A 57,671-nucleotide genomic window follows, 5' to 3' on the forward strand; every position below is an offset into this window, starting at 1 on the left:
AGAAGGTTTTTCATATGTAAAACGACAGCATGAAATATATGGTTTAATGAAAATTGCAGTAGGGGTAAACTTTTTTGCGAGTGCACTTTTCGTTTCACTTCCGTATATTATTGTTCAAAATTTGCATTTATCCTCGAAGCAACTCGGTGTTGTAGAGGGAATGTTAGCAGTCGGGATGCTAATTGGTGCAATTGTTTTATCAGTACGTAAAGAAGTGAATAACCCGTTTCGCTCTGTTTATATTGGGCTGTTTTTATTTGCGGGCTTGAGTTTATTTACAGTCTTTCCATTGTTAGTTACCATTCCGAAAGTAGTAAGTTTTATTTACTATATCGCTTTTATGATTTTAACTGGTATATCAATGATGGTTGTAAATATACCGATGCAAGTACATATGCAAAAGACGACAGATCCAAACTATTTAGGACGTGTATTCGGTTTACTTGAAACAATTTCTACCGCAATCGCACCGCTCGGTATGATTGTATATGGATTATTATTAGATATGTTGCCGACTAGCATTGTTATGATGACATTAGGCGGAGGATTATTGTTAGTTGTATTAGTGGGAGTAAGAAAGCATGTGGCAAACAAGCAAGTGGATGTGTCGGCCTGAAAAATAAGAAAGTAATAAAAAATTGACTGGAAACAATAAAAATGACCATATTAGTATTTTAGTTTTTGAAACTCTTTTTCATGTATGTTACAGTAAAGTGAGCAGGCAAAGAAAAGGAGAAAACATCATGAAAAAATTAAGTTTTGTAATGCTTTTTCTGTTAGTCGTAATGACTGGATGTAGTAATTATGACACGTATATTGAAACAGGTATGCAATCATTGAAAAATGAAAAATATAGTGATGCGATTATGTGGTTTGAAAAAGCGGAAAAAGAAAAATCAGGAAATGAAGCGAAGGCATATAAAGAAGTCGCTCAGTTACTAGATCACGGTGCGACAGCATTAAAAGACGGTAAGTATTCAGAAACGAAAGATATTGCAAATGAAGTATTACAAAAGAAAAAAGATGATGCACTTGAAAAAGCTGTAACATCAAATGCAGAGAATATGCTTCAAAAAGCAAAAGATGTGGAAGAGAAAGTAAATGAAAGGGTGGCAAAGCGGAGAAAGATAGAAGAAGAGGGAATCGATAAATTAATTAAAGCTGTCGATAGTATAGACGATGTAAAAGAAAAAGAGAAGAAAGTCTCAGAAACATTAGATAAGGCCGAAGAGGCGCAAGCAAAAATTGAGGAAAAGAAAAATAAATAGAGATATAGTTTAAAAGGCTGTCGTTATAAACGACAGCCTTTTAAACTATATCTGCTGATACGAACATATCATTATTTTGAAGGTTTTTAGAGCGTAAACTATAAGCAACTACCTTCTTTTTATGTTGTTTGATAACATCAACATGCTCTTCATGACTATAAATATAAAATGTAAAATCCTTTTTACCACGTTTTGCATTGATAATTAAAGGAGTTCCCTCATTTTGTGGTGGTGCATAATAACGATCTAAAAATAAACCTTCATTAAAATCAGTAATAATTTGAGATTTCTTATCGCCTTCTAAGCTATTTCCATTGATCGTTACAGTAACATTCTCTTCATCAAGTTGCGGATGTGTTTCATATCGGCTAATAATTGATTCAATAACGGAGTTTGGAAGACTAGAAACGATAATTTTAAATGCCCCAAATACAACTAACAGTACAATAAACCAAGTCGTCATATTGTATCATCCCCTTTACACTATTAAATAATATAACCCATATGGTAATAGTACATATGGTGAAGTTTTGTATATTTTGTGAAAAATTTTCCTTTTTCGAACGTTTTTTAACAAATGGAGATGTTTAAAGAATATAAGGTGATATTTGGTAGGATAAAAATATAAAGTTTTTTTATTTATTTGTTAGAAAAATCAATTTTGTTACAAAAAGTTGAAATCGAAGTATTTTAAAAGAAAAAGGTTTATAATAAAAACATAACTAATTACAAGGAAGTGTAACTATGAGTACTGTAGCTATCGTGTATGGTATTATTCTTTCCACAATTATTATTTTATTTTTCGTTGGGGTTTCACGTTATATTCATAAATGGAAAGAAGGCGTTGCGAAATTAAATCACATTGAAGAAGAACTCAGTGATTTAATGTTACATCATGGTAAGTAAAAAGTTTATTTTTTAACTAAACAATGTGAAGAATATCACAAAACATGCTCTCTTTATGAAAGCATGTTTTTTTATTATGTGCTGAATAGGCACATATCATCTATTTTTCCCATACGATACATTGTTAAGTACAGAATGTTAGGAGCGGGAAAGAGGGATAAAATGAGTAATTCAGGTTATGTTACAGATAATAAAAATTTAAAGAAAAGCTCAGGAACTCCAAATCTTTTCTTTGATTCAAGAAAAAATGTCTTTTTTAAAAGAGACGAGAAAAATGTTGCGTATGAAGTAACATCAACACAGTTACCGGCGATGATTGGGGGAGCATTTGTTGATTTGTTTATGACGAAGGGGCATATGCGAGAACCACATTGGCATCCAAATGCTTGGGAATTAGATGTTGTTGTCTCAGGGGAAGCCGTTACTTCTATATTAAATCCTGAAACGAATCAATTGCAAAATTATCATTTAAAAGCGGGGCAAACTGTCTTTATTCCAATGGGATGGTGGCATTGGATCACAGCCATAACAGAAGAAGTACAATTACATTTATTCTTCAATAACGATCAGTTTGAAACAGCCGAAGGATCGGATATATTAAGGTTGACGCCGCCAGAAGTATTTCAAGCTGCTTACGGTGTAAGTGCAGAGAAATTAGCGAAAGACCTTTCGCCAATTAAAGAGTCGGTTGTAATTGGACCGCCCACAGTAACCCGCTCTAAAGGCGATATACAGGCTGACGATTCAAATATAGTAGTTACGTTAAATGGACAAATAACTTCATGTGAAATAGAATAACTCTTTCTATTATTAGGAAGAGTTATTCTATTTTGTATAAAATTGTAATTTAGTTCGGTATAATTAATATATAGTAGGCAATTTGTTAGAGGAGGCACATTGTGAATATATTAAAGATGATAGGGATAATTGTGGGAGTTATTATAGTAGTTGTTATAGCTTTCTTTGCAGTTATGAAATATTATTTGTCAAAAGAAGATCCTGATTACGTATTAAACTACATAAAAGAACATAAAGGTGATGAAACATGTTCATTACTTATTAGAAAAAACGGTGAAGTAGTAACATCTGTAAATGAAAATAAAAAATTACCATTAGCGAGTATGGCTAAAATCGTAATAGCAGTTGAATTTGCTAAACAAGTGTCAGAAGGAAAAATCCGCCGCGATGAACAAATTTCATTGAAAGAACTAGAAAAATACTACGTTAAAGATACTGATGGTGGAGCGCATCCTGCATGGTTAGAAGATGCCAAAGCTAGAGAGTTAGTGAAAAATGAACAAATCACTTTAGAAGGAGTTGCCAAAGGGATGATTCATTATAGTTCTAATGCAAATACAACATATTTATTAGAGAAACTTGGGATAGATAGAGTAAATGAAAGTATAAAAGAATTAGAGCTTACTAGTCATGATAAGTTCTCTTCTTATACTGCTTCACTATATATGAGAGGATATGTAGAAAAAGAGCTTCATGTACAAGAGGATCAATCGTTAGAAATGATACGTAACATGTCTAATGATGAGTATAATAAACATGTGTTACAAATACATGAATGGATGAAAGATGAAAGCGAATGGAAGAAACGTGATATACCATTAAAAGTAGATATGGAATTCCAGCGTATTTGGTCAGATCGATTAGTGAGTGCAAATGCTAAAGATTATATGAGTTTAATGGAGAAGATAAATAGTAGGGAATATTCCCCAAAGTCAATGCAAGATGAAATTGATAATGTTTTTAAAGGAACAGTTGAAAATAATAAGTTGGAATATGCTGGGCAAAAAGGTGGTTCTACCGCATTCGTATTGACAAAAAGTTTGTATACTACAGATAAAAAGGGAAATAAGGTTGAGGTTGTAATAATGTTTAATGATATAGATAATCAAATTACGCACCAAAAGCTTAGAAATAATATAGATTACTTCATTCGAGATGTTATAACAGATGAAGAATTCATAATAAAATTATAATGAAATAATTTTATTATGTAAACAAAGGGCGCTTATTAGAAAGCGTCCTTTTCTTTTCATGATACAGGATTTCCTATTTACTCCATTGAATATAGATTGAAACTAAGAAAGGAAGAGGAACAAATGACTACAATATATTTCGTTCGCCACGCTCACTCTACATATACAAAGGAAGAAAGGGAACGTTCCTTATCTGAGAAGGGTTGGTTAGATGCACAAAACATAACAAGCTTGTTAAAAGATGAGAAGATTGATGTTGTTATTTCTAGTCCATACGAAAGAGCGATTCAGACCGTTGAAGGAATTGCGAATGCAAATAAACTATCAATACAATTGGAAGAAGATTTACGGGAAAGGTTATTAAGTAAAGAACCAGTACAGGATTTTAATGATGCTATTCAGAAGGTGTGGGAAGACTGGACTTTTGCATACGAAGGCGGGGAATCAAATGATGTAGCGCAAAGGCGTGCTGTATTATGTATGCAAAATATATTGGGAAAATATAAAGGGAAGAATATTGTAATAGGCACTCATGGGAATATTATGGTTTTACTTATGAATTATTTTGATTCGAAATATGATTTTCAGTTTTGGAAAACACTTCACATGCCCGATGTGTACAAATTAACTTTTAATAGTAATCGTTTCATTTCTGCTGAGAGAATAGGTCATCGGATAAACATTTTGTAAAAGTTTATCAAAAAAAGAGGAAAGAGAGAAGGTATTGTAGAAGTATGACTTTGTAACATAAAAAATATTTGTTAAAGGAGGCTGTTTACATGTTTGAGAAAGAGAAAGAAGGGCTTATTGAAGTTCACAACGTATATGAAATCGCACCAGCAGATGGAGCAATTATAGGTATGGCAACGGAAGAAGAAATGGAGATTGCTGCTGAACTAGAGTTACAGTACTATGCCCATTCTCGTTTATTAGAAGCAAATATTCAGTTAGACGGTTCCTCCTATAAAGAGTTACTTCAGGAGTTCCAGGAGTACGAAAGAAAATCAATGAATTTTTGGAGAACAATACATAAACGTTTAGCTGTGCCATGGGCATGGGTACTACGTATTGATGTTGCGAATGGTCCTATATATGTAAGCAATGGGAGTTCGTATTATGAAGAAGTTGATGATGACGAAGAAGACTATGAATAGATAAGTAAGGAAGCAGCTTTAGTTGCTTCCTTTTTTTGTGTGTAAAGATTGAATGACTTGAATGATAATATCTGGTCGATCATTTTCTATTCCGTGATCAGCATGTTCGGCAAGAATATATTTGCTGTTTATTGAGAGGTGTAATTGTTCACGAATAAGTTCTTGCCACATATCTTCAAGTTGTGTAGCTTCTTCTTTTGGCATACCGCCCTCAATCAATTGAGCAATAGAATATTGAGGATCTCTACCGATAACGATTAATGGTATTTCTAATGTTTTATGTTGTTTTTTTATTGAGCGAGCGCAATATTTCCACTCGGACAGTTCAGAAGCTGTCGCTTTATATAATGAAGGAGATGTAGAGAATTTGATATGCTGTTTTGTTGTATTGACGAGCATAGGTTTCAGTTCAGTATAAAGCGCGTCTGCATCCATGTTGGAGTAATTATGATATTTTTGTAGCCAAATATCGTCAGAATCAGTTTGATCAGAAACCGGTAAATGAAGCTCATCTAATCGGTGTAAGTTCATGGAAGTAGAATCAACTAAAATAAGTGCTTTAATTTGGTCCTCATGTAATATCGCAAAATGTTGTGCGCATAAACCTCCATAGGAATGACCGATTAAAATGATTGGCTCGTAAATATCTAGTTCATGTAGTAACACATGTAGTTCTTTTACAACTTGCATTGTTGTACGTGGATTAGTTCCTAGCTCACTTTCTCCGTAACCTGGGCGATGATATGAAATGACTGTAAAGTTTTGTGAAAGCTTTTCTATAATAGGAAGCCAATCATAAAATGAGCATCCCATTCCTGTTTGAATCACTACAGTTTGTTTACTGCTACCTCTCATATATACTTCTACATTTTGTTCAAATATCTCTACTGATCTATTAATAGTAATTCCCCCTAAGCTTGAAATACTTTTTGGCAAGTAAAGACGATACACCAGGCACATATGCCAAAGAGTATAGATGTACTAAGTGAAAAGGAGTTCTTTAAACCGATATAAACAATAAATAATAGTAGTGCAGATGCAGGAAATCCATATAATACGCCTAAAGCGAATTGACTTAACTCTTGTTTACTCCCACCTTCGAAAGAAATCCAAAATAAACTAAGTAAACTAATAAGAGGAAGAGCTGCGATAAAGCCACCAAGTGTACTATAGTATTTAGCAAATTCGGTTACAGCCCCAATAATGAGGGCGGAGACGATGACCTTAACGAGGAAATGCATATTTTGCCTCCTTAGCTAATAACGAAAAGGCTTTTTCTATTAGTTGTTGCTCTTCTTTTGATAACTGTGATTCTAATATTTGTATCTTTTCTTTATCTAGCAAAGTATGCTTTTCTAATGCTTCAATTCCTTCTGCCGTTAATGTAAGGTTCACAACTCTTTCATCTTGTTTATTTCTTTCTTTCATGATAAATCCTTTTTGAATAAGGCGTTTCACGTGTTCAGACGCTGTGTTATGAGATAAACCGAGTTCAGAAGCAACTTTTCCAATTGTTATGTCATTCTCACGAGAAATGATTTGTAAAATGCGAATTGCTTGATGAGAAAGATTGTCTTCATACTCATATCGTAAGTGGTAGTAAATTGTCTCCCAATGTGGATTAATATCTTTCATATTATAAATCCCCCTAACTTTTATATCGTATTATAAGATATATTCGCTTGGTAAGAATTAAAATCCTGTTATTTTCATAATAAATGTTGAAAAAGTTTATTTTTATTGAAATATAAGGTAATCTATGTGTAAAGGTATACATTTAGCAAGAGAGAGGATGATAGCTGTGAATACATTTAAATGGATTAGTCATGAAAAGATGTATGTAGATCAAATACATGTTGAAAAATGTGGTCCTCTTTCAGTCGGCGTATATGGAGGAAATCAAGAGAGTGATGCATATGAAAGAGGAGATGCAGTGCTAGCTTGGTGGGATCCGAAATTAGAATTTGAATTTGTTATGATTTTTGATACACATCATAAAACAAAAAATATACATTATATAATAGAAGCGATTTCAGAAAGAGAAGAACAACTAAAAGAATTATTTTCATATCCAATCCATTTAGCTTTTCATCATACCCATATGTATTTATTAGCGTTATTTACAGATGAGCTATTTATCGAGAAATGTGACCAAGATGATGAGGAACTTGCATGTTTAATTTGTTTACGAAAAGGCGAGTTCTTATATTGGCTATCAGTTGGTGATTGCTTCGCGTATTTATTCCATTCAGAGCAAACGGAAAATGGAAAAGGTAGGCTAAATAAGCGTAAGAACTATGAATATATAGGAAGAAAAAATGTTTTTGCAGCGAATACCCCTTGTTTTACATCAGGGATAAGGGGATTAGAAAAAGGTCAGAATCACATTGTAATGGCAACAGATGGTATTTTAGAATGTGATAAACGAAAGTTTGATGATGATCAATCTTTAGTAGAAATATTACACGACGGAACTTGTTTACAGATTGAGCCTGTATTAACAAATGTACTTCAGTGGAAAGGTAGAGATTGTGCCACTATTATTGGATGGTCCATCGATACTGAAGATAGACAATGTGCCAATTAATAAATGAAAGGGAGTTCAAGGGTTTTTGTCCTTGAACTCTTTTTTGTTAAGCGATATGAATATGATACGTTTTTAACCATTCATTTACTTGTAGCATATACTCCATAGCACTTCTTGCTTCAAAATTGTTAACCACTTTATTACTTTGATCAGCAATTGCAAGTAATATGGAATGGTTAATAAGTGAGAAAACAGGATTGTTTTTATTGCTGCACATATCAAGTGTTAAATTACGGATTGTTTGTAAATAATGTGGATCTTGTGAAGTAGGATAAGCGCTTTTTCTTCTATTTCGCACATCATCAGGTAAAGCAGGTTTCAGTGCTCTACGTAAAATACCTTTTTCAATATTATCAATACTTTTTATGTTGAAAGGAACGTTCCATAAATATTCAACTAATCTAAAATCGCAAAATGGTACACGAACTTCAAACCCTACAGCCATACTCATACGGTCTTTACGGTCAAGTAAGAACGGGAGAAATCTCGTTAAAAATAAATAAAACATTTGGCGTTGTTTCGCTTCTTTTTTACTTTCTCCTTCAAGAGTAGGTACTTCAAGAACAGCTTCATGGAATCGTTTATTAATATAATGCTCAGGATTACATTGAGTTGTTACGCCGCTTAATAATAGAGAAGATGTGTTTTTCCAGTTTGTTAACCACGGAAACTTATCTACATATAATAGTTCTTCTTGATGAAACCAAGGATATCCCCCGAATACTTCATCAGCAGATTCTCCAGATAAAGCTACGGTTGCATCTTTTTTCATTTCGCAAAATAGTAAATATAGTGAAGTTTCCATTTCGCCAGCACTTGGTAAATCTTTTGCACGGAGGGGAACGAATAAGTGATTTGCTAATTCTTCAGCATTCACAATAATATCATGATGCGATGTCCCTACATGTTCAGAAACACGTTTTACCCAAGGAGCGTCTAAACCAGTGCGAGCAAATGTCAGCTCGAAATCTTTTGCGCTATTTACAAAGTCAACGGAATACGTATGAAGTGTTTTATTTTCCGCTGCAAATTCTTTCCCCGCTAGTGCAGTAATACCGCTAGAATCTAATCCGCCTGATAACATACAAACAAGAGGAACATCGGCAATTAATTGTCTTTTTACTGTATCTTGTAAGATAGATAAAATATGTGAAGATGTATCTTCGATAGATTCTTTATGGACCTTACTTTCTAAATTCCAATACTTCTTAACTACCTTTTTATCACGTGTAAAAGATATAAAATGTCCAGCACGTACTTCTTGAATATGTTTAAAGACGCCACATCCTGGAGTTCGAAATAATCCTAATCCAAATATTTCATTTATGCCATCCGCATCAATTTCAGCAGGAACAGATGGGTGAGCTAATAATGCTTTTATTTCAGAGCCGAAAATAATACTGTCATTTCTTTCTGTATAAAAAAGTGGTTTTACCCCTAAATGATCTCGTGCTAAAAACAATTGTTGCTTCTGATCATCCCATATTGCGAAAGCGAAAATTCCATTTAAACGTTGCACGCAGTCTTCTTTCCATTCTAAATAAGCGTGTAGTAACACTTCTGTATCCGAGTGAGTTTCAAAGGCATGCCCACATTTTTGAAGTTGTTCTCTCAGTTCACGAAAATTATAAATTTCTCCATTATAAGTAAGAGCATACGTGTAATCTCCGGCACGAAATGTTTTTGGCTGCGTTCCGCCTTCTGGGTCAATAACAATTAAACGTCGGTGTGCAAAGGCCGCACGAGGAGAAAACCAAAATCCTTCAGCATCAGGACCACGATGCTGAATACTATTTGCCATCTTTTCTAAAATAACATGTTGATTTGAAAGATCCTTCTTCCAATCTATCCAGCCTGTAATTCCACACATACAAATCTCATCTCCTAATTTTAAATAGTAGATTAACGAAATAAAATGTACACCAAGTTAAAGAATGGCTATGTAAATAGTGTACTACGTTAATTAAATTGTAGACTTGAGAAAATTTTCTTCAAATTCAAAGTTATATGAGACAATAGGTAAGGAAAAGTATTCCATTACATACAAAAAATAATAAAAAAGATGAGAGAAAACTTTTTTCTGGACGTTATATAGAGTGTAAAAGCTTTTACAAAAAAATAAGGGGAATCGCTACATGAAATCTAATGAGAAAAATTTTATAAAAAGATTACAGCGACAAAAAGAAGATGCGCTAGAATTTGTTGTCGATACATACTTACCACTCATAAAGGGGATTACGCATAAAGTTCTTCTTCCAGTTCAAAATGATGGACTCATAGAGGAATGTGTAAATGATATATTTCTTTCCATTTGGAATAACGCAAATAAGTTTCATGGAGAGCCGAGTGATTTTAAAAAATGGATTGCAGCGATTGCAAAGTTTAAAGCAATTGATTATTACCGGAAAGCAACTAAAAAAGTAGAAATCATTTCAGATGAGTTTCATATAAGTACGGAAAAATCGGCAGAAGACGAATTAATCGTTATGGAAGATAGGGAAGAATTATTGAAGCTTATTAATCAATTAGAACCGTTAGATCAAAAAGTGTTCATTATGAAATATCTACTCGGTATGAAGACAGAAGAAATAGGTGACAAGTTAGGACTAACTCGAGCGGCGATAGATAATCGTGTGTATCGCGGGAAAAAGAAGCTACAACAAAATGCTACGAATATTAGTTTTGGAGGTAGTGTAATATGAAAGATATTTATGAACTATTAAATGATATTGATATAGATGAAAAAGAACTTGAGGAAATTGAGGCTTCTGAAATTGAAAAAGAAAAAGTGAAGCGTAATTTAAAACAATCTATACGTACGAAGAAAAAGGTGAAAACTTGGAAAAAAGGTGTCGCTGCTGCATCTATTTTAGTAGGATTATCAGTTGCAACGCTTGGTATCGGATTTCCTACATACGCTGGAGGATTGCCAATAGTAGGAGATATATTCCGATTTTTAGATAATGGTAGAACAGGGCTATATGAAAATTATAAAGAGTTTTCGACTGAGTTAAATATGACGAGGGAAAGTAATGGGGTTAAGGTCACAATTAATGATGCTGTTTTTGACGGCAGAACTGTAGCGATAACGTATTCTATTGAAAGTGATAAAGATTTAGGAGAGAACCCGAGCATATTTGGTTTCCCACAGGTGGAAGGCTCTAATGGTTCGGGAGGAAGTTCTAAAATTACGAAAGTAGAGGATAAAAAATATGTAGGTATGACTACAGCAAGTGATCACGGTAGTAAAAGAATGGACGTTGCAAATGTTAGATGGAATATGGAAGCAATTGATATGCACGAGGAAAAAAAATCAATAAAAGGGAATTGGAATTTCGCGCTTTCTTTAAATGCAATGGATAGTAAAGAAATGAAGATTCAAGGAAGTTCTGAAAAAGAAGGCATAAAAGTAAATATAGACAAAATGGAAGTAACCCCTATGTCATTTATCATTTTTTACAATCAAGAAGAATCTAAGACATTAAGAAGTATATGGGATAGTGCAGATGTTGAATTAGAAATAAAAGATGATTTAGGAAATCGATACGTAGGTGAAGGTAATGGTGGAACAAGTACAGTAGCAGAGCCACATAAAAGTAGTTGGAGTACTACGTTCCAAAAACTGAACGAAAATGCAACGAAACTCATTATTACACCTCATGTGAACTTGCGAGTTCATACACCTGAAAATCATGGTGGAGTAGAGTTTGTTGATGGGAAAGAGAAGAAAATTGAAGTGCCGAAAAAAGAGGCGAAAAAGAAAGATATTGTGTTAGATGATATTGTGATTGATTTAAAGAAATAACAAAGAGAGACTGCCTGAAATGAATACATAGGCAGTCTCTTTTTTGTTAAGAATTAGTAACGAGTAACGCATGAGGATGCTGAGTTTTATATTCCTCTTTCCATGGAATGTTTAATTGTTCCCAAGTTTCTCCGCTGTTAACGGATTGAAACAAGCCATTATTATTTAAAGTGTAAAATGTATGCGGTTCTGCTGGGTTTGTAGCAAACATTGAAATGACTGTACCGATTGCAGAAGTTAGTCCTTGCTGTACTTGCTCGAAAGGAGTATCTTTCGTTTTTCGATAAATATAAGATTCATAAGGAATACGGTGATGAGCGAGATCAGCACTCGGTGCGGCAGAAACGAGAATTGTATTACAATCAGCTGGATCGATAGCCATGCTGTATAAATAATGATGTTCAAGTCCTTCACTACATGAAATCCAGCTATTTCCACTGTTATAACTTTCAAGATAGGCACGATCAGGTCCGCCCATAAACCCATCACCACATGATGCATAAAGGCGATTTGGGGCTTCAGGGTGCATGAGTAATTGATGAGCATCGATAGGGGCACCGAATTTTTTATCAATCCATGTATGCCCTTTATCGTTACTTTGAATAACAGCACCAGCTTCGATTGAAACGTGGATTGTATTTGGATTGTTTGGATCAATTGTAATCCAGCGTACGTGATGGGTAAAAGGTCTAGGCGGGAAAGCCCACGTATAAGAAGATAATAATGATTTCATATTTTTAAGTTCAGTCCACGTTACACCGCCATTTTCTGAACGAAATAAAGCACTAGGTTCTGTACCTACATAAACGACTCCATATCTGTTAACTTGTTCATTAGGGCTTATCGTAATGGAAGTGATTGAAGAATGTAAAATACCGTCTTCTTTCGGAAAGTCAAAGTAACGATAAGAATCTCCAATTGGTCTCCATGAATCCCCACCATCATCGCTTAACCATAGACCTCGTCCAAATGTTCCACAATATACACGATTCTTTTGAAATGGATCAACTGCAATACAAGTAGGCTGCATATTTTGTAAGTGGTAAGTCGTTTCGTAGTTACCATCTTGTTCTTTTATTACAACAAGTTCACGCTCCATACAGAGAAATAAACGTTTCATTTAAGTAACCTCCTTAAAAATTCTTTCATTAGTAAACAATATGAAAATAAAAAAGAAGTAGTCTTGTTTTTATTTGAGAAAAAGGACTTGTTTGAAAAGTAGCGAAGTGTGTATACAGAAGGAATCGGGATAAAGTGAAACTTTAATCAGTGGGGGTTTTGTTCATCCCCACTGATTATTAGCCTTCACCAATCGGACGTTAATGCGGGATAAAGGGAGTGAGTTTGTTTCATACTAACATACAGATATTGCACTTAAAGGAGTATTAGTATGGGACATTCACATGATCACGGTCATTCCAAAAATAAAAAGGCGTTACTAATTGCCTTTCTACTAACGACAAGTTTTATGATTGCTGAAGTTATTGGTGGGTTTGTAACGAATAGTTTAGCACTATTATCTGACGCGGGGCATATGTTAAGTGATGCAGTATCTCTCGCTTTAAGCTTACTTGCCTTCAAGCTTGGAGAGAAAACGGCAACGGCTGCAAAAACATACGGGTATAAGCGTGTCGAAATGTTAGCGGCATTATGTAACGGTGTCGTTCTTATTGTCATTTCAGTATATATTTTTATTGAAGCAATTCGTCGTTTTAAAGAACCGGTGGAGATTGCTAGTAATGGGATGCTCATTATTGCTGTACTTGGTTTGCTTATTAATATTTTATCAGCTTGGATATTAATGAGAGGCGGAGATGTGAAAGGGAATTTGAATTTAAGGAGTGCTTTCTTACACGTACTAGGCGATTTATTAGGTTCAGTCGGAGCAATTATTGCTGCGTTACTTATTAAATTTTTTGATTGGAATGCCGCAGATGCGGTTGCTAGTATTCTTGTGTCTATTTTAGTCATTATAAGTGGATGGCGTGTAACACGTGATACAGTTCATATATTAATGGAAGGCGCACCACAGCACATAGATGCTGAAGAGGTGAAAAATACATTATTAAATATTACTATTGTAAAAGAAGTTCATGATTTACATATATGGTCCGTAACATCAGATTTTCAAGTACTAACTTGCCATCTTATTATTAAAGGTAATGAAACGCAAAGTGTATTGAAAGAAGCAACGGATGTATTAAAGGAAAAATTTCATGTAGAACATGTCACCATTCAAGTAGAAATTGAGGGTGAATTTAACCATAATGAGACAACTTGCAAAGTATGAAAGAAAAAGGGTATGAAAAAGTGTCATAACATTTTTCGCGTGGCATACATATATATAATGTGGCCACAAATACTTTGTAAGGTAAATATTTCATAAGATTACTTTACTTATTAAGAATCATCTTTTATAATCAAAAGTGGTAATTGATAAAGATTATCATTTTCAATGATCGTAGAAAGGAGTTTTTTAAAAGATGAGTAGTCAACTCCGTTTTGCTGTTGAAAATCGTAAGAGGCATTTAATTGATGAGTTAATTGGAGCAGGTGTGTTTAAGATTCGCGAACGACAATTATACGAGCTGTCTTTAGAGGAATTGGAAAAAGAGTACGAGCATATTGAAGAATTTGCAGACATTCAGGCATAGCCATATAGAGTAGTAAAGAAAGAGCATGTTACATAAAAGTGTAACATGCTCTTTTTTGATTATGGAAAAATATTGTAGATCGGTTGGTGTTAAAATGCTAGCAAGATTTTTGATTTGATTTTTTTCAGCTGCAGGTAATGCCGCAATCCATCCACCAGCCCCTTGTATTGTAATAAATGATGTGTGTTCTTTTGGGTAAGGGGAAATATAGTAGTACATATGAACTGAGAACAGCAGTGGAAATCTTTGTTGTGGCAAATATTAAAAAAGTTATTATTAGATAGTTTTTTCGAAAGAAATAAAAATACAACATTTTTTATATTTTTCATTGCGAAAAGCGCAATCTACTTTTACAATAGAAAGGGTTGTGAATATATTATACTGAAAAAATAAATCGAAATAATATGAAAATTTTGTTTTGTCTTCGCTAATTGTATACTACATACACGTAAGACGACATACATCATGTTATCGACTTGTAAGGAGAGAAAAAAATGAAAAGTGTAAGATTACCCTCGATGCTAGAAATCATCATTCTTTTATTCCTATTTCTTGCTGTCGTCTTTTCCTTCCAAACGATTTTTGATCTCCCAATTCAATTAGCGCTATTTATTTCATGGTTTTTAGTTATTGCGCTTGGATTAAGGTTAGGATTTCGTTATCAAGAATTGCAAGATGCAATTACGAAAGGGATTTCTAATGGATTAGAAGCAATTCTTATTTTAGTTGCAGTTGGAGCTTTAATTGGAACATGGATTGCTGGTGGGGTTGTACCTACATTAATTTATTATGGATTAGAATTCATTCACCCTAGCATATTCTTATTGGCAACTTTAATTATTTGTTCAATAACTTCTATCGCGACAGGAACATCATGGGGAACAGTTGGAACAGCTGGTATTGCTATGATGGCGATTGGGGAAGGGCTTGGATTACCACTTCCGCTTGTTGCAGGTGCAGTTCTTTCAGGAGCGTATTTTGGAGACAAATTATCACCACTTTCTGATAGCACAGTTCTTGCAGCTTCTATGGCAAAAGTAGATGTTATTGCTCACGTTCGAGCTATGCTCGTATTAGACGTTCCAGCTTTTATTATTACCAGCATTATGTTTACTGTTGCTGGATGGATGTATGGCGGGGATAATGTAGATTTAAATAGAGTAGAGTTTTTAAAAGAAGCTTTATTAAAGCAATTTGATATTAAAATATGGATGCTTGTTCCGGCTGTAATCGTTATTGTGCTATTGGCGCTGAAGAAACCTTCTATGCCAACAATTGCTATGGGAGCTTTAATTGGTGCAATTTGGGCAACTCTTTTCCAAGGGATGCACTTTGGAGAGGCAATTGGAACAGCATATAACGGATTCTCAATTCAATCTGGTGTCGAGTTTGTCGATAAGTTATTAAACCGTGGTGGAATTAACGGTATGCTTAGTTCAGTAGCCGTTATTATTTTCGGCTTAGGTTTTGGTGGACTACTTGAAAAGCTAGGCGTTTTAAAAGTAATCGTATCAAAATTTGAGAAGAAATTAAATTCTGCAGGTAATGTAACATTGTCTACATTAATCGTGGCATTCTTAGCTAATATATTTGGTTGTGCGATGTATGTATCACTTATTTTAACACCGAAAATTATGGAAGATAGCTATGATAAATTAAAAATAGACCGCCGTGTATTAGCGCGTAACTCAGAAGTAGGTGGAACGTTAACTTCTGGTATGGTTCCGTGGTCGGATAATGGTATTTTTATGGCTGGTATTTTAGGTGTAGCAACATTCTCATACGTTCCGTTTATGTGGTTAAGCTTCGTTTCATTAATTTTGGCAGTTATTTACGGATATACAGGAAAATTCATTTGGTATGTAGATGACGCTGAAAAAGGAAAACAAGCATCATAAAAAAATACCTTCTGCGGTGGCAGAAGGTATTTTTTTTATACATACGAGTGAGAATTCTTATCATTTGAATGAAAGTCTGTTAAAATGAGAAATGTAGGTATTTTATTTTCAAGGGGATGAAAAAATGGAGTACAGAATTGAAAGAGATACATTAGGAGAAATGAAAGTTCCAGCTGATAAATTATGGGCAGCACAAACACAGCGTAGTAAGGAAAATTTTCCGATTGGAACAGAGCATATGCCGCTTGAAATTGTAAAAGCATTTGCGATTTTAAAGAAGAGTGCAGCGATTAGCAATCAAAAATTAGGGAAGTTATCAGAAGAAAAAGCACAAGCAATTGCGGAAGCTGCTGATGAAGTTATCGCAGAAAAATGGAATGAACATTTTCCACTTGTCGTATGGCAAACAGGTAGTGGTACACAATCGAATATGAATGTAAATGAAGTAATTGCAAACCGCGGTAATCAAATTTTGAAAGAAAAGGGATCTGACGTACATATTCATCCGAATGATGACGTGAACATGTCTCAAAGTTCAAATGATACGTTCCCAACGGCACTTCATGTAGCGTGTGTAATTGCGGTAGAAAATCATGTATTACCAGCTATTACGAAATTAAAAGAAACATTAGCAGAAAAAGTAACTGCATTTGAACATATTATTAAAATCGGTCGTACGCATTTACAAGATGCAACACCGTTAACGTTAGGACAAGAAATTAGCGGATGGCACCGTATGCTTGAAAAAACAGAGCGTATGATTGCAGATAGCAATACATATATGAAAGAATTAGCAATTGGTGGTACTGCGGTTGGAACTGGAATTAATGCGCACCCTAAATTTGGTGAGATGGTAGCAGAAGAAATTAGTCTGTTTACAGGTAAACAATTTGTTTCTGCACCAAATAAATTCCATGCGTTAACGAGCCATGATGAAGTTGTATTTGCACACGGAGCATTAAAAGCATTAGCTGCTGATTTAATGAAGATTGCTAACGATGTGCGTTGGCTTGCAAGTGGTCCGCGTAGTGGTCTTGGGGAAATTATTATTCCTGCAAATGAACCAGGAAGCTCTATTATGCCAGGTAAAGTAAATCCAACGCAAAGCGAAGCGCTAACAATGGTTGTAGCACAAGTTATGGGAAATGACACAACAATCGGATTTGCTGCGAGCCAAGGTAATTTTGAGCTAAACGTATTCAAACCAGTTATCGCTTACAACTTCCTGCAATCTGCTCACTTATTAGCTGATGCAACCGTTTCATTTAATGATAAATGTGCAGTTGGTATTGAAGCAGATGAAGAAGTAATTAATGAAAATGTAAATCGTTCATTAATGCTTGTAACCGCACTAAACCCACATATCGGGTATGAAAATGCCGCGAAAATTGCAAAGTATGCCCATAAAGATGGATTAACTTTAAAAGAAGCAGCACTGCAATCGGGATTACTAACAGAAGAGCAATTTGATGAGATTGTAGATCCGAAAAAAATGATCGCTCCGAAAGAATAATAGAAGAGGCCAAGGTTCTTAGTTTAGAATCTTGGCTTTTTTATCGCATATTAATTTTTAATTCCTTGTGGAAAAGTAAATACGCATAAAGGGTCATATTTTTTACTAATTTTTCTTAATTTGTTCGCGTGTGTTCCGTAATAAGCGTTCATATAATCTTTCAAATCGCTGTATGGGAAATTGACGAATGAGCCTTCTGTTATGGATTCTATATAGTCAAATCGTTTTTCTAACCATTGGGAGTTATCCTTTTTAAAGATTGGATCTTCCCATATAGATTGAATGCCGATAATATAATGTGCATCACGGTAATAAAAAGCGGTCGCATCTTTATCTACATCCTGAACTTTTCCTCCAAGTGGATAGAGGCTTAAAGCTGCAAAAATACTGCCGGAAGCTCTATCTTCAATAAGACTAATAATTTTTTCGACTTCTTCCTCGTTATATTGTTTATGAACGAATCGACCTGTAGATTTAAATTGTTCATACGGTGGATATGAAGATTGTACAATGTCCATTGCTTCAGGAAAACTGATATATTGTAAATTCACCTTCACCCCGTTTATATTGACTAAATCTTGTAAAATGAATGCTGCATCTTCAGGGGTACCATAATATAAACCTCGTCCATATATTGCAAGTCCTTCCGCAGCAGAGTTGTATATGCTCGCACCAATTGTCATTTTACTATTTAAATTTACTAGCCAGCTTTGCCATGTGTGAAGAAATTCCTTTTGGATGTCTACTGAAGCGTTAGGCCAATATAGTTCAACGAAAGTAACTTTATCAACTATTGGAGGGAGCTTAAAAGTTAACGAAACAACGATGCCAAAATTTCCGCCACCTGCCCCGCGACAAGCCCAAAATAAGTCTTTGTGGTAAGTTTCATTAGCTGTAATTACTTTACCTTTATAGTCGATTAATTCTAACTCTATTAAATTGTCACAACCAAGGCCGAAATACCTACTAGAATAGCCCCAACCTCCGCCTAAAGTGTATCCACTTACTCCAACAGTTGGACAAGTTCCGCCTGGAAATGGATAACCTTTTGAAGAGATAAAGTCATAGATTTGTTTATTTTGAACACCACCTTGAATGACTAATGTATTTTTATGTTCATTAAGCTGCATACAGTTCATTTTACTTATATCAATTACGAGGACGTTGTTTCCGGCAGAATATCCTTCATAATGGTGTCCACCAGAACGAATGCGAATAGAAATTTCATTTTTTCTCGCCCAAATAATCGCATTACTAACATCCCATTTCGTAAAACAATAAATGATAGCTAAAGGAAACTTTTGAATAGCTCGATTCCATTCTTGTCTAGCTTCTTCATACTCACAATCATATCTTGTAATAATTTCACCTGTTAATCCTTCATAACTTAACTCATACATAATAAGCACCTTTCATTCATTTTGTGTAGAAGTTTACTTTTTTAGAAATAGTGTATGTTCGTATCGTTTGTTTGTGATGGAGGGGTAGTATCTTTATGTAATAAAAAATAGACTAACTATTGGGTAGTTAGCCTGAGGGGAGAATAAATATGTAAACGGCGGTTTTGCTTGGGGAGGATATTCAATTCTTATATAGTTATCCTAATAGCATAGAACTGTCTCAAACAAAACTATTCATTTGAGGTGCTATTGATTATTTTCACATTTGGCCAGTTTTCTTTTAAGAGTGAAATGAATTTCTCCTCTTCTTGTGGTACGAAAGGTGTTACTGAGTCGAATAAATTATAATGAATTTCTATTTGCTGTCTTGTCCAATTTTCTGAACGAAGCTTTTTACCAGAGTATTTAATGTGGCGTATATCTTCAAATGGAATTTCAGTACGGAGTATGAAACCATGTTTAACAACAAGGGCAGATTCCGTTATTTTGTAATGAGAAAAATAGAAAGAAGAGAGATTCACGATATTTAAGAGCATCATGAGAGTGAAAAAAATAGAATTATCATTTTGAAAGAATAGGGAAATGAAAAAAACAACTAAAAACAATGAGATTAAAATGATATGAAATGGATTTTTTTTCGCTTTAAATTTCAAGTGAGTCACCTCGGTATACCAGTTATTAAAATAATTAAATCACAATATTGTAATGAAACGTAAAAATATGCAACATTACATATTTTTACGTTTCATTATTCGTGTAAACTTTTTTTGATGGGGTAAATTTAAATGAAGTTTTACAAAAGTGGAGTTGCATAAAATGATTTGCAGAAAAAGCATTAAAGTAATAGTCATAATTTGTTGTATGATGATGATTAGTGGTTGTTCAAATAGATTCGTTGAGGATGGAAATCGAAAACATGTATTTGTACAAGCAAGTAAAGTTTTAGTAGAGGTTGTTTATAAAATATATAAAAGGTAAAAGGTGTTTCCATATACGGAAACACCTTTTTGGTAGTTAAAATTGAATGCTGGAAGGGCCTTGAATAGTAGTCATGTTTTGTTTCACATCCCATAATAATTAGTTTGTTAAAATACATTCGTTTTTCGGTGTGATAAGTCCTATTTATCATAGTTAGATAAACATTTTTATAAAAGTTTGTAAAATAGGTAAACGAAACATTGAAACGTTTACTTTTTATATGTTAAGATGATGAAGTGATAATAAACGTTATTGTAATTTGTTTGTTTTTAAATAAACATTTTGAAGGAGTGTTTAGTATGAGTGATATATCAGAGAAGTTTTGGGATGCGTCGGTAGAGGAATTGAAGAAAGGGTATGTATTTGACGAGGTAGCAGAGGAGTATATTTGTTTAGCTTGTGGAGAAACGTTTATTAAAGGGGTTATTTATCAAGAAAATCAAGTTTTGTATGAAGCAGAGAAGTTTGTACAGTTGCATATTCAAAATGAGCATACGTCTATGTTTGAATATTTATTAAATCTTGATAAGAAGTTTACAGGTTTAACTGATTTGCAAAAGAAAATGGTTCAGTTTTTCCATATGGGACTTAACGATAAAGAGATTGTAAAAGAAATGGACGGCGGGAGCACGTCGACGATTCGCAATCATCGATTTACATTGCGAGAGAAAATGAAGCAAGCGAAAGTATTTTTAGCGTTAATGGAATTGTCAGAAGAAAAATCAAAAGTTCAAACTAAATTTGTACCGATTCATAGAACAGCTACGATGGTGGATGATCGATACAATATTACAGAGGAAGAAAATGCTGAAGTTTTAACAACGCATTTTACAGAAGGTTTGGATGGACCGCTTTCTAAATTTCCGAAAAAGCAAAAGCGTAAATTAATTATATTACGTCATTTAGTGAAGAAATTCGATAGTAATAAAAAGTATACTGAAAAAGAAGTAAATACAGTTTTAGAAAATATATATCCGGATTTTGTCACTTTGAGAAGATATTTAATCGAATATGGTTTTTTAGATAGAACAGCTGATGGAAGCCAATATTGGGTGAAGTTATAAGAATGAAGAGAAGAAAATGAATAGATGCACATAATAAAAATAACTATACAAAGAGATAGAGGATTACAGATACGAAAAATATGTTAAAGTTCTATGATGAATTTGAAAATAGTGAGTGGAAGAAGCATTTACTTTAACGAGCAAACAGTATAGAAATGGTTGGCACAATTACCACTATTTGAGCACGGATTTTAAATAAAAGGAGAAATGAAATTTGAAACCACCTACAGATAACAATAAAGAAGGTGTAGAGTCACAGAAGTCAGAAACGGAACATAAGCCGATATGGAAATCGATGTCCATGTTTTTAGTACCGTTACTTTTAAGTAATGTATTACAGTCAGTTGGACAGTTATTTGGAATGGTAGTAGTAGGAAGATGGCTTGGCGTAAATGATCTGGCAGCTATATCGGCATTCTTCCCGTTATTTTTCCTGCTCGTTTCATTTGTAATTGGAATTGGTTCTGGTAGTTCAATTTTAATTGGTCAGGCATTTGGTGCTAAAAATGAAGAGCGCTTAAAAGCTATCGTTGGTACGACGCTTACGTTTACTTTTATTATCGGAGTCGTGTTGGCGATAATAGGTAGTATTTTTGCGATGGATATTATGCGCCTTATGGGAACACCAGAAAATATTATTGAAATAAGTGTGCATTACGCAAGAATTTTATTTATATCTATGCCAGTATTATTTTTATATTTTGCATACACAACATTTATGAGAGGTACAGGAGATTCTAAAACGCCATTTTACTTTTTAATCGTTAGTACAGCGCTAAATATGATCTTATTACCAATTCTTATTTTTGGCTGGTTAGGAGCTCCGAAATTAGATGTTTACGGAGCAGCCTATGCTTCAGTTATATCTACAGTTATTACGTTTATTGTCATGCTATTGTATTTAAAGAAGAAAAATCATCCACTGCAATTAGACGCTACAGTAAGAAAATATCTTCGTATGGACTGGGAGTTATTAAAGTTATTATTACGACTTGGTATTCCAGCGAGTATTAATATGATATTAGTTTCATTATCAGAAATTGCGGTAATCGCATTTGTGAATCGCTATGGATCAGATGCAACAGCGGCGTATGGTGTTGTGAACCAAGTTGCAAGTTATGTACAAATGCCAGCAGTTAGCCTCGGCATTACCGTATCAATTTTTGCAGCGCAATCAATTGGTGCAAACCAATTTGATCGATTACAGAAAGTTGTTAAGGCCGGAATTATCATGAATTATATCATTGGTGGTGTATTAATATCGCTTATTTACTTATTCTCAAGAGATATTTTAGCACTATTTTTGACAAGTCAAACTACAATTGAAATTGCTCATAGCTTAGTTATGATTACTTTATGGAGTTACTTAATTTTCGGTCATGCACAAATTATTAGTGCGACAATGCGAGCAAGTGGTACAGTACTTTGGCCAACTGTGATTGGTGTTGTATCAATCTGGCTTGTTGAAGTACCTGTAGCGTATTATCTTTCTTATCATACGAGCCTTGGTATAGAAGGAATATGGGTTGGGTATCCAGCGGCATTCATCGTCAGCTTAATATTACAGTATGCATATTATAAGCTTTCATGGCAGAAGAAACGAATTACAAGATTAGTGAGTTAAAAGATAAAAATGTCCCTAAGCCTATATACTTAGGGACATTTTTTGTTAATGAATGCTTATAAATAACTTTTTAAAGTTATGTCAAAATGTTGTCTAATGAGTTTTCCATTATCCATATAAAACTCCCAAGCTGTATCTGGCTCACCGATAATTTCAAATGAACCTTCTGTAATATATAAAGCGCAATTATCTTCTAATGCAATGCCTTCTATATTACCTTGGTGAGTTTGTAAAAACGTATGGAAGGCATTCATTCTATTTAATTGATTGTAATGGGGGCAAAATCTTTTATTAACAATACTCCAGCCACTACTTTCTATATAACCGGAACCTTCATAATCTGAACGAATGCTAGATGTGAACCAGCACATCGCACCGGTACTATATCCTGCAATAAGTGTTCCGCGTTTTAAAGCAAATAGTAACTTTTCATCTAGTTTATGTTCTTTCCATTGTTCAAGCATATGAACGTAATTCCCACCGCCAAGATAAATTAAATCGGCAGAATGAATCATCTCATCTATTTCATATTTAGTAGGTGTTTCGGTTATAAAGCGTAAAATTTGAACCTCACAATGTAATCGCTTTTCAAACGTTTCTAAAAATAACTTTATATATCCTTCATCATCACGACTAGCTGTTGGAATGAATAATACTTTTGGGTATTGTTTATTTGTTAATTCTATAAGTCGTTCATTAATATGCAAGTGATTTGGATCTTGTAAATCACCGCCACCAATGACAGCTAATTTCATAGTAAAGCACCACCTAATAATATTTGTTATGTAAAAATTCGATAGCGGGGAGTTACATTCCTTCTGTGATTTAATGAATAAGGGTAAATAAAGTGAACAATATATTGAAATAGCATAAGGAGTCGATGGCTGTGGATAGAAAGGAATTAGAAGCAGTTTATCCCGCTATTTGCGGGCAGTAAGACTCCTGCCTCAAAATTCGGCTGGAGCAAAGCAGTTAGGTGGAAGCCCTGCTGCCCGTAAACGCCCGATTGGTGTGGGCTAATAATCAGTGGGGGATGAACAAAACCCCCACTGATTAAAGTTTCACTTTATTGATATATAATACTGGATAATATTGTTTCAAAGTATGGAAACAATATGTTTAAATGAATATAACGACGTACTAATTAATATTGAAAGAGTGTTTATATTTAAAAAGTACGGGGAATACCAGAGGTTTTACAAAAGTGGTTTTTACTTTTTATAGGAAATTACTTCATAATATGGTAAAATTATATTAATATATTTATTAGCGTAGAATGAAAAGAGGGAGCGTGAAAGAGTGGATTTTCGATTTGAGTTTGCAGCGAAGATGAAAGAATATTTAGATGATGAAAAAGATGAAAAAATAATCAAAGATGGACACAGAGATATAATTTTTAAATATTTATATCCGTTAGAGAGTGAAATTGGCATTTTTAAAAATCCTAACTTTACTTTTTTTGCATCAGGAAGACGTTCACATATAGTATTAGAAAATATTGAATTTAAAACAGAAGTAAACGTAGAAAGTAATATAATTGAAATTACAAAAATAGTGGATAATGTGGTAATTCCATTAGATACTATCGTAGCAAAAGATCGGGAATTATTTGCACTCGGGCGTAATGAGAAATTTAGTGCGCAAATATTAGAATATTATCTCTATGATACATTTGGAGAGAAGTTAGGCTTACAATGAATTGAACGCGGTACAGATAACTAATTAGTGGAGATTAGGATCCATTTAAGTATCAGTTAATATCATTTATGTTTGACCTTCTATATATTTTATACTACAATCTGTAGTGTGAAAGGGGCCATACGATGTTTACTCAAAACTACAAGTTAAATGAGCAAGGGTTAAATCACTTTTTCGGACCGCTTGAAGCAAAAATAATGGAAATTGTTTGGGCTACTGAGGGTATTACCATTAAAGATGTGCAACAGAAATTAAGTGAAGAATCCCCGGTGAATTTTAATACTGTAATGACAGTTATGAACAGATTAGTAGAGAAAGCACATTTAGAAAAGCATATCGTGAAAAGAAGTGGTATGTATCGTGCTACACAAACGAAAGAAGCATTTTTATCTAATCAAACGAAGAAAATGACACAGGAATTAATGGGTGAATTTGGAGATCTTGTTGTGAACCATATGATAGATGAGTTAGAACAAGCTGATCCATCTTTAATAAAAAAATTAGAAGAGAAATTAAGTCAGCTAAAAAAAGAGGACAGATAAAATGAAGTGGCAAATGCGTAAAATCGTTTTGTTAGCAGTGACTATTAGTGTTCTTTTTTTTAGTATGTTAGTATACTACGTCACATACCCATTTCTTTTTCAAAATAAAGCATTTTTTCTTTCCCAATTTTGTTTATTTGAATTGCAACAACATATGAGAGAACTGTCAACACTCCGCATTATGATAGCCGGATTACTGTTATTTACTGTAATCATTATAAGTAAAAGAATTTGGAAGCAGTTTTTTTATAGTAAAAAATTGAAAAGAAATCTCGTGTCTATTACTAGAAAAGGAAAGCAAGTGTACGTATTATCAACGTTACAGATTACGGCATTTACAATTGGATTATTTCGACCGAAAATTGTCATTTCAGAAGGAATGTTTCAGGCGTTTTCAGAGGAAGAAATTGATGCGATTGTATTACATGAGGAATATCATCAAAAAAATCGAGATCCATTAAAGTTATTTTTCTTTACATTGTTAGCTGAAGGAATGATGTATATTCCTATATTAAAAGGAATGCTGCAGCGTTATCAAGTGTATCAGGAGCTATCAGCTGATAAATATGCGATGCAAAAAATGAAATCTTCATTTGAGCTAGGTAGTGCATTATTAAAGTTAATTAAAATAAAGACGATGGAAAATCAATGTATTACAGCTTCGTTTGCGAAAACTGCAATTAATTTAAGGATTGAGCAAGTGTTGAATGAGAAAGTTGTTAAGCTGAATATACCATTACATACGAATTCAGTATATGTAACGTTAGGGCTATTTTGTATGTCGATTATACTTATTGTTGGAGAGTGCATATAGCCTCTTTTTTTTTAATAGTTAACACTACGATTTGTAGTGTTTTTAGGAGGAATAAAATGAATGCGGCGGATTTAACAATTTGGCTAGTAGTAGGGGCGGGGATACTTTCTTTTATATCACCATGTTCTTTACCGCTATATCCATCTTATTTATCATATATTACAGGCGTTTCTATTCAAGATTTAAAAGAAAATCGTGGAATTATGCAAAAGTCAGCGATTATACATACAGTATTTTTTATGATCGGTTTCTCGGTTATTTTTTATGCGTTAGGTTTATCAGTAAGCTGGATTGGGATCACTTTTTCATCTAATCAAAGGCTAATTCAGCAAATTGGTGGGATATTTATTATTTTGATGGGGCTATTTATGACTGGAGTGATTCAGCCTAAGTGGCTTATGGCAGAGAAAAAAGTACAATATAGAAGTAAATCGACAGGATATATTCGCTCAGTTTTGGTCGGCATGACATATGCAGCAGGATGGACACCGTGTGTTGGACCGATATTTTCTGCAGTGCTTATGCTCGGTGCGACCAATCCTGAAAGTGCGCTTCTGTATATTACAGCGTACACCCTTGGATTTGCAGTTCCGTTTTTCGTGATGGCATTTTTTATTGGAAAGGTAAAATGGATTGTTACATATGCCAATGTCATGATGAAAATTGGCGGTGGAATGATGATACTAACAGGGGTTTTATTATATACAAATCAAATGACGAAAATTACAGCATTCTTTATTCGTATATTTGGTGGATTTACAGGATTTTAGAAATGAGGAGGAAGAAAAGTGAAGAAACTAATTGCTATTATACTGGCCGGGGCACTAATTTGGGCAGGGGTTAATTTTTATAATACAAAGAAAGAAGAAAAAGAAAGAAAAGCGAAACAAGCGGAGTTACAAGAAAAAGAAGTATTGCCACAAGTGGGATTTAAAGCACCAAACATAACATTAAAAGGATTGGACGGGAAGCTGTATTCGTTAAATGATGCAAAGGGAAAACCATATGTTATTAATTTTTGGGCATCGTGGTGTGGCCCATGTGAAATGGAGGCTCCTGACTTAGTTCGTTTGTATGATAAGTATAAAAAGGATGTTGAAATCTTTGCGGTAAATGCAACAATCGGGGATCCAGTACAAGAAGCGAGCGCATTCGCAGATCGCCACGGATTTAAATTTCCAGTTCTATTAGATATGGACGGAGTAGCTGGATTAGATTATAAAGTATTCTCTTTACCAACGACATTTTTTGTTAATAAAGATGGAATTATTGTAGATCAGGCACGAGGTGTATTACCTCCAGATCAATTAGAAGAGAAGTTTAAGAAAATAATTGAGAATTAAGAGGGGATTTCATAGTGATGGAGTGGATGGTGAGGTTACAACCCGTTTCTCTTATAATAGGAAGTCTATTTGGATTTACTCTGATGAAACTAAGGATGAAAAAGCAAAATATTCAATATGAAAAAATGATGGATGCAGTAACGAATGGTCTTCTCATCATTGTATTAGTATGGAAATTCGCACCGGCAATTTTAAATCCAGTATGGGCCATTGGGGCGCCGGTGCAAGCATTATTAGCTGTAGGAAGTATTCAACATATTATAGTAGGTTTTATTATGGCTAGTATATACATTGTTTGGAAAAGTAAAAAAGAGCAATTTTCTCTTCGAATTTTACTTGATACATTGCCCTTTGGATTGTGTGTGAGTATTATCTTTTATTTTCTATTCCATCAAGAAGTAGGTATACAAACGACACTCCCATGGGGGATGAAAATATATGAATCAAAATTTTTGTATCATCCTATTTTCATGTATGAGATTATACTCGCACTCGGTATAATTGGCTCGTTATGGATTAAAAATGAAAGAGTAGGGAATGGAAAGAATATAAGCTTTTTTCTCATTTGCGAGGGAATTGCTCATATCATTATTTCGCTTATTAGTGAACAAAATTCAGTTCTATTTGGTCTTTCAATACAGCAAATACTCAGTTTTTTTGTTATTAGTTTAGGGATTTTGTTAGTACCAAAAAAATAAAAATAACCATGTACGGAGAGCATCCATGCATGGTTATTTTTTTATCATCACATGAATTAAAAAATTGGCGGAGTAACAGAGAATAAAACAATCGCATTTTTATCGAATTGATTTACCCATTTATGTTTTAAATAAGCTGGTATTTTTACGCTATCACCAGTTTCTAATGTGTATTCTTCTTCATTTAAGTGCAATGTGATTTTCCCGTCTAATACAAATGCTAATTCTTCTCCTTTATGTTCTAGAACATTTTCTGATGAAGCAGTATTCGGTGGGATAGTCATAATTGCTGTTGCTAAATTTCCTGTGAAATCAGGTGATAACAATTCATATGATAAATTATCGATAATCATTTTTTTTCTTTTATTAGAACGTACGATTAAATCGTCTGTATTAGTTTCTTCAAGTAAAAAACTAAATGTTGGAACATCAAGAGCTTTTGCGAGTACCTTTAATGTTTGAATGGAAGGGTTAGCAGAACCATGTTCAATTTGACTAAGCATTGATGGTGTGATTTCGGCCATCTTTGCTAGTTCTTTACTAGTTAATCCTTTTTCTTTTCTTTGTTTTTCAATTTTTTTACCGATATCTATATTTTCCATAATAAATGCTCCTTAATAATTATTAAATTATATTTAAGTAAATTAAATTAAAATTAACTGAAACTGAATTTTATGTTAAACTATATTAAAATTAATTATAATTTATTATATGGCTAGCTACAAGAATATGAGGAGGAAGAGAAATGAAGGGGATAGAGGCATTAAAAGAGCGATACCCACTATTAAACAACCTTATTGCAACGGAAGAAGTATTTTGGATGAATCCGAATACAGAAAAGTATGAAACGGCAATAAAAGGTTCGCCGCTTAATGAAGAAAATGTAAAAGATGCGGAAGAGAGATTAAAGCGCTTCGCACCATATATTGCGAAAGTTTTTCCTGAAACGAAAGAAACGAGCGGAATTATAGAATCTCCTTTAGTAAAAATACCTTCTATGAAACAATCTTTAGAGAAAAATTACGAGCAACCTATATGGGGAGAATTATTATTAAAGTGTGATAGTCATCTTCCGATATCAGGATCAATAAAGGCAAGAGGCGGAATATACGAAGTGTTGAAACATGCAGAGCAATTAGCATGGCAGCATGGAATGTTAACAGAGAAAGATGATTATTCAATTTTAGATAGTGATAGATTTAGAGGTTTTTTCGCGAAGTATTCAATTGCAGTAGGTTCGACAGGAAACTTAGGACTGAGCATTGGGATTATGAGTGCAAAACTAGGATTTAATGTAACTGTTCATATGTCAGCAGATGCGAAACAATGGAAAAAAGATTTATTAAGAAGTAAAGGTGTAAATGTTATTGAATATGAAGCGGATTATAGTAAAGCAGTAGAAGAAGGAAGACTGCAAGCAGATGCAGATCCTAGCTGCTATTTTGTTGATGATGAAAACTCACATGATTTATTTTTAGGATACGCAGTAGCAGCGTCGCGTTTACAAAAACAATTAGAAGAGTTAGAGATTGCAGTAGATGAAGAACACCCTTTATTCGTTTATCTTCCGTGCGGAGTCGGTGGTGGGCCTGGCGGAGTAGCATTCGGCTTAAAGTTATTGTATAAAGACAATGTGCATTGTTTCTTTGCTGAGCCTACGAACTCTCCGTGTATGCTACTCGGCTTAATGACTGGACTTCATGATAAAATTGCCGTTCAAGATATCGGGATTGATAATGTAACAGATGCGGATGGACTTGCGGTAGGAAGACCCTCTGGATTTGTCGGTAAAACGATGGAACCATTTTTGAGTGGAAATTACACAGTAAGTGATGAAGAGTTATATAGATTATTAAAAGAACTGGCTGATACTGAAAATGTTTATTTAGAGCCTTCTGCGTTAGCAGGTATGATAGGGCCATTGAATGTATGTAAAGCTGAAAATGAGTATTTACAAAAATATAGGTTAACAGAAAAGGTGAAGAATGGTACTCATATTGTGTGGGGAACTGGCGGTAGTATGGTTCCAGAAGACGTGATGAGTGGTTATTATAAAAAAGGTTCGGAATTAACGAAAGCAGAGTAAGGAAGAATGAGGCGATTTAAAGCCTCATTTTTTCATGTACATAAAAATCTTTGTTATTTTCACATTAGTTCTTTATAGTATAGTTATAAAGGATTATTCATATCGATTAAATATAATAAAAAAGCGTTATTTTACATAATAAGAGGATGTGTGTATACGATGTCATTACAGACAAAATATATAGCGGGTATTTCGCTTGGGGTTATGGGCGTAGGTTTTGCGGCTTCGATCCCTTTTCAAGGAACGGTAGCTGGGGAGATTATTCAAGGGGGATTTGAAGCGGGGTTAGTTGGTGGACTTGCGGATTGGTTTGCGGTTACAGCTTTATTCCGTCATCCGTTGGGAATCCCAATTCCGCATACAGCATTATTACCTAAAAATCGTAAGCGGGTAACAAAGGGGCTCGTTTCTACGTTAGAAAATGAATGGCTGACGAAAGAAAGTATTACAAGTAAAGTAAAAGAAATGCAGCTAGCACAAATGGTACTGGAAATTGCTGAGAAAGAGTTACAGTCTGACGCTGTGAAAAAAGGAATTGTAACAATTGCTGAGAAAGCGATTCTTCAAATAGATACGGAAAAATTAGCAGTTATTATTGAAAAAGAATTAAAAACGTATTTGCATACAATTAACACAAGCAACATATTACAAGTTCTCGTGGATCAATTAGTTGTGCAAGAATATGATGAAAAAACACTTGATTACATATTAGTAAAAGTGAAAGATTGGACAGCTCAAGATGAAGCACGTTATCAGCTAGGAAGCTTAGGTATGAAGGCGATGGAAAACATAAAAGTAGATGGATTTTTACAGTTTACTTTGAAATCATTTATGAATATTGTAGATGAAGATAAAATTGGAGGCATTTTGCAAAAGTTTATTATTAGCAATATTAACAGCTTGCAAGATGCTGATAATAGCACAAGACAACTTATATTAGCGAAGATTCGTCAAGAAATTATAAATGTAAAAGAAAATGAATCTTTATTACAGGAATTAGAGAATTGGAAAGAAAAATGGATTACCAATTGGGATGCTACTGACAAAATAAAAGAGATGCTTGAGCAAGTACAACAAAGGGCAGTTACCTTTGTGAAGAATGAAGAATTTGCCGATAAATATGTTGTTCCATTCTTACAAACACAAATGAATAAAATAAAAGAAGATGAACTGACTGTTCAAAAAATAGAAGATTGGTTACAAAAACAAGTTGTTACTATTGTTGAAAAAAATCATTCGAAAATTGGAAAGCTTGTGCAAGAAAACCTTGATAAGTTAGATGATAAAACATTAATCGAAATGATTGAAAATAATGTCGGGAAAGATTTGCAGTGGATTCGTGTGAACGGGGCTGTTTGTGGCTTTATGATTGGATTAGTTTTAGAAGGAATAAAAGCGATTATATGAGAGAAACCTTCCACAATTGTGGAAGGTTTCTTATTTTTCGATAATACTCATATTTATATTATAAGCTTTCTCGATATTTAATTTGTACGTCCCATTTCCTGTTTTTATCGAGTTTTTATACCAATGTTCTTGCGCATTTAATTCTGGATTTTCTTCTGAAGAATTATTTTCTTTTTTCGTTAAATCTTCTACTTGTTCCCAAGGTGTGTTTCCGTGAGTTTCTTTTTTGTTTGTTATGGCGATTAAAGATACATCACTTTCTTTTGCTAAATGAACAGATACATTTGAACTTTCTTGTACAAACCAATTATTTTGTAATTGACCTGGATAAAGTGATAGTTCGTTATTTGAAGCACGAATTTCTACATTTTTATTTTGCGGAAGAACGAGCGTTGGTTTCACCTGTGGTGCTGAGTTAAATAACGTATGCTGAACCGGTAATGATTTTAAAGTTATATACATCGTTTCTCCAGCTGTTTGAACTGAAAGGAAATCCTCTCGTTTTAAATTGAGTTTTTCATTTGCTTTCGTCGTCATTTCATATGTTCCAAGAAGGTGAATTTGATTTGTATTATTTCCCTCTATTGTTAGAGGGTGATGCCCCGCATCCACTACGATTTTTTTGATAGATTCAGGTATATCAAGTTGTCCGTCTGGAATATTACTCGTTTGCCTAGTTGTATTAATAGAATGACGAACTTCGTCTAGTAATCCAGTAGATAATAAACAGTAAAAAGCAATTCCAACGCTTCCTAAAACTCCGATAAAGAAAATACTAAAAATATCATATTTAATAAATGATTGTTCCTTCTTAGAAAATAGAAGGTATAGTAAAATTTCAGCGCCAAGTATAATAAGTAAAACAGGCCACCATGCTGTTAATGTATCCAATACTTGAGTGCCTTTAATGACTGAAAATAGTAAGAAACAACCTAATGTAATAATGGAAAGCCCCATTGAGAATGTTCCAACGCGCCATGTTCTCATTCGTTTGTACCACCTTTGTTTTCTTTATTTCCAAGTAACAATTTAAAGCCGCCACCAATTAAAAGGAGAGCAACGATAGATGTTTGGAAATAGTGATAATATAGTTCGCTAAGATGAATATTAAATATAGTTACAAAATAATCATTCAAAATAGGAAGGACTGTTTGATCTAATAAATAATAACCACCTAATGCAATTAATCCGATACCGATCCATCTTTGATGATTTATAAAATAGTCGATGATAGGTTCGTCATGAACTCGTTCTTTTCCGTATTTTGCTGTTTGCTGTAATGTGTCAAAAAAGCTATAAAACCAAATGATTGGTACTAAAAATAAAAACGCAGAAAGTCTTAATAAATCAAGTAAATAAATAGATAGTAAAAAGGCTGCCATAAGCTGAAGGCCACGGCGTTGTAAGCCTAAATACATATGTCCTGCTCCAGGAAACATCGCTAAAATAGAAGCGAATGTTTTACTTTTCTTTCCTTGTTCACGGTGCTCTTCAAATTCTTCAAAAATAGTACGATCAACTAATTGCTCGCCGCGTTCTTTTTTCTGTAGTTGTTGAACAACGTCGAAGAAGTTATAAATCCATAAAACAGGTAGTATAACGAGAAAGATAAGAAAACTTCCTTGAGATGTTAAGAGTGCAACGAATATAATCATGCTTCCTATCCCTGTACAAGCTACTAAAAATGTAAGGCCTCGCTGCATAAGTCCTAATTGGAAATGTCCAAGTCCAGGAATGATGGATAAGAGAATGATATAAAATCGTTCGCTATCTTTAGAGGACTCTGTAAATTGTCCGGCTGCTTGTTTTTTCGATTGATTTATAATAGTGAAAATTAAATCAATTAAGTTGATTACCCATAACATTGCTAGTAAAAATAAAGAAAGAAAAGCAATATCGCGCGCTCCTAATGCTATTGTACAAAATGCTGCAAAGATAAATAGAAATAAAGATCCACCGCTATATAAAATAAACCGTCCGAATCTCTTTAAATATAAATGTCCAAGCCCAGGAATTAGCCCTAATACAAGTGCTAAAAAGGGATTTTTATTCATGCTTTAAACCTCCGTCCTTTTTTGATGTGTGCACTGTTTTGTTTACAAGTTGTTGTGAGATAGAAGTCTCATTGTGTTTCGACGATTTTTCGAAATTTGATGTCGCTGTGAAAATATAATGGAATAAACCACTTACCATAAAAATGATTGTAGCCGCAGTCGCAATTATGTAATGAATGATCGTACGCTTTAGCTGGTTTGATTTCATATTTTCATTAAGCTGTAACGTTTCAAAATTAATTTGCGCCATAACTTCGTTTGTAAATGAATCATCATTTATCATTGGAAGGTTTTCGTTTTGTTCGTCAATACTTTCCATATAAAGTGCTAAACAATGATCACATTCATAAAGATGTTCTTCCATAGATTCACGTTCATTGTTTGATATAATGTCTAATGTATAATTGCACCAATCTTCTTTTGAGTAATGCATCATAAAAACTCTTCCTCCTTCCAATGTTTTTTGATCCACTTTCTTGCCCGATACAGCTTCATTTCGACTGTTTTCACTTCAATGTTTTCCTGTAAAGCAATTTCTTGATAGCTTTTTTCTTCTAAGTAATGTGCGAGAACGACGTCACGGTAATTTTCGGGTAGTTCTCTTAGCTTTTGAGCAATGAGTAATTTTTGCTCTTTCGTCAATAATAAAGCCTCAATATTATGAGAGGATTTTATATTTTCTTCAGTTTCTTTACATAAGGAGAGTTCTTCGTTTTCTCTAGCTTTTTTCCTCTTATAATCAATAGCGTGATTGGTAGCAATACGTGCCATCCACGTTTTTAATCCGCGAAATTGATAATTAGGGAGAGAGGTGTGAATTTTTACGAATACTTCTTGTGTAACATCTTTAGCATCTTCTTCATGTCTTAAAATAGAAAATATAACTTGGAAAATATAATGACGATACGTTTGTACAAGGATGCGAAAAGCATGCTCACTTCCTTGCTGTGCCTTTTCAATTAATTGTTTTTCCTCAATCGCTTTCTCCCTCCTTTTTGACGCATTCTATTATATAGACGTAAGAAACGATAAGTCACCCTACACATGTTATAAAAAAAGAATAATATATTTTTTGTTAAGGGGCTATATGAAAAAGGTGTGAAAAAATGGTAAAGAGAAGTATATAATGAGCAAGAAGGAAATGTTACACAGAGAAAGGATGTGAATGTTAGTAGGGGAAGGGCCATACTAACAAACATGAAAATTAAAATATTAATAGCCGATGATAATTCTTTTATTAGAGAAGGCATGAAAATCATTTTAAATACATACGAAGAGTTCGAAGTGTTAGATACTGTAAATGATGGAAAAGAGGCTGTAGCGTATTGTAAAAAGCATGAAGTTGATATTGCCCTTTTAGATGTTCGTATGCCAAACATGAACGGGGTAGAGGCGACGAAGTTAATTTGTGAAGAGACAAAAACGAAGCCTCTCATTTTAACGACATTTGATGATGATGAATATATTTTGGACGCAGTAAAAAACGGAGCGAAAGGTTATTTATTAAAAAATAATGATCCGGAGCGTATTCGTGATGCAATAAAAGGCGTATATAACGGCCAAACTGTCATGCAAGATGTAGTGCTTGATAAAATTAAGTCTAATTTAATGGAAAGTAAAGAGGAAGAATCTAAAATTGATAAGAGTCTTTTTACAGAAAGAGAGCTTAGTATTATCGCACTAATTGCGAAAGGGTTCTCAAATAAAGAAATTTCGAAGCAACTTTTCATATCTGAAGGAACGATAGCAAATTATATTACATCAGTTTTAGGGAAAACTGGACTAGAACATCGCACGCAAATTGCGATTTATTACTTAACAGGGAAAGTAGATTAATGTTATGGAATTTTGGTTAACTGTAAGTAAATTAATTGTATTTATATATATTGTGTTTAGTTACATTCACTCAAATGTTGCAAACTTACCATGGTTTATATTTACGCTACTTATATATCTTTCTGTAAACGTAATGATCTCTATATTAAAAAACGATACGTATAAAAGGGTTTTAATTTGCGTGTCAATTGGTGTAGTAATTTTATTTACATGGAAGGTGCATCCATTTTTTATTTTGTTTTTACCTTTGAACTTATACGAAATTACATCAAATTATATAGAGAGGAAATGGCAGCTCTTTTTCATTATGATGCTTCCTATTACTTTTACAAATGAAAGTATTCAAATGACATATGGATTAATTGTTGCATTTTCTTTTCTCATTTTAACTATGGCAAATCGCTACATCGCTCGTGTATTAAAGCTTGAATCACAAAATGATAAGATGCGAAAAGATATGCAGCGACTGACGAAAAGCTTACATGAAAATAAAGAGTACATAAGGCAATCGGAGTACACATTTAAGTTAGAAGAGAGAAATCGGTTATCACAAGAAATTCATGATAAAATTGGTCACTCGATGACGGGTGCACTTATTCAAATGGAAGCAGCGAAGAGACTGATGGAAATAGATAAAGTAAAATCTGCGGAGTTATTACAAAATGCAATTCATATTTCGAAAGATGGAATTGAAAGCATTCGGATTACATTAAAAAATATGAAGCCACCAACAGAGCAAATTGGCATTCACCGCATGAAATTATTCATAGAGGAATTTGCCGGTAAGCATGATGTGAACATTCCTTTCGTATATAAAGGTAACTTAGATATGATCTCTCCAATTCAGTGGAAGATTATCGGTGAAAATGTTACGGAGGCACTAACAAATACGATGAAATACGCTGATGCGACAGTCATTTCAATAGATATTCATGTACTTAATAAGATGATCAAAGTACAAGTGAAGGATAATGGAAAAGGTGCAGCTCTTGTTAAAAAAGGCCTCGGCATTATGGGGATGGAGGAGAGAACAGCGTCTGTAAACGGGAAAATTATTGTAGATGGTACAAGTGGTTTTTCAGTAACAATGTTGTTGCCGATATAGTAAGGCATGATGAGGATGAATCATCTCATATGAAAAAAGTGAATATTCTCATGTGAAAAGAATGAACTTCTGCACTGAGCAGGTTCATTCTTTTTGTTTATAATAAAGTGAAACTTCAATCAGTGGGGGTTTTGTTTTTCCACGCTGATTGTTAGTTGAACCAATCGGGCATTTTTACGGGCAGTTGATCTCCCACCTAACTTCTTTGCACCAGCTGAATTTTGAGGTGGGAGTCTTACTGACCGTTAATGCGGGATAACAGCAGAGAAACCGAAATAGGGGTGAAATGATGAATACATTGGAAATTAAAAATTTAACGAAAAAATTTGGTGACTTCATCGCGGTAGATAATATGTCTTTATCTATTAAAGAAGGAGAAATATTTGGATTTTTAGGATCGAACGGTGCTGGTAAGAGTACAACGATAAATATGATTGCTGGATTGTTAAGAAGTAATGAAGGTGAAATCAGCATACTAGGAAAAAATATAAAGAAACATAATCGATTTGCGAAGATGAACATCGGTATTGTTCCGCAAGATATTGCGATTTATGAAGAGCTAACTGCCTATGAAAATGTGAAATTCTTTGCCGGATTGTACGGATTAAGAGGCGCTGAACTAAAAGCGAGAGTAGAGGAAGCACTTCAATTTGTGGGGCTTAGCGATAAGCATAAAAGTTATCCGAAAAACTTTTCTGGCGGAATGAAAAGAAGATTGAATATAGCTTGTGCAATTGCCCATAGACCAAAGCTAATTATTATGGATGAGCCGACAGTTGGAATTGATCCGCAGTCAAGAAACTATATTCTCCAGTCTGTCCGGAAATTAAATGAAATGGGAAGCACAATCATTTATACAAGTCACTACATGGAAGAAGTAGAAGAGATTTGTACGAAAATAGCAATTGTAGATCACGGTAAAGTGATTGCAGAAGGAACGAAAGAACAGTTAAAAGCGATTATTACAGATACGAAAGATATTTGGATTGAAGTGAAGTCAGTAGAAAATTTAGACGTAGAAAAATTAAAAGAGATAAACGGTGTGAAAGCTGTTCAAATTGAAGAGAGCGTAATTAAAGTGAATTCTGATGCAGGATTAAATAATTTAAATAAAATTATTCAACACTTTATTAATCATGACATTGAAATTCGTTCGTTAGAGGAGCAGGCTCCGAACTTAGAAACTGTATTCCTTACGTTGACTGGAAGAAACTTACGAGATAAATAAAAGGTAAATGAAGAAAAGGTAAAGGGAGGTTCATCAATTGAACATCTTTAATATTGCAGTGATGCACATTAAAAGAGATTTCAGGGACGTAAGAACTTTAGTTTTTATGTTAGCATTTCCGATTGTGCTTATGCTTGTGTTAGGAACAGCGTTAAGTAACGCATTTAATAGCGATAGTCAATCGATTAAGGATATACAAGTGCTATATAAAGATGAAGCGAGTAGCACATTTTCTCAATCATTTGAAGCATTTACGAAAGAAGTCGATAAATCAGGTATTCACTTTAAGAAAATTTCCGGAGGTATAGATGGGAAAGAAGAAGTGAAGCAAAATAAATATGCTGCATATGTAGAGTTAAATAAGGATGGTGCGAAATTTTACGGAAGCGACAGAAGTAGTATTGAGGGAAGTATTGTTGAAGGAATGCTTACAACATTTGTTGATAAGTACAACGTAGCGGCCGAAGTTGCAAAAGTAGATCCGAGTAAGGTTAGCGCAGTTATTTCAAACGGAAATCATAATGATTATATTAAAGAAACATCTTTACAAGCTGCTAAAAAACCAGGTTCTATGGATTACTATGCAGTTGTAATGACAACGATGATAGCACTGTATGCTGCGATGGGAGCGAGTTTTTTAATTCGAGGAGAACGAATACGTAAAACAGGAGATCGTCTCATTGCGGCACCTATAAGTAAAGCTGAAATTTTCATTGGGAAAGTGCTAGGTAGTCTTGTAGCGAATGCACTTTGTTTACTACTTGTCGTTTTATTTAGTAAATTTGTTTTTCAAGCGAATTGGGGCGACCATCTTGGAATCATATTTATTATTTTACTAACAGAAGTCTTTCTAGCAATTAGCTTCGGTTTAGGGATTGGATATATTACAAAAACAGGTGAATCATCTAGAGCAATTATTATGGTAGTTGTGCAATTAGCTTCTATTTTTGGGGGTGCATATTTCATAGTGGAAGAAAATGTCGTAACGAATTTATCACCATTAACGTGGGCGAATACAGCCATTATGAAAATTATTTATGCAAATGACATAGGGGCGGCGCTTCCGGTAATATCTTTAAACCTAGGAATTTCAGCACTCTTTTTATTAATTGCGATTATTGCATTACGTAGACGGGAGGGGCTATAGTATGAAAGACATTTTATGGCTCATACAAAAAACGTTATCTGTACTTCTGAAAAATAAAAAAGGGTTACTCATTATTATTAGCTTGCCGATAATAGGAACACTCATCTCCTTTTCGATATACGGAAATGTAGGGCAAGGAACGTTAAATATCGGGGTTATAAATAAAGAAAATCAGCCAATAGCAAATGATACAGTAAAATTTTTAGAAGGATTAAATCATGTAAATGTAAGTAAAGTGAAGGAGTCTGAAGTAGAAGATAAACTTACTTCAAAAAAACTTGATGGTGTTATTACATTAGATTCTGGTTTTTCCGAAAGTGTTCGAGAAGGGAAACCGAGTCATATTGAGATTTCATCGATTAAAGGCGATCAAGTAACGGGGTTTATAAAATCATATTTATATAACTATGTTGATAATATTGCCGCAATTAGTAAAGTGGCAGGGACGGATCAAAGTACGTTTGATAATATGTATGCAGGGTATCAAAAAAGTTCATTTAAAGTAAAGACTGAGACACTTGAAGATACTTCGAAAAATAAGGATATGACAAATCAAACTATGGGTTACCTGATCATGTTTATGCTATTTTCAGCAGTGAACTTATCAGGATTTATCTTAAAAGAAAAAGAGAATAGAACGTACTTTAGATTATTATCAACGCCGATAGATGGGAAGAAATTTATATTATCTAATGTTGCAGTAAATATGATGATATTAACAGTACAAATTGTCATTGCAGTATTATTTATGACGAATGTTTTTCACACAAATATAAATATGCCTTTCATAGTGATGATTGGTGTACTCATGCTATTTGCTTTAATAGCAATTGGTTTGTCATTAGTCATTGTGTCTTTTTCGAAAAGTTCAACTGCTTCAAATGCAATGCAAAATATAGTTATCGTACCAACATGTTTGCTTGCTGGATGTTATTTTCCATATGATATTATGCCGAAAGCGGTACAAAAGGTAGCTAATTTTCTTCCGCAGCGTTGGTTACTAGACACAATTTCAAAATTACAGCAAGGAATTCCGTTTTCTGAGTTGTATTTAAACATTTTAATTTTATTCGCTTTCGCGATAGCATTCTTCTTAATTGCTATTTATAAGTTTGGAAGAAATAATGATGCGAGGAATTTTGTTTAATGAGAAAAGGTGTGGCGTAATGCCACGCCTTTTTTGTTCGTAATTTAGAGTATCTTTTGTAATATAGGAATGCTTTTATAGAGCACTTCATTATGTGAAGCACACATAACATATTTATTGCCAACTAAAAGAAAAACGCTATGCACAACAGCCTTACCATCACCATGTTTTGTTAGTATATCACCGACGACGTTTCCATCTGCCCATTCCAGTTTTGAATGTGAAGGGACGACTTGTAAATATTGAATTGTTTCCACTCCATCTCCTGCAATGAGTGTAGTTTCAATATTTCTTTTCTCTATAACAAATCTATTTTCATTTAATGTATCGAGGAAGGGGTTTTTCGTTTGCATCTTACTATAAGGAAGAAATGTAATAGAAGAGCCGGATCTTATAAATAAATAATTTCCGTAATCTTTACAAGGAATAACATCTTGTAATCCTGGAAAGTAAAGGTGGATCGCTTCGACTGGATTCATTTTATACAAGGTACTTAAGTAGTGTACGTACTGTTCCATATAGGAATGAACGATATTTATTTTAGAAGAGGCATGGACAGGGAGACTACCTCCAGTCCAATAACTATAATTGGGAGGAGATCCAGCGCTTGGTGTACAGAGTATAATAAGCTGCTCCACATCATTTTCATATTCTTCATTTTGAACGTAAGAACGTGCAAGAAGTCCGCCCAAACTATGACAAACTAAATTTAGTTTATCGCAACCTGTAAATTCTTTAACATAAGCAATCGTTTTTAATAAGTATTTTTGAGTAGAAAAAACAATACGCTGACGCCAGTCATAAAAACAGATAAACAAGTTTTGATTTCGTTTATATCCGATACTTTCTAACATCATGATGAATGGCTCATAAACAAACGCAGAAAGCCCAAAGTTCCAATTACCGGTACCAGGAATAATAATATTACTCATTGAACCGAAAAGACCTGGGATAAAAATAATAGGAGTTTTTCCTCTTTTCATATGCTTCTCTCCTTTAACTTTTTAACAGCCCATAAAAAGTAAGAAAGACATTTCGTATGAAAAAAAAAATTAATGAAACACTACGAAATAGTAAGTAATATGAGCGGAAGGAAATCAAAATGATTAAAAAAATATTGCGAGTTACTTCTATTATTATTGCTATTTTCGTTTTTATTTTAATTTGGATGCATATCGATGTTACTTTAGGCAGGAAAATGGAAGCTGGGAAAAATATGCCGATAGAGTATGCACCTCATTATAGTGACTTTCAATTATATGTAGAAGGGAAGTCGTTTTATAAACAGTTGTTTACTGATATAAGGGAAGCGAAAAGTTCCATTTACACTTACTTTTTCATTTTGTCGGATGATAAAAGTAGCCATACTTTTTTAAACTTATTAAAAGCGAAGGCGAAAGAAGGAGTAAACGTATATTTATCGGTTGATTTAATTAATGATTTATCATTTGAAAGAAAGATGAAAAAAGAATTACAGGAAAGTGGTGTTCATTTTACATACAGTAGAAAACAAGAATTGCCATTCGGATTTTATTCACTTCACCATCGTAATCATCGCCGCATTACGACGATTGATGGGGAAATTGGCTATACGGGTGGCTTTAATATAGGAGATGAATATTTAGGGCAAGATAAGAAATTTGGATACTGGCGTGATTATCATGTACGACTCAGAGGAGAAGGAGCGAAAGATTTAGAAGAGCAGTTTTCCTTAGATTGGAAACGAGATACGAAAGAAGATATAAAAAGGAGTACGAATAAGGCTAGCAAAGGAAATACGCTACATACTATGACAAGTTATAACGGGCATTATGTTGCTCAAAAATATATAGCGTTAATAAAACAAGCGAAGCATTCGATTGTAATTACAACGCCTTATTTTATAGCTCCAAATAAAGCATTAATGAATGCTTTATTTGGAGCGCAAAAGCGTGGTGTTACAGTAAAAATACTTTGGTCATATAAACCGGATATTCCTCTTATTAAAGAGGCAGCATATCCTTATATACGTGAAGCTGTTAAAAACGGGATTACTGTGTATGGCTATAAAAAAGGGATGTTTCATGGAAAGTTAATGCTGATTGATAATGAATTAACTGTTATCGGTACAACGAACATAACTGCTCGTAGCTTCTACATAAATGATGAGATGAATTTGTATATTCACGGTGGACCTATCATAGCGCAAGTGAATGAGGCGTTAACGCAAGACATTGATGATTCGAAAGAGATGACAGAAACATTTTTTGACAACTTATCTTTCTGGGAGCGTTGTAAGGAGAAAGTAGTTGGGTGGGTTGATTTTTATTTATGATGATTAATGAGGAAAGGGTGTCTACAAAAGACACCCTTTTGTTGATGGGAAAAATTATTATTCATGCACAAGCATCGAAGCATCATCATTAATCAATGTCCCTACATGTTCTCCTAAACATATTTTCTTCATTACTCCAGGCTCATCAAAGTTAAATACATGTGCCGGCAAATTGTAGTCCCGAGCAAGTAATAAAGCCGCTTGATCCATTACTTGTATGTTTTGCCTAACAACATCGTTATAGTTCAGTTTTTTATACATTTTCGCTGATTTATCATATTTTGGATCACTGGTAAAGACACCATCTACCCCTTGTTTTGCGACTAAAATGGCGTCACTATTCATTTCAATGGCTCTTTGTACACTTGGATAATCTGTTGTAACGAATGGTTGCCCGTTACCACCACCGAAAATGACAACATAACCGTTATCTAAATGATGTACTGCTCTGAGGCGAATATAAGGTTCGGCTACTGCATTAAATGGGATGGAAGTCATAACGCGTACTTCTTTCTTTGTTTTACTTGTTAGAACGCCGCGAAGCATTAAGCTGTTAATTATTGTACCTAAAGTACCAATATTATCAGCTTCCACACGGTCAATTCCCCATTCCTCAGCTAGATGGCCTCTAAAAATGTTACCGCCGCCAATGACGATGGAGACCTCGATACCTAAATCAACAATCGATAAAATTTCATTTGCAATATGTTCTAATCGTTTGGAGTTAAAGCTATTTCCCGATTGATCGGCAAGTGCTCCGCCGCTTAATTTAATTAAGACACGTTTATATGGCTTCATAACAATTCCCCCTATATAGATTGCAATAAAAAAGGAACAAAGGCGAATGCCTTTGTTCCTTCGTAAGAAAATGAAATAGAAAAGAAATAGATATGATGAACTTCTTCACGTGATTTTTCATAACATCCACTCCTTTTCATCTCCATTTATTTTGAATACGTATATCTTTTAGATTATACGAAATAATCTGATGTTTTATCAAGGTTATTTTATTTCTTTTTTATAAAAAGTGTCAATGAATATTATAAGAAAAAAATTCGAATTTTTTGTGACAAACTTGTAGGTTTTTGTATGATTTTGTAGGTTCGCCTATATGATGTGTGAGTAAGCTTTTATAAATACTAAATGAAAGCGTTCGCATAAAGGGGATGAACATAAATGAAAAAATTCGGATTGGCAACACAAATTTTTGTCGCACTTGTTTTAGGGATTGTAGTAGGGGCAATCTTTTATGGCAATAAAACGGCGATTTCTTATATCACACCAGTTGGGGATATATTTATTCACTTAATTAAGATGATTGTAGTACCTATTGTTATTTCAGCATTAATTGTTGCGGTAGCTGGTGTAGGAGATATGAAAAAGCTTGGGAAACTGGGCGGTAAGACAATTCTTTATTTCGAGATCATTACGACGATTGCTATTTTAATGGGATTACTTGCAGCGAATATATTCCAACCAGGTACTGGCGTTGATATGAATAATTTACAGCAAAGTGATATTTCTTCTTATAAACAAACAGCAGATGCTACAGAGAAGAAAGGTTTTGCTGAAACGATTGTTCATATTGTACCGAAAAATATATTTGAGTCTATTACACAAGGTGACTTATTACCGATTATATTCTTCTCAGTACTATTCGGTTTAGGAGTTGCGGCAATTGGAGAAAAAGGAAAGCCTGTTTTTAACTTTTTTGAAGGTGTACTCGAAGCGATGTTTTGGGTTACAAATCAAGTTATGAAATTTGCACCATTTGGTGTATTCGCATTAATTGCGGTTACGGTTGCAAAATTTGGTGTGTCCACACTACTTCCTTTAGGAAAACTAGTGCTAGCTGTATACGTAACTGTTATACTATTCGTTGTGATTGTATTAGGTATTAATGCACGAATGGTAGGAGTAAACATTTTTACATTAATGAAAATTTTAAAAGAAGAACTTATTCTTTCATTTACGACAGCAAGTTCAGAAGCTGTTTTACCTAATATAATGAGAAAGATGGAAGAGTTCGGTTGTCCAAAGGCAGTTGCCTCTTTCGTAATTCCGACAGGTTATACATTTAACTTGACTGGGTCAGCTATTTATCAAGCGTTAGCGGCATTGTTTGTTGCACAAATGTACGGTATACACATGTCACTGACAGAGCAAATAACGTTATTATTCGTTCTCATGTTAACATCCAAAGGTATGGCGGGAGTTCCGGGGGCATCATTTGTTGTTGTATTAGCAACGTTAGGATCAATGGGCTTACCGCTAGAAGGCATCGCATTAATTGCGGGAATTGATCGTATTTTAGATATGATTCGCTCAGCTGTCAATGTATTAGGAAATGCATTAGCTGCCATTGTTATGTCGAAGTGGGAAGGCGAATTCGATGATGAGAAAGCAAAACAATATGTAGAAACAGTCAAACAAACAAAAGCAGCATAAGAAATCGTTAAGGAGTGAAAAGTCATGGCAACATTAACTGAAGTTAAAAATGGAGTACGAATTGAAAAAGATTTTTTAGGTGAAAAAGAAGTGCCAAATTATGCGTACTACGGTGTACAAACAATGCGTGCAGTAGAGAATTTCCCAATTACAGGATACAAAGTCCATGAAGGTTTAATTAAAGCGTTAGCAATTGTAAAAAAAGCGGCAGCACTTGCTAATGCAGATGTAGGAAGATTGGAATTGAAAAAGGGTGGTGCTATCGCAGAAGCATCACAAGAAATCCTTGAGGGGAAATGGCATGATCATTTCATCGTTGATCCAATTCAAGGTGGTGCAGGAACTTCAATGAATATGAACGCAAATGAAGTCATTGCCAATCGTGCTCTTGAATTATTAGGAATGGAAAAGGGAGACTATGATTATATTAGTCCAAACAGTCATGTAAATATGGCACAATCAACAAACGATGCGTTCCCAACAGCGATTCATATTGCAACATTAAATGCATTAGAAGGCTTATTACAAACGATGGGTTATATGCATGATGTATTTGAATTAAAAGCAGAACAGTTCGATCATGTTATTAAAATGGGTCGTACACATTTACAAGATGCTGTGCCAATTCGTCTTGGACAAGAATTTAAAGCATACTCTCGCGTACTTGAACGTGATATGAAACGTATCAAGCAATCACGCCAACATCTATATGAAGTAAATATGGGAGCAACTGCAGTTGGTACAGGCTTAAATGCGGATCCAGAATATATTGAAGCAGTTGTAAAACATTTAGCTACAATTAGCGAACTACCACTTGTTGGTGCAGAAGATTTAGTAGATGCAACTCAAAATACGGATGCGTACACTGAAGTATCTGCAGCACTTAAAGTATGTATGATGAACATGTCTAAAATTGCGAACGACCTTCGTCTAATGGCATCAGGTCCACGCGTTGGATTAGCGGAAATTATGCTACCAGCTCGTCAACCAGGTTCATCTATTATGCCAGGGAAAGTAAACCCTGTTATGCCAGAAGTAATTAATCAAATTGCGTTCCAAGTAATTGGTAACGACCATACAATTTGCCTTGCTTCAGAAGCAGGACAATTAGAATTAAATGTTATGGAACCAGTACTTGTTTTCAACTTACTTCAATCTATTAGCATTATGAATAACGGTTTCCGTGCCTTTACAGATAATTGCTTAAAAGGAATTGAAGCGAATGAAGATCGCTTAAAAGAGTACGTTGAGAAGAGTGTAGGAATTATTACAGCCGTGAACCCTCATATCGGTTATGAAGCAGCAGCTCGCGTTGCGAAAGAAGCAATTGCGACAGGGCAATCCGTTCGAGAACTATGTGTGAAAAATGGTGTATTGTCACAAGCAGAATTAGAGTTAATTCTAGATCCATTCGAAATGACACACCCAGGGATTGCAGGAGCAACTCTTTTAAAGAAAAATTAAAAGAAGAGGGGGACAATCCCCTCTTTTTTGTTTACAATATAGAAATGTTATATATGAATAGAGGTAGGGATGTTATGAGTAAGTTTACAGTGGCTTCTAATGGTTCGTTAGAAACGACATTAAGAGGAGTAGAAGTATTATCAACACCACTTTTAAATAAAGGGGTAGCTTTCACGCAAGAAGAAAGAGAAGAATTAGGTTTAAAAGGGTTATTACCACCAGCAGTTTTAACGCTAGATGAACAAGCGCGTAGAGCGTATGAGCAATTTTGTTCTCAGCCGGATGATTTATTAAAGAATGTATACTTAACAGCGTTACATGATCGAAATGAAGTATTATTTTATCGTATTTTAACAGAGCATTTACGTGAAATGTTACCAATCGTATATACACCTACTGTTGGTGTAGCAATTCAAAGATATAGCCATGAATATCGTAAACCACGCGGTATTTATTTATCAGTTAACGATCCTTCGGGTATTGAAGAAGCGTTCTCAAATATCGGTGCAACAGCTGAAAATATTGACTTAGTCGTTGTAACAGATGGAGAAGGCATATTAGGAATTGGTGACTGGGGTGTTGGTGGTATTAACATTGCGATTGGAAAGCTAGCTGTTTATACGGCCGCAGTTGGAATCGATCCTAGTCGCGTGTTACCTGTAATTTTAGATGTAGGTACAAACCGTGAGGATCTATTAAACAATCCGTTTTATATTGGAAATCGCCATCCACGTGTAACTGGTGAAGCTTATGATGAATTTATTGATACATTTGTACAAGCTGTAGGCAATAAGTTCCCGAAAGCACTTTTACATTGGGAGGATTTCAGTTCTCGTAATGCACGAAAAATTTTAGACAAATACCGTCATGATGTATGTACGTTTAATGATGACATTCAAGGTACAGGTGCAGTTTCACTTGCTGCAGTATTATCGGCAGTGAAAGCTTCTGGTGTACCTTTAAATGAACACCGAGTAGTTGTGTTTGGTGCGGGTACAGCTGGAATCGGTATCGCAGATCAAGTGAGAGATGCGCTGGTTCGCGTAGGATTATCAGAGCAAGAAGCACATGAGCGTTTCTGGTGTATTGACCGTAACGGGTTAATTACAGATAATATGGAAGATCTTCTTGATTTCCAAGTTCCATATGCAAGAAAAGAAGCTGAAGTGAAGGATTGGAAACAAAGTGATGCTATCGGACTTGCTGAAGTTGTGAAACATGTAAAACCGACAATTTTAATCGGTACATCAACTGTTGCTGGTGCATTCAAAGAAGAGATTATTAAAGAAATGGCTTCTCATGTAGAAAGACCAATTATTTTACCAATGTCGAATCCAACGCCACTTGCTGAAGCGAAACCAGTAGATTTAATCGAGTGGACAGAAGGAAGAGCGTTAGTTGCAACAGGAAGTCCGTTTGATCCGGTTACATACAATGGTGTAACGTATGTTATCGGGCAATCAAATAACGCACTTATTTTCCCAGGGCTAGGTCTTGGTACAATTGTTGTGCGTGCAAGCGTAATGACAGACGGTATGTTTGCGGCAGCAGCAGAAGCGGTTGCAAGTATGGTAGATACAAGTCAGCCGGGTGCACCTATCTTACCAGAAGTGGAAGAGTTACGTAATATCTCTGAAATGGTTGCAATTGAAGTAGCGAAAGTTGCAGTTGCAGAAGGTGTTGCTAGAGAGAACTTAAGTGATAACGATATCAAAATTGCAGTGAAAGAATCAATATGGAAGCCTGAGTATCGTCAAATAAAAGCGGTAGAAAAGGTTAGAATATAGAAAAAAAGCCCGTTTATTATAATAAGCGGGCTTTCCGTTTACATTTTTGAAAAAATACATAGGAAGTGGCATCTTTGAATTGGAATCAATTATGGAAGAAAGATATATCTCTTTTAATTATTTTAATGATTGTTGTCCCAATTGCTGGAGAGCTAAATTTTCATCCTTTCAACGATACGTTTCGCGTTAGCTTTGGGACACCGCTTTTCTTCTTTTTATTACTATTTTTAAGAAGAGTACCAGCGGCGGTTGCAGGTATTCTTGTTGGTATATCTGTAGTCTTATTCCGTGTATGTCTTGACTGGGTGTTGCAAGGGTCTTTTTATATGACAGAATCATTTTATTTGCGCTATCCTGTGTTCTTTTATTATTTTATTTATGGAAGTCTTTTTTCGCTTTGTAGGGTGAATAAGTTCCATCAGAAGCCAATTATAATTGGCTACCTTGGGATTACAATTGAAATTATTGCAAGTATGTCAGAACTTGCAATTTATCATATGGTAGTACTTGGTACAACGATAACAATTTCTGAAGTGAATAAGCTAATCATTATTGCTATTTTCCGTAGTTTCTTTGCGCTTGGTTTTTTAAATATGATGAATTTGTATGAAACGAAATTAAAAGAATCACAAGTTCGAAAAGAAAATGAAAATATGTTGATGCATCTTTCTAATTTATATGTGGAATCTGTTCATTTGAAAAAAACGTTACAAAATGCGGAGTTAATTACACAAGAAGCGTATCAATTATATCGGAATTTACAAGCGAACGATGATTCAAGTAGTAAAACAGCATTGAAAATAGCGGGAGAAGTGCACGAAATAAAAAAGGATAATCAAAGGATTTTTGCGGGATTATCTAAACTGTTATTAGATAAAAATGTAGCTGAGTATGTAGAAGGACATGAGCTTGCGGAAATGATTGTGAGAATAAATGAGAAGTACGCTGAAATGTTGGAAAAAGAAATACGTTTTTCTAAACATATTGAAGGTGAGCATGCAGAATATCATGTATATACGGTCTTATCAATTTTTAATAATTTAGTTGCAAATGCGGTTGAAGCAATCGAGGGTAGTGGTGCTATCATTATTAAGTTATATAAACTTGATAAACGTATATTTTTTGAAGTAATTGACGATGGGCCTGGTATTGCGCAAAAATATAAAAAACTAGTATTTAAGCCAGGATTTACTTCAAAGTATGATCAAACGGGAACACCATCAACAGGAATTGGACTTTCTTACATAAACGAAATGGTAACAGAGCTCGGAGGAGAAGTAAGATTGGAAGGCCTGGAAACTGGTGAAGGGTGTAAGTTTGTCGTTTGTTTACCGGAGTGCAGTTTAAAGCAGGAAGGGGAATAAAGTTGTTTTATTATATCGTAGATGATGATGAAGTTTTCCGATCCATGCTTTCACAAATCATTGAAGATGGCGATCTTGGGGAAGTAATTGGAGAATCGGAAGACGGAGCTTTTATTGAAGCAGATCAACTAAATTTTAAAAAAGTAGATATTTTATTTATTGATTTATTAATGCCCATGCGAGATGGGATTGAAACAGTTCGCCATATTGCATCCTCTTTTTCAGGGAAAATCATTATGATCTCTCAAGTGGAATCGAAACAGCTTATTGGTGAGGCGTATACACTTGGTGTTGAATATTATATTACAAAACCATTGAATAAAATTGAGGTTATATCTGTTGTACGTAAAGTAATGGAACGTATTCGTTTAGAGCGCTCTATACATGATATTCAAAAATCATTGAATAACGTTTTTAAGTGGGAACAGCCGCAAGTTCGAAATGAGCCAATGCAAGAAGGAAAAAGAATAGCAGATTCAGGGCGCTATTTATTATCAGAACTTGGTATAGCGGGAGAGAATGGGAGTAAAGATTTACTTAGTATGCTGGAATATTTATATGGACAAGAAAAAGCACAAACATTTGAATTTGGATTTCCTGCTTTAAAAGATATTTTTCACCATATAACTATAAGGAAATTAGAGAATATAGCTTCAGATACACATATAGATAAGGAGAGAAAAGCATCTGAACAAAGGGTACGTAGAGCGATTTATCAATCGTTAAATCACTTAGCTTCCCTTGGATTAACAGACTTTTCAAATCCGAAATTTGAAAGCTATGCTCCGAAATTTTTTGATTTCACTGTAGTTAGAAAACGAATGACAGAAATGACAAAGGAAGAAGTAGCGGCTTCTGGGCATATACGAATTAATACGAAGAAATTTATTCAAGTGTTGTATTTTGAAGCGAAACGGTTGATGGAGATAGAGTGAAAAAAGGTGCTTATAAATGAGCATCTTTTTTTATTAAATCTACATTTTATATTTTCTCGTAGAGCATGTAAAATGTTAAGTAAGAGAAAATGGTTTTACATTAAGGAAGTGTCAAAATAATGAGTTTTACATTAAATAAATCGATTATTAAAGAAGTATGCGGAGAGACCTCATATAAAAGAGGCGAAGCTTATTATAAATCAAATAAAGTAATAATAAATCATTATGATGAAAATAAAGAAATTTGCGAGGCGACGGTAAAAGGGAACGAAGATTTTCATGTTACAGTAGAAAAAGCTAAAAAAGGTGATGTTGTTGCGAAATGTAGTTGTCCTTCATTAGCGTCTTTTCAAACGTACTGTCAACATGTTGCGGCAGTATTGATACAAATAAATTATAATCAGCAAACCGGTGGAATGCTGCCTATTAGTAGCGGAAACATGAGCGGAAATGAACAATTAACAAGCGGGATGTTTCAGTTGTTTGCAGAACAACCACTGAGGCCAAAAAGTAAACAACACCGTTTTGATACACGTGAAATACTTGATATTGAGTTTAATTGTACACCAGTAGTTACGAAAAATGGTGGGGCACTTCTTGGGGTTCAGTTGAAGCTCGCCAAAACGTATTTCGTAAATCATATTAGAGAATTTCTTTCTAAAGTGGAGAAAAGAGAGTCTTTTAATTGTTCCAATGAATTTACATACACACCAGATGTACATAGCTTCAGGCAAGAAACGGATGCGATTATTCAGCAACTTATTAAAATGTATCATAACGAAAAAATGTATGAAGATACACTAGAAGTACACGCAAAACAAGATGATAGCATGATTTTAATACCGCCAGCTTCGTGGATGGATATACTTTCTTTGCTTTCTAAAACTGAGTGTGTGAGACTTAATCAAGATGGAAAATCTTTTCACGGTTTACAAATTTCAAAAGGGCTACTTCCTTTACATTTTGAGTTTAATAAAGGGAGTAACGGTGGGTTTACACTTTATATTGACGGCTTACAACAAGTAGAAGTAATGGATACGTATAGTTATGCTCTATTTGGAGGGAAACTGTATCAGTTGAACGCTGAGGATTGCAAGCGGCTTATCGAATTACAAAAAATGATGAATCGTTCTAGTAGTAACCAATTGTATATTCCAGCAGATAAGATGGAACACTTTGTAGCAAAAGTTGTACCAGGGTTAATGAAGCTAGGAACTGTGCGAATAGATGAGGTAGTATCAGATCGTGTTGAAACACCCGCATTAAAAGCGAAATTATATTTAGATCGAGTGAAAAATCGCTTATTAGCAGGTCTCGAATTTCATTATGGAAACGTCGTGATTAATCCGTTAGAAGAGGATGGGCAGCCATCTGTTTTTAATCGTGATGAAAAAAAGGAAAAAGAGATTTTAGACATTATGAGTGAAAGTGCCTTTGCAAAGACAGAAGGCGGTTATTTTATGCATAATGAAGAAGCTGAGTATAACTTTTTATATCACGCTGTTCCAACGTTAAAAGGTTTAGTTGATATTTATGCGACGACAGCAATCAAATTACGAATTCATAAAGGAGATACAGCTCCTCTTATAAGAGTTAGAAGGAAAGAGAGAATTGATTGGTTATCATTTCGCTTTGATATAAAGGGTATTCCGGAGGCAGAAATTAAAGGGGTATTAGTCGCTCTTGAGGAGAAACGAAAATATTATCGTTTAGCAAGTGGTGCTCTACTATCACTTGAGAGTAAAGAGTTTAATGATATTAATCAGTTTATAAAAGAATCTAGTATTCGAAAAGAATTTTTAAAGGGCGAAGAAATAGATGTCCCTCTTATTCGTAGTGTGAAATGGATGAATTCACTGCAAGAAGGAAACGTATTAAGTTTAGATGAGTCTGTTCAAGAATTGGTAGAGAACATTCAAAACCCTAAAAAGCTGAAGTTTGCGGTGCCAAGTGGCTTAGATGCGATAATGAGAGAGTATCAAACATACGGATTCCAGTGGATGAAAACACTTGCCTATTATCGTTTTGGCGGCATTTTAGCTGATGATATGGGACTGGGGAAAACGTTGCAAAGTATTGCTTTTATAGATTCTGTTTTACCTGAAATTCGAGAGAAGAAACTGCCTATATTAGTTGTTTCTCCGTCGTCCCTCGTTTACAACTGGCTTAGCGAGTTAAAAAAATTCGCTCCACATATTAGAGCAGTTATTGCCGATGGAAATCAAGCAGAGCGCCGAAAAATTTTAAAAGATGTAACGAAATTTGATGTAGTAATTACGTCCTATCCTTTACTACGAAGAGATATAAGATTATATGCAAGGCCATTTCATACGTTATTTCTTGATGAAGCACAAGCGTTTAAGAATCATACGACGCAAACTGCGAAGGCAGTAAAAACGATTCAAGCAGAGTACCGTTTTGGATTAACGGGAACACCTGTAGAGAATTCATTAGAAGAGCTATGGTCTATCTTCCACGTTGTCTTCCCAGAATTATTACCGGGAAGAAAAGAGTTCGGTGATTTAAGACGTGAAGATATTGCGAAGCGCGTAAAGCCTTTCGTGTTAAGAAGGTTAAAGGGTGATGTATTACACGAACTCCCAGAAAAAATAGAGCACTTACAATCATCAGAACTATTACCGGACCAAAAAAGGCTCTATGCCGCTTATTTAGCAAAGTTAAGAGAAGAAACGTTAAAACATTTGGATAAAGATACGTTACGTAAAAATAAAATTCGGGTTTTAGCTGGTTTAACGAGACTACGGCAAATTTGTTGTCATCCAGCTTTGTTTGTTGATGACTATAAAGGTAGTTCAGCTAAATTTGATCAGCTGCTAGAAATTTTGGAGGAATGCAGAAGTACAGGGAAGAGAATTCTTATATTTTCTCAATTTACGAAGATGCTTTCAATAATCGGGCGAGAATTAAACCGTCAAGCAGTTCCATACTTTTATTTAGATGGGAGTACACCAGCGCAAGAACGTGTAGAGCTATGCAATCGGTTTAACGAGGGAGAAGGGGATCTATTTCTTATTTCGTTAAAAGCTGGTGGCACAGGACTAAATTTAACGGGTGCAGATACAGTTATATTGTACGATTTATGGTGGAATCCAGCTGTTGAACAACAAGCAGCGGATAGAGCGTATCGAATGGGACAAAAAAATACAGTGCAAGTGATTAAGTTAGTAGCACATGGAACAATTGAAGAAAAAATGCACGAGTTACAAGAGAGTAAGAAAAATTTAATTGCTGAAATTATTGAGCCGGGGGAAGAAAAACTGTCTTCAATAACGGAGGAAGAAATTCGAGATATCCTTATGATTTAATATGGAAAAAAGCTATGCTTTCAAATTTATGAGAGCATAGCTTTTTTGTTGTAATAATTATATTTTGTTTTGAACAAAGTAAAGAAATAAAGCGAAATTTATTTTACTTCTTTGTACCTTTACTTTTGTATGGTTTTGCAGCTTTCTTTTTCGCACTTGATTGCCAACGGTTCCATCCTTTACTTCCTGTACCTTGTCCTACACCTTTTTTCGGTTTTGCTTTCGTTTTACTCATATGATCACTCCGTTATATAAAAAATCTTATTTGATAATAGCCAATGTTTTAGAAAAATACTATCGATAAATGACTATGCTTGCTTTAAATAAAAACAAACTGCTTGAATGCTATAGTATATCATGAAATTGCGAGTAAACTGAAAGGAATTACAAATAAAATGAAAATAATAAGAAATACTGCGGATTCTATTTTTCGAACGATCACATTACTGGTTGTGTATATGTTAGTTTCAATTAGTGAAATGTTTTTTGGATTGAAGAGACAAAGGAAATAAAAATGTTATATTAAGAACAGTCGGTAAAGGCATAAAATAAAGAATTGAAAAATATTTTAAAACTTTTTGTTGACTTTATCTATTTTTTGTATAGAATAATCATTAATAAAATGTTTCAGAGATGTGACAATAAAACGACTATGAAAGGACGAGTAGTAGTAGGATGTAGTTTAAGCGAGTCAGGGACGGTGTGAGCCTGATACGAAGCCTATTATGAAGAACCTCCTGGAGTCGCTAACCGAAATCCTTTATAGGAAAGTAGACTTAGCCGGGAACTTCGCCGTTACAAGAAGAACAGTATCGAGATTTTTTAATCTCCGTACTGTATAAGTGAGCAACCTCTGTTGCTAATTTGGGTGGTACCGCGGAACCAAAGTCTTTCGTCCCAGTTTTTTGGGGAAGAAGGGCTTTTTTTGTTGGCTTCTTTCCACAACATCCAAACATTTTAGGAGGAAACCACCATGTATCAATCATTAATGACAGTAAGAGAGACTCAAATCGCAATTAAGGAAGTTAAAACATTTTTCGAGGATCAATTAGCAAAACGCCTTGAACTATTCCGCGTATCTGCACCATTATTCGTAACGAAAAAATCAGGATTAAACGATCACTTAAACGGTGTAGAACGTCCAATTGAGTTTGATATGTTACATTCAGGAGAAGAATTAGAAATTGTGCATTCACTAGCGAAGTGGAAAAGATTCGCATTACATGAATACGGATATGAAGCTGGTGAAGGTTTATATACAAACATGAACGCGATTCGTCGTGATGAAGAACTTGATGCAACACATTCCATTTATGTTGACCAATGGGATTGGGAAAAAATCGTTCAAAAAGAATGGCGTACTGTCGATTACTTACAAAAAACAGTACAAACAATTTATGGAATATTCAAAGAATTAGAAGATCACTTATTTGAAAAATATCCGTTCCTTGGAAAGTATTTACCAGAAGAAATTGTTTTCATTACTTCTCAAGAACTGGAAGATAAATATCCAGAATTAACACCGAAAGATCGTGAACATGCAATTGCGAAAGAACACGGTGCAGTCTTTATTATTGGAATTGGTGATGCACTCCGTTCAGGTGAAAAGCACGATGGACGCGCATCCGATTATGATGATTGGAAATTAAACGGTGACATTTTATTCTGGCACCCAGTACTACAAGCTTCATTCGAATTATCATCAATGGGAATTCGTGTTGATAGTAAAGCACTTGATGAGCAATTAACGAAAACTGGTGAAGACTTCAAACGTGAGTATGATTTCCATAAAGGTATTTTAGAAGACGTACTACCATTAACAATTGGTGGTGGTATCGGCCAATCAAGAATGTGTATGTACTTCTTACGTAAAGCACATATCGGTGAAGTTCAATCTTCTGTATGGCCTGACGATTTACGTGAAGCTTGCAAAAAAGAAAACATTCATTTGTTTTAATATAAGTGAGAGGGAGAGTAGCTGTGGAATAAGAGCTACTCTCCCTTTTTTACTTTGACGTGAAAAAAGTTATTTTGAATGAATATAGATCGTTTTTTCAAGGGAAAGAGCGAAAGGGTATATGTAATAAGAAATAAGAAGAGTCATTTATATTTCCTAGGAAAGGGTATAAAGAATAATTTAATTGTTTTATAATGATCTTCGGATATCGATAACAAGATAAAAAGCTGTCTGCATAGATTTTTAAAATTCTATGTGGACAGCTTTCTATTTATATAGGAAGGAAATAGATTAATATAATTTGTTGTAAGTTTTACTGGCGGAAATTAAATCATTTGCACTAAAGGCTCAATTTTCGCCATAAATGATTGATGGAGTGCTTCAACGCCATCTACTAAGTGAATACGGTCAATGACAACTGATACTTTAATTTCAGATGTACTTACCATTTTAATATGAATACCGCCTTCTTTTAAAGTAGTGAACATATTCGCAGCAACTCCCGGGTTAGATACCATACCAGATCCTACAATTGATACTTTCGCTAAATGATTTTCATGTTCTACAGATTCATAGTGAAGTGCCTCTTGATTTTGTTCTAACACTTCTAATGTTTCTCTTAAATCATTAGAATGAATCGAGAAGGAGAGGTGAACAGTTCCTTCATTTGTAATACTTTGAATAATAATATCTACATTAATATGTGCCGCTGCTAATGTAGAGAAAACTGTTGAAAGTGCACCTTGTTCTAATCCTTTAATTGTGACGCGTGTAATATTATCCTCAAATGCGATACCTTTAACGATTGATTGTTGTTCCATGTTACATTCTCCCCTTACAATTGTTCCGTTTTCTTGTTCCATGCTTGATCTTACTTCTAAAACGACATTATGATTTTTAGCAAATTCAACAGCGCGTGGGTGTAATACGCCAGCACCGAGATTTGCAAGCTCTAACATTTCGTCATAAGAAATTTCATCTAATTTATAAGCATCTTGTACAACTCGTGGATCAGTCGTATATACGCCTGACACATCCGTATAAATATCACATTTTTTTGCTTTTAGTGCCGCAGCTAATGCGACAGCAGTCGTATCGGAGCCACCGCGGCCAAGTGTGGTAATTTCATGTTCTTCACTTACTCCTTGGAAACCAGCTACTATAACAATCGTGCCATCAGCAAGATAGGATTGAATACGACCAGTATTAATGTCAGTAATCCGTGCACTACTATGTACAGATTCTGTCGTAATACCAGCCTGCCATCCTGTTAATGAAATTGCGTTATAACCTTTTGTTTGTAGTGCCATTGTTAATAAAGAAATGGTTACTTGTTCTCCTGTAGATAGGAGCATATCCATTTCACGTTTACTTGGATTTTCAGTAATAGCGTTAGCAAGTGCTACAAGTTTATCCGTACTTTTTCCCATTGCTGAAACGACAGAGACAATACTATGTCCTCGTTCATATTCTTCAATAATTAAATTTGCTACATGTTGAATGCGTTCGACGCTTCCGACAGAAGTACCGCCAAATTTTTGTACAATCGTTTCCATTACGAATTCCTTCTTTCGTCCATTTTTAAGAATAGGTTAGGACATATACAAATCCCAATATTCCTGTAGTTACCAGAGAGAAAAACAAAAAACACCATCTCAAATAAGTGAGGATGGTGCTGTTACAGGAAAAGGGAAACAGAAAACGGAGCTAATAAAAAAAACCGCCAAAAAAGGAATATCATAAAAATGATATCTCTTTTTTGTAGATAGCTCTTCATACGTACACGTCTGTACATATGACAGTTCTGTTTCTATTCGAAAACAGCCCCAATTGATAAATGCAGAGAAATTTATCAATTTCGGCAACACTTCCTTTCCTCTAAGATCATAGACATCTCTGTGTCTCCTTTAGAATACTTATAAGCGTTGCAACCTCTATCTCACGTTTTAGGCGAGAGTGTATGATTTATGAAGTTGTTGGTAACATTTGTTTTATAATAATTTAAATTTTTCAGGGAATCAAGTGTTTTTTGTGTTTTTTTGAAATTCTATCTTTTTATTAAATTAGTTTGTGAAAAATGTAGCAAAATAAATTCGTTGCATGTACATTAAAAATATAGAGCATGGGAG

At 34.4% G+C, this 57,671-nt stretch carries 56 protein-coding genes, 2 pseudogenes, 1 riboswitch and 1 other annotated feature (1 of these 60 running past the window's edge); of the genes and pseudogenes, 40 read left to right on the forward strand and 18 right to left on the reverse strand.

The genetic code is table 11. The features are described from left to right. A protein-coding gene (locus tag NSQ47_RS03380) for an MFS transporter (protein WP_341036104.1) crosses the window boundary here: on the forward strand, positions 1–616 show its final stretch. The gene continues 653 nt to the left of window position 1, outside the view; the window shows 616 of its 1,269 coding nt (coding positions 654–1,269); its start codon lies beyond the left edge, outside the window; it ends in the stop codon at positions 614–616. Positions 617–743: 127 nt separating this feature from the next. Continuing rightward, on the forward strand, positions 744–1,268 hold the full coding sequence (locus NSQ47_RS03385; protein WP_002158453.1) for a DUF4398 domain-containing protein: 525 nt from the start codon (positions 744–746) through the stop codon (positions 1,266–1,268). A gap of 40 nt (positions 1,269–1,308) precedes the next feature. Here the strand turns inward: NSQ47_RS03385 and NSQ47_RS03390 are convergent, their stop codons facing one another. Further along, positions 1,309–1,731 carry a YfmQ family protein gene (locus NSQ47_RS03390; RefSeq protein ID WP_002158452.1) on the reverse strand — a complete coding sequence of 141 codons (423 nt, stop codon included), beginning with the start codon at positions 1,729–1,731 and terminating at the stop codon, positions 1,309–1,311. A gap of 41 nt (positions 1,732–1,772) precedes the next feature. Between NSQ47_RS03390 and NSQ47_RS28160 the strand changes: the two are divergent. From NSQ47_RS28160 to NSQ47_RS03415, 6 genes and pseudogenes are all read left to right on the forward strand, one after another. Then, a pseudogene (locus NSQ47_RS28160) lies at positions 1,773–1,962 on the forward strand (hypothetical protein). Between the two features lie 50 nt (positions 1,963–2,012). After that, positions 2,013–2,174, forward strand: coding sequence for a hypothetical protein (locus NSQ47_RS03395; RefSeq protein ID WP_002158451.1), 162 nt, complete (start codon positions 2,013–2,015; stop codon positions 2,172–2,174). A 162-nt stretch (positions 2,175–2,336) separates the two neighbouring features. Continuing rightward, positions 2,337–2,972, forward strand: coding sequence for a cupin domain-containing protein (locus NSQ47_RS03400; RefSeq protein ID WP_002158449.1), 636 nt, complete (start codon positions 2,337–2,339; stop codon positions 2,970–2,972). A 101-nt stretch (positions 2,973–3,073) separates the two neighbouring features. Beyond that, complete coding sequence (locus tag NSQ47_RS03405; protein WP_341036106.1) at positions 3,074–4,165, forward strand: serine hydrolase; 1,092 nt, start codon at positions 3,074–3,076, stop codon at positions 4,163–4,165. Positions 4,166–4,288: 123 nt separating this feature from the next. Continuing rightward, on the forward strand, positions 4,289–4,855 hold the full coding sequence (locus tag NSQ47_RS03410) for a histidine phosphatase family protein (RefSeq protein WP_002158447.1): 567 nt from the start codon (positions 4,289–4,291) through the stop codon (positions 4,853–4,855). Positions 4,856–4,944: 89 nt separating this feature from the next. Further along, a complete protein-coding gene (locus NSQ47_RS03415; RefSeq protein WP_341036109.1) occupies positions 4,945–5,319 on the forward strand; it encodes a hypothetical protein in 375 nt (124 codons plus the stop codon). Between the two features lie 18 nt (positions 5,320–5,337). On the opposite strand, the gene NSQ47_RS03420 is transcribed toward NSQ47_RS03415, so the two are convergent. The 3 genes from NSQ47_RS03420 to NSQ47_RS03430 are packed head-to-tail and all read right to left on the reverse strand — an operon-like array spanning position 5,338 to position 6,954. After that, positions 5,338–6,279, reverse strand: a complete 942-nt coding sequence (locus tag NSQ47_RS03420) for an alpha/beta fold hydrolase (protein ID WP_341036111.1) — start codon at positions 6,277–6,279, stop codon at positions 5,338–5,340. Continuing rightward, a complete protein-coding gene (locus tag NSQ47_RS03425; RefSeq protein WP_341036113.1) occupies positions 6,231–6,560 on the reverse strand; it encodes a DUF3147 family protein in 330 nt (109 codons plus the stop codon). The genes NSQ47_RS03420 and NSQ47_RS03425 overlap by 49 nt, the downstream gene beginning before the upstream one ends. After that, entirely contained in the window at positions 6,544–6,954 is a 411-nt protein-coding gene (locus tag NSQ47_RS03430; protein ID WP_088078256.1) for a MarR family winged helix-turn-helix transcriptional regulator, read from the reverse strand. Before NSQ47_RS03430 ends, NSQ47_RS03425 begins: the two co-directional genes overlap by 17 nt. A gap of 124 nt (positions 6,955–7,078) precedes the next feature. On the opposite strand from NSQ47_RS03430, the gene NSQ47_RS03435 reads away from it, so the two are divergent. After that, the gene (locus NSQ47_RS03435; protein ID WP_002158443.1) at positions 7,079–7,906 is read left to right on the forward strand and encodes a protein phosphatase 2C domain-containing protein; all 828 of its coding nucleotides are present in this window, start codon (positions 7,079–7,081) and stop codon (positions 7,904–7,906) included. Between the two features lie 46 nt (positions 7,907–7,952). Here NSQ47_RS03435 and asnB read toward each other — a convergent pair whose 3' ends face one another. Further along, positions 7,953–9,776 (reverse strand): asparagine synthase (glutamine-hydrolyzing), encoded by a 1,824-nt coding sequence (gene asnB, locus NSQ47_RS03440; RefSeq protein WP_341036115.1) that lies wholly within the window; start codon positions 9,774–9,776, stop codon positions 7,953–7,955. Positions 9,777–10,041: 265 nt separating this feature from the next. On the opposite strand from asnB, the gene NSQ47_RS03445 reads away from it, so the two are divergent. Together NSQ47_RS03445 and NSQ47_RS03450 are read left to right on the forward strand one after the other, a co-directional pair. Further along, on the forward strand, positions 10,042–10,608 hold the full coding sequence (locus NSQ47_RS03445; protein WP_002200990.1) for a sigma-70 family RNA polymerase sigma factor: 567 nt from the start codon (positions 10,042–10,044) through the stop codon (positions 10,606–10,608). After that, positions 10,605–11,711 carry a DUF4179 domain-containing protein gene (locus NSQ47_RS03450; RefSeq protein ID WP_341036116.1) on the forward strand — a complete coding sequence of 369 codons (1,107 nt, stop codon included), beginning with the start codon at positions 10,605–10,607 and terminating at the stop codon, positions 11,709–11,711. The genes NSQ47_RS03445 and NSQ47_RS03450 overlap by 4 nt, the downstream gene beginning before the upstream one ends. Before the next feature lie 46 nt (positions 11,712–11,757). Here the strand turns inward: NSQ47_RS03450 and NSQ47_RS03455 are convergent, their stop codons facing one another. Beyond that, positions 11,758–12,831 (reverse strand): WD40/YVTN/BNR-like repeat-containing protein, encoded by a 1,074-nt coding sequence (locus NSQ47_RS03455; protein WP_341036117.1) that lies wholly within the window; start codon positions 12,829–12,831, stop codon positions 11,758–11,760. A gap of 270 nt (positions 12,832–13,101) precedes the next feature. Here NSQ47_RS03455 and NSQ47_RS03460 point away from each other — a divergent pair, with 270 nt between their 5' ends. The 4 genes from NSQ47_RS03460 (at position 13,102) to fumC (ending at position 17,776) form a co-directional block, all read left to right on the forward strand. Next, positions 13,102–14,001, forward strand: a complete 900-nt coding sequence (locus tag NSQ47_RS03460; RefSeq protein ID WP_070139083.1) for a cation diffusion facilitator family transporter — start codon at positions 13,102–13,104, stop codon at positions 13,999–14,001. 193 nt (positions 14,002–14,194) lie between these two features. Then, positions 14,195–14,365 (forward strand): Fur-regulated basic protein FbpA, encoded by a 171-nt coding sequence (fbpA, locus tag NSQ47_RS03465; RefSeq protein WP_002158436.1) that lies wholly within the window; start codon positions 14,195–14,197, stop codon positions 14,363–14,365. Between the two features lie 494 nt (positions 14,366–14,859). Further along, positions 14,860–16,263, forward strand: coding sequence for a Na+/H+ antiporter NhaC (nhaC, locus tag NSQ47_RS03470; protein ID WP_002202491.1), 1,404 nt, complete (start codon positions 14,860–14,862; stop codon positions 16,261–16,263). Positions 16,264–16,387: 124 nt separating this feature from the next. Continuing rightward, on the forward strand, positions 16,388–17,776 hold the full coding sequence (gene fumC, locus NSQ47_RS03475) for a class II fumarate hydratase (protein WP_341036121.1): 1,389 nt from the start codon (positions 16,388–16,390) through the stop codon (positions 17,774–17,776). A 50-nt stretch (positions 17,777–17,826) separates the two neighbouring features. Here the strand turns inward: fumC and NSQ47_RS03480 are convergent, their stop codons facing one another. Both NSQ47_RS03480 and NSQ47_RS03485 read right to left on the reverse strand, forming a co-directional pair. Next, positions 17,827–19,176 carry an FAD-dependent oxidoreductase gene (locus tag NSQ47_RS03480; protein ID WP_341036123.1) on the reverse strand — a complete coding sequence of 450 codons (1,350 nt, stop codon included), beginning with the start codon at positions 19,174–19,176 and terminating at the stop codon, positions 17,827–17,829. Positions 19,177–19,406: 230 nt separating this feature from the next. Beyond that, the gene (locus NSQ47_RS03485) at positions 19,407–19,829 is read right to left on the reverse strand and encodes a PH domain-containing protein (RefSeq protein ID WP_341036124.1); all 423 of its coding nucleotides are present in this window, start codon (positions 19,827–19,829) and stop codon (positions 19,407–19,409) included. Positions 19,830–19,992: 163 nt separating this feature from the next. Between NSQ47_RS03485 and NSQ47_RS03490 the strand changes: the two genes are divergently transcribed. The 3 genes from NSQ47_RS03490 (at position 19,993) to NSQ47_RS03500 (ending at position 22,842) form a co-directional block, all read left to right on the forward strand. Then, positions 19,993–20,154 (forward strand): hypothetical protein, encoded by a 162-nt coding sequence (locus NSQ47_RS03490; RefSeq protein ID WP_002158431.1) that lies wholly within the window; start codon positions 19,993–19,995, stop codon positions 20,152–20,154. A 299-nt stretch (positions 20,155–20,453) separates the two neighbouring features. After that, the gene (locus NSQ47_RS03495) at positions 20,454–21,218 is read left to right on the forward strand and encodes a DUF2087 domain-containing protein (RefSeq protein ID WP_002158430.1); all 765 of its coding nucleotides are present in this window, start codon (positions 20,454–20,456) and stop codon (positions 21,216–21,218) included. Between the two features lie 214 nt (positions 21,219–21,432). After that, positions 21,433–22,842, forward strand: coding sequence for an MATE family efflux transporter (locus NSQ47_RS03500; RefSeq protein WP_204207874.1), 1,410 nt, complete (start codon positions 21,433–21,435; stop codon positions 22,840–22,842). Between the two features lie 56 nt (positions 22,843–22,898). Here NSQ47_RS03500 and NSQ47_RS03505 read toward each other — a convergent pair whose 3' ends face one another. Further along, complete coding sequence (locus NSQ47_RS03505; protein ID WP_341036126.1) at positions 22,899–23,597, reverse strand: peptidase E; 699 nt, start codon at positions 23,595–23,597, stop codon at positions 22,899–22,901. A gap of 544 nt (positions 23,598–24,141) precedes the next feature. On the opposite strand from NSQ47_RS03505, the gene NSQ47_RS03510 reads away from it, so the two are divergent. From NSQ47_RS03510 to NSQ47_RS03535, 6 genes are all read left to right on the forward strand, one after another. Beyond that, on the forward strand, positions 24,142–24,540 hold the full coding sequence (locus NSQ47_RS03510) for a DUF3942 family protein (RefSeq protein ID WP_341036128.1): 399 nt from the start codon (positions 24,142–24,144) through the stop codon (positions 24,538–24,540). 125 nt (positions 24,541–24,665) lie between these two features. Continuing rightward, entirely contained in the window at positions 24,666–25,082 is a 417-nt protein-coding gene (locus tag NSQ47_RS03515; protein ID WP_341036129.1) for a BlaI/MecI/CopY family transcriptional regulator, read from the forward strand. A 1-nt stretch (position 25,083) separates the two neighbouring features. Next, positions 25,084–25,896, forward strand: coding sequence for a M56 family metallopeptidase (locus NSQ47_RS03520; RefSeq protein ID WP_341036130.1), 813 nt, complete (start codon positions 25,084–25,086; stop codon positions 25,894–25,896). A gap of 56 nt (positions 25,897–25,952) precedes the next feature. Continuing rightward, on the forward strand, positions 25,953–26,666 hold the full coding sequence (gene ccdA, locus NSQ47_RS03525) for a cytochrome c-type biogenesis protein CcdA (protein WP_002202478.1): 714 nt from the start codon (positions 25,953–25,955) through the stop codon (positions 26,664–26,666). Between the two features lie 18 nt (positions 26,667–26,684). Further along, a complete protein-coding gene (locus NSQ47_RS03530) occupies positions 26,685–27,239 on the forward strand; it encodes a TlpA family protein disulfide reductase (RefSeq protein ID WP_002200976.1) in 555 nt (184 codons plus the stop codon). Positions 27,240–27,253: 14 nt separating this feature from the next. Then, a complete protein-coding gene (locus NSQ47_RS03535; RefSeq protein ID WP_141558660.1) occupies positions 27,254–27,937 on the forward strand; it encodes a prolipoprotein diacylglyceryl transferase family protein in 684 nt (227 codons plus the stop codon). 56 nt (positions 27,938–27,993) lie between these two features. Here the strand turns inward: NSQ47_RS03535 and NSQ47_RS03540 are convergent, their stop codons facing one another. Beyond that, a complete protein-coding gene (locus NSQ47_RS03540; RefSeq protein ID WP_078180905.1) occupies positions 27,994–28,539 on the reverse strand; it encodes a helix-turn-helix domain-containing protein in 546 nt (181 codons plus the stop codon). Positions 28,540–28,682: 143 nt separating this feature from the next. On the opposite strand from NSQ47_RS03540, the gene NSQ47_RS03545 reads away from it, so the two are divergent. Both NSQ47_RS03545 and NSQ47_RS03550 read left to right on the forward strand, forming a co-directional pair. Next, positions 28,683–30,023, forward strand: a complete 1,341-nt coding sequence (locus NSQ47_RS03545) for a D-serine ammonia-lyase (protein ID WP_341036131.1) — start codon at positions 28,683–28,685, stop codon at positions 30,021–30,023. 159 nt (positions 30,024–30,182) lie between these two features. Then, entirely contained in the window at positions 30,183–31,430 is a 1,248-nt protein-coding gene (locus tag NSQ47_RS03550; protein WP_002158418.1) for a DUF445 domain-containing protein, read from the forward strand. A gap of 30 nt (positions 31,431–31,460) precedes the next feature. Here NSQ47_RS03550 and exsE read toward each other — a convergent pair whose 3' ends face one another. From exsE to NSQ47_RS03570, 4 genes are read right to left on the reverse strand one after another with little or no spacing between them, the layout of a single operon-like run. Then, on the reverse strand, positions 31,461–32,417 hold the full coding sequence (exsE, locus tag NSQ47_RS03555; RefSeq protein ID WP_341036132.1) for an exosporium protein ExsE: 957 nt from the start codon (positions 32,415–32,417) through the stop codon (positions 31,461–31,463). After that, positions 32,414–33,484, reverse strand: a complete 1,071-nt coding sequence (locus NSQ47_RS03560) for a hypothetical protein (protein WP_088078271.1) — start codon at positions 33,482–33,484, stop codon at positions 32,414–32,416. Before NSQ47_RS03560 ends, exsE begins: the two co-directional genes overlap by 4 nt. Next, a complete protein-coding gene (locus tag NSQ47_RS03565) occupies positions 33,477–33,920 on the reverse strand; it encodes a hypothetical protein (RefSeq protein WP_002158414.1) in 444 nt (147 codons plus the stop codon). The genes NSQ47_RS03560 and NSQ47_RS03565 overlap by 8 nt, the downstream gene beginning before the upstream one ends. After that, positions 33,917–34,462 carry an RNA polymerase sigma factor gene (locus NSQ47_RS03570; protein WP_306292138.1) on the reverse strand — a complete coding sequence of 182 codons (546 nt, stop codon included), beginning with the start codon at positions 34,460–34,462 and terminating at the stop codon, positions 33,917–33,919. Before NSQ47_RS03570 ends, NSQ47_RS03565 begins: the two co-directional genes overlap by 4 nt. 219 nt (positions 34,463–34,681) lie before the next feature. On the opposite strand from NSQ47_RS03570, the gene NSQ47_RS03575 reads away from it, so the two are divergent. The 5 genes from NSQ47_RS03575 (at position 34,682) to NSQ47_RS03595 (ending at position 39,947) form a co-directional block, all read left to right on the forward strand. Next, a complete protein-coding gene (locus NSQ47_RS03575) occupies positions 34,682–35,320 on the forward strand; it encodes a response regulator transcription factor (protein ID WP_002064723.1) in 639 nt (212 codons plus the stop codon). Positions 35,321–35,324: 4 nt separating this feature from the next. Further along, positions 35,325–36,425 (forward strand): sensor histidine kinase, encoded by a 1,101-nt coding sequence (locus NSQ47_RS03580; RefSeq protein ID WP_002158412.1) that lies wholly within the window; start codon positions 35,325–35,327, stop codon positions 36,423–36,425. Between the two features lie 289 nt (positions 36,426–36,714). After that, positions 36,715–37,653 (forward strand): ABC transporter ATP-binding protein, encoded by a 939-nt coding sequence (locus tag NSQ47_RS03585; protein WP_002158411.1) that lies wholly within the window; start codon positions 36,715–36,717, stop codon positions 37,651–37,653. Between the two features lie 37 nt (positions 37,654–37,690). Next, the gene (locus NSQ47_RS03590) at positions 37,691–38,800 is read left to right on the forward strand and encodes an ABC transporter permease (RefSeq protein WP_002202470.1); all 1,110 of its coding nucleotides are present in this window, start codon (positions 37,691–37,693) and stop codon (positions 38,798–38,800) included. Between the two features lies 1 nt (position 38,801). Then, complete coding sequence (locus tag NSQ47_RS03595; RefSeq protein ID WP_341036133.1) at positions 38,802–39,947, forward strand: ABC transporter permease; 1,146 nt, start codon at positions 38,802–38,804, stop codon at positions 39,945–39,947. A 44-nt stretch (positions 39,948–39,991) separates the two neighbouring features. Here NSQ47_RS03595 and NSQ47_RS03600 read toward each other — a convergent pair whose 3' ends face one another. Beyond that, positions 39,992–40,930 (reverse strand): esterase/lipase family protein, encoded by a 939-nt coding sequence (locus NSQ47_RS03600; protein WP_341036135.1) that lies wholly within the window; start codon positions 40,928–40,930, stop codon positions 39,992–39,994. A gap of 119 nt (positions 40,931–41,049) precedes the next feature. Here NSQ47_RS03600 and cls point away from each other — a divergent pair, with 119 nt between their 5' ends. Next, the gene (cls, locus tag NSQ47_RS03605; protein ID WP_341036137.1) at positions 41,050–42,261 is read left to right on the forward strand and encodes a cardiolipin synthase; all 1,212 of its coding nucleotides are present in this window, start codon (positions 41,050–41,052) and stop codon (positions 42,259–42,261) included. Positions 42,262–42,318: 57 nt separating this feature from the next. On the opposite strand, the gene pyrH is transcribed toward cls, so the two are convergent. Then, a complete protein-coding gene (gene pyrH, locus NSQ47_RS03610) occupies positions 42,319–43,059 on the reverse strand; it encodes a UMP kinase (RefSeq protein WP_002158406.1) in 741 nt (246 codons plus the stop codon). Positions 43,060–43,437: 378 nt separating this feature from the next. On the opposite strand from pyrH, the gene NSQ47_RS03615 reads away from it, so the two are divergent. From NSQ47_RS03615 to NSQ47_RS03640, 6 genes are all read left to right on the forward strand, one after another. Beyond that, on the forward strand, positions 43,438–44,709 hold the full coding sequence (locus tag NSQ47_RS03615; RefSeq protein ID WP_002158405.1) for a cation:dicarboxylate symporter family transporter: 1,272 nt from the start codon (positions 43,438–43,440) through the stop codon (positions 44,707–44,709). A 24-nt stretch (positions 44,710–44,733) separates the two neighbouring features. Next, positions 44,734–46,173 carry an aspartate ammonia-lyase gene (gene aspA / locus NSQ47_RS03620; protein WP_002200956.1) on the forward strand — a complete coding sequence of 480 codons (1,440 nt, stop codon included), beginning with the start codon at positions 44,734–44,736 and terminating at the stop codon, positions 46,171–46,173. 74 nt (positions 46,174–46,247) lie between these two features. Next, entirely contained in the window at positions 46,248–47,960 is a 1,713-nt protein-coding gene (gene malS / locus NSQ47_RS03625; RefSeq protein WP_341036139.1) for an oxaloacetate-decarboxylating malate dehydrogenase, read from the forward strand. A 65-nt stretch (positions 47,961–48,025) separates the two neighbouring features. Then, the gene (locus tag NSQ47_RS03630; RefSeq protein ID WP_341036140.1) at positions 48,026–49,324 is read left to right on the forward strand and encodes a sensor histidine kinase; all 1,299 of its coding nucleotides are present in this window, start codon (positions 48,026–48,028) and stop codon (positions 49,322–49,324) included. A gap of 2 nt (positions 49,325–49,326) precedes the next feature. Further along, positions 49,327–50,259 carry a response regulator gene (locus NSQ47_RS03635; protein ID WP_078180913.1) on the forward strand — a complete coding sequence of 311 codons (933 nt, stop codon included), beginning with the start codon at positions 49,327–49,329 and terminating at the stop codon, positions 50,257–50,259. Positions 50,260–50,378: 119 nt separating this feature from the next. Continuing rightward, entirely contained in the window at positions 50,379–53,585 is a 3,207-nt protein-coding gene (locus NSQ47_RS03640; protein WP_341036141.1) for an SNF2 helicase associated domain-containing protein, read from the forward strand. A 103-nt stretch (positions 53,586–53,688) separates the two neighbouring features. On the opposite strand, the gene NSQ47_RS03645 is transcribed toward NSQ47_RS03640, so the two are convergent. Continuing rightward, positions 53,689–53,820, reverse strand: coding sequence for a DUF3934 family protein (locus NSQ47_RS03645; protein ID WP_000047589.1), 132 nt, complete (start codon positions 53,818–53,820; stop codon positions 53,689–53,691). A gap of 408 nt (positions 53,821–54,228) precedes the next feature. Further along, positions 54,229–54,488: a binding site (T-box leader), on the forward strand. A gap of 70 nt (positions 54,489–54,558) precedes the next feature. Between NSQ47_RS03645 and asnA the strand changes: the two genes are divergently transcribed. Continuing rightward, positions 54,559–55,542 (forward strand): aspartate--ammonia ligase, encoded by a 984-nt coding sequence (asnA, locus tag NSQ47_RS03650; RefSeq protein WP_016104478.1) that lies wholly within the window; start codon positions 54,559–54,561, stop codon positions 55,540–55,542. 47 nt (positions 55,543–55,589) lie between these two features. Beyond that, a pseudogene (locus NSQ47_RS03655) lies at positions 55,590–55,679 on the forward strand (helix-turn-helix domain-containing protein); the annotation flags it as partial. A gap of 189 nt (positions 55,680–55,868) precedes the next feature. Here NSQ47_RS03655 and NSQ47_RS03660 read toward each other — a convergent pair. Beyond that, on the reverse strand, positions 55,869–57,098 hold the full coding sequence (locus NSQ47_RS03660) for an aspartate kinase (RefSeq protein ID WP_078173118.1): 1,230 nt from the start codon (positions 57,096–57,098) through the stop codon (positions 55,869–55,871). A 202-nt stretch (positions 57,099–57,300) separates the two neighbouring features. Beyond that, positions 57,301–57,487, reverse strand: a riboswitch (Lysine riboswitch). Positions 57,488–57,671: the final 184 nt, after the last annotated feature.

This window comes from Bacillus sp. FSL R10-2780, from assembly GCF_038006125.1.
Classification (GTDB): domain Bacteria; phylum Bacillota; class Bacilli; order Bacillales; family Bacillaceae_G; genus Bacillus_A; species Bacillus_A cereus_U.

Bases quoted from the DNA above. Each gene is read 5' to 3' on its own strand.
- NSQ47_RS03460 (WP_070139083.1), top strand. From the start codon at position 13,102: ATGGGACATTCACATGATCACGGTCATTCCAAAAATAAAAAGGCGTTA.
- NSQ47_RS03540 (WP_078180905.1), bottom strand. From the start codon at position 28,539: ATGGAAAATATAGATATCGGTAAAAAAATTGAAAAACAAAGAAAAGAA.
- NSQ47_RS03490 (WP_002158431.1), top strand. From the start codon at position 19,993: ATGATTTGCAGAAAAAGCATTAAAGTAATAGTCATAATTTGTTGTATG.
- NSQ47_RS03430 (WP_088078256.1), bottom strand. From the start codon at position 6,954: ATGAAAGATATTAATCCACATTGGGAGACAATTTACTACCACTTACGA.
- pyrH (WP_002158406.1), bottom strand. From the start codon at position 43,059: ATGAAGCCATATAAACGTGTCTTAATTAAATTAAGCGGCGGAGCACTT.
- NSQ47_RS03415 (WP_341036109.1), top strand. From the start codon at position 4,945: ATGTTTGAGAAAGAGAAAGAAGGGCTTATTGAAGTTCACAACGTATAT.
- NSQ47_RS03495 (WP_002158430.1), top strand. From the start codon at position 20,454: ATGAGTGATATATCAGAGAAGTTTTGGGATGCGTCGGTAGAGGAATTG.
- NSQ47_RS03450 (WP_341036116.1), top strand. From the start codon at position 10,605: ATGAAAGATATTTATGAACTATTAAATGATATTGATATAGATGAAAAA.
- NSQ47_RS03390 (WP_002158452.1), bottom strand. From the start codon at position 1,731: ATGACGACTTGGTTTATTGTACTGTTAGTTGTATTTGGGGCATTTAAA.
- fbpA (WP_002158436.1), top strand. From the start codon at position 14,195: ATGAGTAGTCAACTCCGTTTTGCTGTTGAAAATCGTAAGAGGCATTTA.
- ccdA (WP_002202478.1), top strand. From the start codon at position 25,953: ATGAATGCGGCGGATTTAACAATTTGGCTAGTAGTAGGGGCGGGGATA.
- malS (WP_341036139.1), top strand. From the start codon at position 46,248: ATGAGTAAGTTTACAGTGGCTTCTAATGGTTCGTTAGAAACGACATTA.
- NSQ47_RS03480 (WP_341036123.1), bottom strand. From the start codon at position 19,176: ATGTATGAGTTAAGTTATGAAGGATTAACAGGTGAAATTATTACAAGA.
- NSQ47_RS03545 (WP_341036131.1), top strand. From the start codon at position 28,683: ATGAAGGGGATAGAGGCATTAAAAGAGCGATACCCACTATTAAACAAC.
- NSQ47_RS03455 (WP_341036117.1), bottom strand. From the start codon at position 12,831: ATGAAACGTTTATTTCTCTGTATGGAGCGTGAACTTGTTGTAATAAAA.
- NSQ47_RS03435 (WP_002158443.1), top strand. From the start codon at position 7,079: ATGTGTAAAGGTATACATTTAGCAAGAGAGAGGATGATAGCTGTGAAT.
- fumC (WP_341036121.1), top strand. From the start codon at position 16,388: ATGGAGTACAGAATTGAAAGAGATACATTAGGAGAAATGAAAGTTCCA.
- aspA (WP_002200956.1), top strand. From the start codon at position 44,734: ATGGCAACATTAACTGAAGTTAAAAATGGAGTACGAATTGAAAAAGAT.
- NSQ47_RS03505 (WP_341036126.1), bottom strand. From the start codon at position 23,597: ATGAAATTAGCTGTCATTGGTGGCGGTGATTTACAAGATCCAAATCAC.
- NSQ47_RS03615 (WP_002158405.1), top strand. From the start codon at position 43,438: ATGAAAAAATTCGGATTGGCAACACAAATTTTTGTCGCACTTGTTTTA.
- NSQ47_RS03400 (WP_002158449.1), top strand. From the start codon at position 2,337: ATGAGTAATTCAGGTTATGTTACAGATAATAAAAATTTAAAGAAAAGC.
- exsE (WP_341036132.1), bottom strand. From the start codon at position 32,417: ATGAGAACATGGCGCGTTGGAACATTCTCAATGGGGCTTTCCATTATT.
- NSQ47_RS03445 (WP_002200990.1), top strand. From the start codon at position 10,042: ATGAAATCTAATGAGAAAAATTTTATAAAAAGATTACAGCGACAAAAA.
- NSQ47_RS03385 (WP_002158453.1), top strand. From the start codon at position 744: ATGAAAAAATTAAGTTTTGTAATGCTTTTTCTGTTAGTCGTAATGACT.
- NSQ47_RS03600 (WP_341036135.1), bottom strand. From the start codon at position 40,930: ATGAAAAGAGGAAAAACTCCTATTATTTTTATCCCAGGTCTTTTCGGT.
- NSQ47_RS03585 (WP_002158411.1), top strand. From the start codon at position 36,715: ATGAATACATTGGAAATTAAAAATTTAACGAAAAAATTTGGTGACTTC.
- NSQ47_RS03550 (WP_002158418.1), top strand. From the start codon at position 30,183: ATGTCATTACAGACAAAATATATAGCGGGTATTTCGCTTGGGGTTATG.
- NSQ47_RS03395 (WP_002158451.1), top strand. From the start codon at position 2,013: ATGAGTACTGTAGCTATCGTGTATGGTATTATTCTTTCCACAATTATT.
- NSQ47_RS03565 (WP_002158414.1), bottom strand. From the start codon at position 33,920: ATGATGCATTACTCAAAAGAAGATTGGTGCAATTATACATTAGACATT.
- NSQ47_RS03595 (WP_341036133.1), top strand. From the start codon at position 38,802: ATGAAAGACATTTTATGGCTCATACAAAAAACGTTATCTGTACTTCTG.
- NSQ47_RS03580 (WP_002158412.1), top strand. From the start codon at position 35,325: ATGGAATTTTGGTTAACTGTAAGTAAATTAATTGTATTTATATATATT.
- nhaC (WP_002202491.1), top strand. From the start codon at position 14,860: ATGAAAAGTGTAAGATTACCCTCGATGCTAGAAATCATCATTCTTTTA.
- NSQ47_RS03560 (WP_088078271.1), bottom strand. From the start codon at position 33,484: ATGAATAAAAATCCCTTTTTAGCACTTGTATTAGGGCTAATTCCTGGG.
- NSQ47_RS03515 (WP_341036129.1), top strand. From the start codon at position 24,666: ATGTTTACTCAAAACTACAAGTTAAATGAGCAAGGGTTAAATCACTTT.
- cls (WP_341036137.1), top strand. From the start codon at position 41,050: ATGATTAAAAAAATATTGCGAGTTACTTCTATTATTATTGCTATTTTC.
- NSQ47_RS03425 (WP_341036113.1), bottom strand. From the start codon at position 6,560: ATGCATTTCCTCGTTAAGGTCATCGTCTCCGCCCTCATTATTGGGGCT.
- NSQ47_RS03575 (WP_002064723.1), top strand. From the start codon at position 34,682: ATGAAAATTAAAATATTAATAGCCGATGATAATTCTTTTATTAGAGAA.
- NSQ47_RS03520 (WP_341036130.1), top strand. From the start codon at position 25,084: ATGAAGTGGCAAATGCGTAAAATCGTTTTGTTAGCAGTGACTATTAGT.
- NSQ47_RS03420 (WP_341036111.1), bottom strand. From the start codon at position 6,279: ATGTGCCTGGTGTATCGTCTTTACTTGCCAAAAAGTATTTCAAGCTTA.
- NSQ47_RS03640 (WP_341036141.1), top strand. From the start codon at position 50,379: ATGAGTTTTACATTAAATAAATCGATTATTAAAGAAGTATGCGGAGAG.
- asnA (WP_016104478.1), top strand. From the start codon at position 54,559: ATGTATCAATCATTAATGACAGTAAGAGAGACTCAAATCGCAATTAAG.
- NSQ47_RS03660 (WP_078173118.1), bottom strand. From the start codon at position 57,098: ATGGAAACGATTGTACAAAAATTTGGCGGTACTTCTGTCGGAAGCGTC.
- NSQ47_RS03645 (WP_000047589.1), bottom strand. From the start codon at position 53,820: ATGAGTAAAACGAAAGCAAAACCGAAAAAAGGTGTAGGACAAGGTACA.
- NSQ47_RS03410 (WP_002158447.1), top strand. From the start codon at position 4,289: ATGACTACAATATATTTCGTTCGCCACGCTCACTCTACATATACAAAG.
- asnB (WP_341036115.1), bottom strand. From the start codon at position 9,776: ATGTGTGGAATTACAGGCTGGATAGATTGGAAGAAGGATCTTTCAAAT.